Origin of the sequence: Psychrobacter sp. C 20.9 (assembly GCF_001921765.1) — a bacterium.
Taxonomy (GTDB): Bacteria; Pseudomonadota; Gammaproteobacteria; order Pseudomonadales; family Moraxellaceae; genus Psychrobacter; species Psychrobacter piscatorii_B.
Map to the genome: position 1 here is coordinate 1 of NZ_MRYC01000003.1, position 57671 is coordinate 57671.

The following is a 57671-nucleotide window of genomic DNA, read 5'->3' on the forward strand; positions in this document are numbered from 1 at the left end:
CTCTAATTTCATTCGGATTAGGTTTTCCTCCGAAGGGCAGTCCATCTTCGATATTTTAAAAGTTGTTTTATTCATAGCTACATTTATCCGGGTGGTGGTTCAAAAAGTAGGCTGGAAAAAAACAGGCTGAGAAATTGATAAATAGTGAAATGCAAATGACACTATACATCAAATGCCCAGCCTGTCTAAGTGACAATATAAAGAAAAATGGTTTCAAAAGCTATACCCCAAGGGAACCAACCATTTAACCCTTCAAACCTATTAACAGACCATTTAAAACAGACCGCTATCATGGAACCACTTATAACAGACTAGCGAAACCAGCAGACCTTGTTAAGCTTTTCTATTGTCCAGCCTGTGAGTAACAATACTCGCAGGCTACAGTATCAGCGATAAACGGTTCTATAAAAAGTATCGCGCTCAAGTACTTTACTTAACCAAACACTCGCCACAATATCCAAAATATACCCATCATCAAGACAGCGATGACGAGTAATCGTTTTAGCCAATAAGGGAGCAAAGGTTTCTTATAACCCAAGTCATTCAGCTGACCATCGACACCATCTTGCAAGCTCTTAAATCCTTGGCTTTGCTTGGTGGTTTTGACACGATTTTTTACCAATGGTCCAGGCCCGTCATCGATCTCTTGCTCTCTATCGAAGCTAATGGCCTGATTGGGGATACCTTGTTTGCTAGCGATGGTATTGAGCTTTTGCTGTTGTTTTACCTTTAGTGCTGTCTCATAGGCATCAATCCTAGTTTTGGCTTCATCCATACTGATGTTTTCGTCTGCCGCCAACGTTTTGATGGCCATTACCAAGTTGTTTTTTTCGACCATCATGATGACGTCTTTTGGCAACTTGGTATTGACCGGCTTTTTGCTAGGGTCGGGGTTAAACATGGCTGTCCTTATTACGGCGTATGCGTGTGAATGAGTAATAGGGTTTATTATAACCATTTTACACAAGCGATATTCAAGCAAAAAAATACCGCGATCACATTGCGATCGCGGTATTTTGGTATTTATCTATGATTAGCATTTATGCCAATTTTAATAAATTATAGGTCTTTCCAGCGTTGGATAGATTCTTTGATGACTTCTTTGGCTTCGCTCACATCACCCCAAGATTCAACCACAGTAGTGCCCGCTTTTTTCAGGTCTTTATAGTGGCTGAAATGGAACTCTAGTTGGTTGATTAACTGCTTTGGTAGGTCTTCTAGGCTGTTGTAAGCATTACCTGTGTCACGGTCGTCAGCAGGTACGACAACGATTTTGTCATCGACTTCGCCATCATCAACAAACTTCATGACACCGATGACTTTGGCCTTTAAAAAGATGCCAGTCGGTAGTGGCTGCTCAGTCAAAATCAATGCATCTAGCTCATCACCATCTTCGTCAAGCGTTTGCGGGATGAAACCATAGTTACATGGCTTAGCAAAAATCTGTGGATCAATACGATCAAGCTCAAATACGGCCAATTCGCGATTCCACTCAATTTTATGGCTGCTACCAGCTGGGATCTCTACTACTACGTTGATGATACCGCCGTCTACGTCGCCTGCGTCCAAAATTTTATTAAAATCTGCCATGAAATACTCCAATTTGCTTTTGTTTTAGAGGTTTGAATGATTGATTTAGCTAGGGATACTGCAAAATTTTTACCGCACCCGATTTGTACTGGGTGCGATTATAACAAGTTTGGTCTAAATTTTCTCTTAATGCTTAAGTCTAAGCGTGCAAGATATTATGCAAAAAAAGATTATGCAAAAATGGACTCAAAACTCACTTTGGCGCTATTGCTCGTAATTCAATCAGTCCAGCATGACGCTTGGCGATATTATCGATAAGTTTTTGAGTAACTATCTTGTAGTTTAATGCGTCGCTGATTTGTTGAGTCGTTTGTGTTTCTGACTCTTTTTGCTCCGAATCTGTCTGCATTGCCACAAAATCAGACAAGCGCAACATCTGCATCCCCGCATAACCGCAAGGATTGATAGCATTAAATGCTGACAAATCACAGTCTAAGTTAATTGCGATACCATGATAGCTAAAGCCATGCTTAATCTTGAAACCCAACGACGCTATTTTTCCAAGCATAATCTTATTATCAGGAGATGGGTCATCTAGCGAGTGGCTATTAGCATTGCTACTGTCATCCGCTACAGTGGGGTCAGAATACATATAAACGCCAGGTGCATCACGGCGGGCATGGGCACTGATATTGTCACGACTAGATGGCGAGCTATGCAGACAGTCATTAACGACGTCTTCGATCGCTTGTTCAGCATGGGAGACCAGATGGCGTACACTCCAGCCCAAACTGTTTAAGTCAAACAACCAGTAAAGTACCAGCTGTCCGTGACCATGCCAAGTTACCTGACCACCGCGGTCGGTCTTGATGATAGGCGTGTCGGTGCGCTGCAATATGTGTTCTTCTTTGCCTGCTTGTCCAAGCGTATAAACATCGTTGTGATCAACGATCCATAACTCATCAGGCGTGCGCAGTCCTTGCTGTTTTTTTAGATCGATACGTTCGAGAGTACGTGACAGCATGGCATCGAGAGTGGGAACATAATCGGCTGCTGACAGAGATTTACTGATCAGCATGTCATTGAGCGGTTGTGTGTCGTTTTGCATGAGCGTGTCTGTCTTATGATTGTCCAGTGTAAAGGCGGAGGATGCCGATGGCTAGTGTAGCAGTTTTGGCAGGTATCGCTCAAAGATTATATGCTATCACGCAGTCTAAAAGACAGTTAAATACTAAGGGTGAAAAGTCATGAAGGATCCATAAAAATATTTATATATCATTGAGTTAGCTGATAGGTAGACAACACTAGTACAGACGCACTAGTCAACCAAAGAAGCTGTTCATTGCGCAGTCAATGCGCTACATTAAAGTTTGATAAGCAAAACCGAATAAAATGTACGGTCAGGGCATATAACGGATGCGCGCGTCTGACTAACAAAGTAACACCATAATTCAATAAACATAGTGACCATGTGACATCATATGAGCACGACAAGGAAGATAAATGACAGATAGCAACCAACACGCCCATGAGCAGGCACCAACCGATGCAGGTTTTGCGCTGCAGCGTATGCCTGAAGCGTTGAGTACCGCAAAAACCATCGATGAGATGAAATCTCAATTCTCACGCCTGCAAACATTGAGCCGTACGCGGCCGATCAATGACTGGGGCACTCGTGAGACTCAGCTAGATAATTTAGAAGTGATGTTGAGCGACAATCAAGAAAGCTTTGCAAAAGCAATCAGCGCAGACTTTGGATATCGTAGCCAATCAGAGACTCAGTTTGCCGAGCTGTTCCCGAGCTTCACTGGTATTAGTCATGCCAAAAAGCACGGCAAAAAATGGATGAAAACGTATCGTGCGCCTATTTCACCTCTATATATGCCCGCTCACAACGAGATTCAGCCGCAGCCATTGGGGGTGGTCGGTATCATGGTGCCTTGGAATTATCCTTTATTTTTGGCAATTGGTCCGATGATTGATGCAATCACCGCGGGCAACCGAATCATGGTCAAAATGAGCGAAGCTGCGCCGCAGTTTGCTCAGACATTTGCTGATGCCATTTCTCGTTATTTTTCGCCAGATATGATCTGTGTGGTACTGGGCGAGGTTGATATTGCTGCTGCCTTTAGTGAGTTACCATTTGACCACTTGCTATACACGGGTTCGACTGCTGTAGGCAAAAAGGTAATGGCTGCCGCTGCGCCTAACTTGACACCAGTGACCCTTGAGCTGGGTGGTAAGTCACCAGTGATTGTATTGGATGATGCCAATCTAGAGTCGGTGGTCAACCGTGTCATGATGGGTAAAACACTAAATGCAGGTCAGACTTGTATTGCCCCAGATTATGTATTGGTTCAACGTCAATATCATGACCAGTTTATTCATTTGGCAAAAGAGTGGATGGCCAAGCACTATCCCAATATCGAAAACAATCCAGACTATTCACGCATTATCAATGGTGAGCAGTTTAAACGGGTCAAGGGTTACCTAGACGCGCTAACAGGTGTTGAGATACACGCACTGACTGCAGTTGAGCCCAATATCGAAACCCGTCTAATGCCACCTGTGATTGTGAGCGAGCCTGCGCCTGATAGCGATCTGATGCAAAACGAGATTTTTGCTCCGATTTTGCCATTGGTGCATTATGAGACATTGGATGATGCGATTTCTTTCGTCAACGCGCGTCCACGTCCATTAGCGCTATATGTCTTTAGCGACAACCACAGCTATATCGAAAATGTGCGCAATCATACCGTCTCTGGTGGTCTATGTATCAATGAAGTGATCATGCATGTCGCCCAGCATGACTTACCGTTTGGTGGGGTCGGTGACTCTGGTACAGGCGCATACCATGGCAAAGCAGGCTTTGAGCGCTTGAGCCATATGAAACCTATCTTTGTACAGACCAAGCTAAATGGTCTCAATTTCTTATTGCCGCCTTATGGTGGACTGTTTAAAAAGGCGATGGCATTGTTTTTGAAATAATTGCTCTATGGGAGTTATTCAAAAATTGATTTTGAACTCTCTTCATTCGATACCTATATCTATGGCATCTATCAAAATAGGTGCTATTTTTTTGTCTAAAAAATTAAGGGTTAGCATTGGGAAAAGATTTATCAATGATAGCGTTTATATCTGCATGGTCTGAGGTTCAATCATTTCAGCAATCGACAAATAAGCATTTGTTATTACTCCTATAAGTCGCTACACTTTGTAGTAAGTCTAAACAACAGTGAATGATTCATAGATGTTGTGAGTCAATATGACATCGTGATGCTCTGTGGTTGTGATACTTCTTTCATGCCAGTACAAAAAGATAAATAGGACAGAACATGCGCCAATGGATTGCATTAAGCTTACTGTGTATGAGCGCGTTGTTGCTGCCTTTATCAGCATCCGCAGCTTGTGAGTCACCGATCAAGTTTGGCGCACTGACGTGGGAGAGCGGACAGTTTACCTCTGGGGTGCTTAAGTACATTACTGAAGAGGGTTACGGTTGTACGGTAGAAGAAGTGCCAGGGGCAGGACCTGCGCTTGAGACCGCATTGTCTCAAAACGATATTCAGATCATCGGTGAGCAGTGGATTGGACGCTCACCAATCATGGAAGATGCCATCGAGCAGAACAAAGTGGCTGTCATTGGCGATACACTCAAAGGCGGCGCAACCCAAGGGTGGTATGTCCCAAAATATGTATTAGAAGAAAACCCAGGGCTACGTCGTTATCAAGACTTGCCCAAATATGCTGATCTATTCAAAGACCCTGAAGATCCGAGCAAATCTCGCTTTATGAACTGTCCTTCTGGCTGGACCTGTGAGATTTTTAATACGCGTCTGTTAAAAAATACGGGGCTTGATAGTATTTTTAACAATGCTCATCCCGGTACGGGCGCTGCGCTCGATGCTGAAATCGCCTCTGCTTTTGAGCAGCACAAGCCGCTATTGTTTTACTACTGGCAGCCTACGGGCCTAATGGCAAAGTATGACTTTGCTGCTTTGGAGTTCCCAGATCACAAAGATGCCTGCTGGCAAGACCTATTACTCGCTGACGGTACATCTGATTGCGTGTCTGGTTTTCCCGTATCGCCGCTAGGTATTGCTGTATCTACTCCATTTATCGAATCTAACCCTGAGCTGGCAGAAGTCTTCAAAAAGATACAGTTTACGCCTGATGAGCTGAACGGCGCTATCTTGGAGATGAGTGAAAATAAACGTAGTGGCGATGAGCAGGCGTTGGTATTTTTGCGTGATAACCCAGACGTTTGGCGCGGTTGGTTGTCTGAGGAAGCTGCTACCAATCTTGCGACTAAGCTCGGCATTAGCTTAAACGGTGCTGCTATCACTGCTGATACAGCTGCCTCTCGTAGTGATCAGTCAGCACTTTCATCTAGCTTCCCTTCATGGTCGCTTGAGACCCCGCTCAACAATGCCTTATCAAGCGTCGTCCAAAACTACGGAGACGTATTTCGCACTATTAGCACGGTGACACTTACGTACTTGCTCTTACCCATTGAGCGATTATTAACGATTATTCCGCCTTGGCTGATTATCGCCTTGGTGGCTGTACTGGCGTGGTTTGGTGTACGCAAGATTTGGTTTGCGTTGGCATGCGGCGCGGGGCTGTTTTTGATTGGTGCTTTTGGGTTATGGGGAGCACTGATTGACACCTTGGCTCTGCTTATCGTATCGGTGCTCGTTACAGTAGTGATTGGTATTCCTATCGGTATTGCCATGTCGGGTAGCAAGCTGCTGCGCAAGATTGTGACGCCAGTACTCGATGTGATGCAGACGATGCCAAGCTTTGTGTATCTCATACCGGTACTGATGCTGTTTGGTATTGGTAAAGTGCCTGCACTTTTTGCAACGGTTATTTATGCGCTGCCACCACTGATTCGCCTGACAACGTTGGGCATTACGCAAGTTAATCATGAAATGGTCGAAGCAGGACGCTCTTTTGGTAGTACGCATTTACAGCTACTCATTTGGATTAAACTGCCACAGGCGTTGCCTAGTATCATGGCTGGTATTAACCAAGCGGTGATGATGTCGCTTGCCATGGTGGTACTGGCGTCGATGATTGGTGCCCCAGGCCTTGGTGAAGATGTATTGCAATCTATCCAAACGCTTAATATCGGGCAAGGCTTACAAGCAGGTACGGCGATCGTTATCGTTGCCATTATCATTGACCGCATTACTCAAGCCTTTGGTCAAGGAAAGCGTGCTCGTCAAAAAACGATCAAAGCAGGCAGGCGTCCGATTGGGTAGAAACTTGTCCAATAGTCAATGAGTAAAGCCAGCATAAAAAATCAAGCAAATAGCGAGAGTCACGATGAATCATATCCAGCTAAAAAATATCAGTAAAATCTATAATGCCAATAGCACGCAAGCCCAGTCTGCAATGGCGTTACTGGCTGAGGGTATGGATAGCGTTGCAGTTAAAGAACAAACCGGCTACTCGGTGGGGCTCTACGATATCAACTTGAATATCAAAGCAGGCGAGCTACATTGCATCATGGGGTTGTCAGGCTCTGGCAAGTCGACCTTGATACGTCATCTCAATCGCTTGATTGATCCAACCAGCGGGGAGATATGGGTTAACACGACGGTCAATACCAAAACGCACGCCAAGGATAATACTCAGGCAAACACTGCGCCAGTAGACGAAAGCTCATCTAACGCTATCAATATTTTAGAACTTAATGATAAACAATTGCAGCACTACCGCCAGCAGACAGTCAGCATGGTTTTTCAGCATTTCGGCTTAGTTCCGCACATGACGGTGATTCAAAACGTCGCTTATGGTCTGCGTGTCCGTAAGATGAGTGTGAGCGAGCGTCATGAGATCGCGCGTTATTGGCTCAATGAAGTGGGGCTGACCAACCTAGAGCACAGTTATCCCGACGAGCTATCAGGCGGGATGCAGCAGCGTGTTGGGCTGGCTCGTGCGCTAGCAACGGACAATCCCATCTTATTGATGGATGAGGCATTCTCTGCGCTTGATCCGCTTATTCGCGCGCAGTTGCAAGATCAATTATTAGAACTACAAGAGCGCCTGAACAAAACCATCGTTTTTATCACCCATGATATCGACGAGGCAGTTAAAGTCGGTCAGCGCATCAGTATTTTAAATGGCGGACGCTTAGTACAGACAGGAACACCAAGCGACTTAAGACACAATCCTGCTGATGACTATGTCGAGCAATTTATGCGTGCCAAAGCTTAATTGGTACTGATGAGGGTGTCAGACACTTCTCTATCAGCACTCTTACTACCCTGTTAAATAAGTGTAGCTATCAACAGCTTACTATTAAAGCAGGCTCCAGTAGCGTTGTATACTATTAAGATGAACTAATGCGTCTCAACAATCAGAATCACTGTCTCTCCACCATTTTTCAAAGTCTTATCTCTTTAACTTGAGTTCCCTCATAATAGAATTTTGAGCTATTTATCGCTCATGGTTGCCAAAACTCGCACCATTCGTAACAAGGACATGTCATGTCATATAAAAACAATCAAAAAAATAGTAATCATGAAGAAATTAAGAAACCTCGCTCACCAAGCTGGCTAAAAAATGTTAGCGCCTTTAGCATGACAACAGTGCTAAGTGCAGGCATATTAGTCGCCTGTGGCCAGATGAGTAATGCAGAAAGCAGCGCAAGCAGTAGTACCAAATCAGGTAGTCAAAATACTGGTGTCACAAGCTCTCGTGACATGTTGCCTTCCGACATGCTCAAACAAATGCAAGCATTGCCGCAGCTAACGAGCGGCTTAGGCGACACAGGTGCGGCAGTGATTGATCCTAATAAGCCAACCTTGGTAAAATTTTGGGCGAGTTGGTGCCCGTTATGCTTGGGAACGTTAAAGGAGACTGAGACATGGCGCACTGATCCTAAATTTTCAGGCTTAAACGTGTTGACAGTCGCCAGCCCCGGTCACCTGAATGAAAAAGCTGATGGTGAGTTTAGTACTTGGTATGCAGGCGTACAAGCTGACTACCCAAACTTGCCTGTCTTGACTGACCCTTCAGGTGAACTTATCAATAAGCTTGGCGTGCAAGTTTATCCAAGCTGGGCTATCCTTGATAAAAATGGCAATCTAGTACACTTGGTAAAAGGTAATATATCAGCAGAGCAAGCCTACGCACTTGCCGAAAATGCAGATAATGGCTTCGCTGAGCTCAAAGCAGGTAACGCTAAACCTGCCAATGCACAAGCATCAGATAACAATAAAATCGAAACCATCAAGCAAAAAGATGGCGTGTATTACAATGAGACCGGCAAACCAATCAACACCCGCTCAATCTACCTTGCAGGGGGCTGTTTTTGGGGCGTTGAAGCTTATATGGAGCGCGTTGATGGCGTCATCGATGCCGTATCAGGTTACGCCAATGGCGATACAGCCAATCCAAGCTACGAGCAAGTCATTCGTGGCTCAGGGCATGTAGAAACCGTAAAAGTTACCTATGATGCCGACAAAACAGACCTCGATACCATCTTAAAATACTATTTCCGAGTGGTTGATCCAACGAGTCTGAACAAGCAAGGCAATGATCGCGGTGTGCAGTATCGCTCAGGTGTGTATTACACTGACAAAGAAGACAAAGCGGTGATTGATGCTGCGCTCAAGCGTGTACAAAGCAAATATGAGCAAAAAGTCGTGGTCGAAAATGAGCCCTTAGATAATTTTTATTTAGCTGAGATGTATCATCAGGATTATCTGGCAAAAAATCCAAATGGCTATTGTCATATTGATTTGAGTCTTGCTGATGATAAGCCTGAAGGGGCAGCTCGCACCAAACTTGCACCAGCTAATACGGTCGCTGAGACGTTAGATCCCAAGCGCTATGCTAAATTTGACAAAGATGCGCTAAAGAATACGTTGACCAAAGCGCAATACAATATCACGCAAGAGGCTGGGACGGAGCGCGCCTTTAGTCATGAATATGATGATTTATTTGCGCCTGGTATTTATGTCGACGTAGTCAGTGGTGAGCCGTTGTTTTTGTCGACAGACAAATACCAGTCAGGATGCGGCTGGCCCAGCTTTACCAAGCCTATTGATATGCAAGTGATTACTCAGCATCAAGATACGGCATTCAATATGGTACGTACTGAGGTGCGCTCGCGCGTAGCAGATTCACATCTGGGTCATGTATTTCCTGATGGTCCAAAAGACCGTGGCGGGCTGCGTTATTGTATCAATGGCGGGGCGCTACAGTTCATCCCAGTCGATGTGATGCCGCAATCGGGCTATGCACCATTGGTAAAACTGGTGAAATCATAGTCGTTTTATTGCCACCTTTGAATAAATAAAAAAGACGTTAAGTTCACTCTTAGCGTCTTTTTTGTACCATGTACTGTTAGATATTCGATGATCATTTTCGCTAGTTGTACGAATTTTGCTGCAATCTCATGCGAACTCTGACATCAATACCAAACTTCGTTATACTGGATGGTTTATGGATGACGCATACTTTATGGGCGTCTATTATCCAGATGTTATTTATTATTCAGACATAAGGTCGCTTGGTTGATTCGGTGACGTTTGTTTCTCATTTCTGCACTTTTAAGGCCATAGCATGACTGCTACTTATTCACCCATTATTACCTCACTGCTTGATAATGATTTGTACAAATTTACGATGTTGCAAGCCATGTTGCATCAATTTCCGCAGACGCATGGGGTCTACCGTTTTCGCTGCCGCAATAATAAAGACACCGCTTATCCACTCGCCAATATCAAAAAAGATCTAGAGCAGCAACTAGACAGCCTGTGTGAACTGCGCTTTTTGCCAGATGAGCTGGACTACCTACGTGGTTTGCGCTTTATGCGCTCAGACTTTGTTGATTATCTTGAGCTATTTAAGCTAAAGCGCCGCTTTATTACCGTCAGTATCGATGAGAAAGGTCGCTTGTCTATCGACATCGAAGGGCCGATGATTCAGGCAATGTTCTTTGAGGTGTTTGTATTGGCTATCGTCAATGAGCTATATTTCAATGCGTTATCTGACGATAGCGTGATTGTAGAAGGACAGCGCCGCCTTGATGAAAAAGTGGCATTGCTGCATCAATATGCGGCAGAGCAGAAAAAAGAAGATCGTAATACGCCGCCGTTTATCGTCGCTGATTTTGGAACGCGTCGACGCTTTAGTAAACGCTGGCAGGCGCATGTGGTGGAGACACTACACAAGGCTGAGCCAAAAATCGTGGGCGGCACATCCAATGTATATCTGGCAAAACAGCTCGGCATGACACCGATAGGCACGATGGCACATGAGTTTATGCAGGCATTTCAGGCATTAGATGTGCGTTTGCGTGATTCACAAAAGGCCGCGCTTGAAGCATGGGTACATGAGTATCGGGGCGATTTGGGTATTGCATTGACAGACGTGGTTGGTATGGATGCGTTCTTGCGCGACTTTGATTTGTATTTTGCCAAGCTCTTCGATGGGCTGCGTCACGATAGTGGCGACCCTTACATCTGGGGTGATAAGGCAGTGGCACATTATGAAAAGCTGAAAATAGATCCAAAGACAAAGATTTTGACTTTCAGTGATGGGCTGGATTTAGAAAAGGCTTGGGAGCTACATCAATACTTCAAAAATCGTATTAGAACCAGCTTTGGCATTGGCACCAATTTGACCAATGACATGGGCATCACACCGATTAATATCGTGCTCAAATTAGTAGAGTGCAATGGTCAGCCAGTGGCCAAGCTGTCTGATAGCCCAGGCAAGACCATGATCAATAATGACACGTATCTTGCCTATCTACGCCAAGTCTTTGAAGTTGATGAGCCTGAATAAACTAACTATCCGTGCTACTAGTAGGTTTTTCTTCGGCGAAGGCCGCATCCAATGCTTGCTGTACAGCATTGATGCGGGTTTCGCAAACGCGATAAGCCGCAATAGATTCTTCAACCGTGGTCATCAGATTATCAATATCAGGCTCGTCTTGTTGCTGTAATTCGGCCGCATTGGTTTTTAAAATATCGTAAGCTGCCTTAAAGGTTTTTGGGGCGGCTTTTTTGCGTCTGCGAGTAGGGGTGGTCATAAAATTTCCTAATTGTTAAAGGTAAGTAGATAAGTAGTTGTTAGATATTATTATATGATTAAATGGGCATGTCTGAGGTTTCAGTCGCTTTCTTGTCGATATTGACATCGATAATCTGCGCTTTTGCATTGCCATCTTTTAAAATGATATTGACAGTTTGCTCAGGAGACAGTTGGGTGCTGGTCGTGAGCGTTTGGTTGTTTTTGGCATCCGTGAGCATGGCATAGCCTTGTTTGAGCACGCGAGACGGGCGATGTAATAGCACAATATCACGTAGATGTTCGCTATCACGCTGTGCTTGTATGACTTGCTGCTGCACGTTTTGCATAATCGATTCTTGATGAGTTTTGCTATTGGTCGCGGCTTTCGTCAGTTGTTGACGTGCCAAGGTTTGCGTTTGTGTATATCGCTCAGCCGTCAGTCTAGCGGCTTGCTTTACTTGACGCTGGGCACTTTGTTGAATGCTGCGCCACGCATAATCACTGTCTTTTCGCAGAGCGGTGAGTTGCCCAATAGTTTGCGATTGTATTTGGCTCAACTGGCGCGTGGTCTGTTGCTCGGCGGTATTGAGTTGGCGCTGAGCGGCTTGCTTGATTTGCGCTTGATATTGTAGTGTCTGAGTGACGAGCTGGGCTAAATGGCTATGGATAGCGGCAATCACTTTTGAGGGCGTATCAAAGCTGGTGTGCGCCACTTCATCTAAAATAACTTTGTCACGCTCATGACCGATACCCACCCAGACAGGCACAGGCTGCTCAGCAACCAACGCTGCCAGCTCATAATCATTAAGATAAGCCAAATCACCAACCGCACCGCCGCCGCGAATAATGACCAATAAATCAGGCAAACGCTGATAAATTTCATAAAACTGCTGCTGAGCACTAACGATGGCTTGGCGTATCTCAGCGGGCGCATGATTGCCCTGAAAAGTCGCATTATGGTAGTGGAAATGACAAGCACCTGTACTGGCTAAGCGATCCGCATCTGCTTGAAAGTCACCCAATCCAGCCGCCTTTTCAGGCGCGATGACCAGCACATGCTCGATATCAAAAGGGGTAGGCAGCTGCTGATTGAGGTGTAATAGCCCTTCGCCTGTTAAGCGATCAACCATTTCTGCATACTGCCGTGCCAAGTCGCCTAGGGTATAGCTGGGATCGATATCCTCAATCGTGATTGAAAAGCCATACTGGGCATGGAATCCTGCCGATACTTTAAGGAGTACGGTCAAGTCACGCTCAAGCGGCATACCCGTTGCGCGCTCAAACTTAGCTAATACACGAGCCGCTTTAAAGCGCCAAAGGTTGCCGCGGCAGCTGGCGACCACTTTGCCATCATCGTCTTTTTCTGCCAATTCAAAGTAATAGTGACCACCTTTGCTCGACAGGTTACGGATTTCAGCTTTGACCCATACCCGGTGGTCAAAGGTCTGTTTGATGACCATTTCAACCGCGGATAAGTAATCACTCAGGCGTAGGACCGTATCCTCTAAATGGTCTTCTTGCTCAGCGAGCTCGGCCTCTAGAGTGGCCAAATCTTTGGCAGGTGCGAGTACTTTGGCCTGTTTGATATTTGAAAGGTTAGGTTTGCGCATGATATAAGACCAAAGATAATGAAAATATAAAGACTGATGAGGATTTGCTGAATACGATAGCGGATAGTTTAACCCAAAAGGGCGCGCACAAAAAGCAAAGCCAACAAGCTTTGATTGATATATCATCCATATCGCGGCTTGTTGGCTATTTCATAAATCACAGTATGTCAGGTGATGCTAGAGAAACGCAAATGGCGTCGCTCATTTAGAGAGTTACTGATAGAGAGTTACTGGCAACGAAAATTGATCTTGTACTCATAATCATCATTGCGTGACAAATCTGGCGTGCCCGTGCCAAAGATTGAGCCAACCACGGAACCCACTTGCCCAACCATACGGCCAGTACGTTCATTTAAGATACCATTATATTTGACATTGTCATCAACGATAATGACTTGTTTGCTTCGACAGGTTTTTTGCGCACTATCAATTGCATTTTGCTGCGCTTTGACTTTGGTATCAGCGATTCCCGTGGTTTCATAAATAGAGTTGGCACGTTGAATCACTGGTGATGATGGCGTGCTTTGACAGGCGCTCAAAGCAAGTGCCGCCACTAACGTTGCCGTCAAACTGGCAGTTTTATTAAAGGTATTCATAAGTAATTCCTAATGTATATAAACAGAACGTCTTAGCGATAGGCAAAGCTTCATGAATGTAGCGTATCTAGATATTACCTGTCTAGACGCTTATTGTGTGCGGTATTACCGCAGTATTGCTTATCCAATCTGTCGTAAACAAAGCGTATCGAAACAAGCAATATGCTCAACTGCTACGAGTCCATTTTGGCCTAAAATAAAACAAGTCGCACCCGTACACAGCAAATCACTTGAAATAAAAATCATATCTAGGATAATTGAGCCATTCATTTTTATTAATAAGTAATACTATGCAATTGATTCCTGCTCCTGCTGGTGTGCTCGAGGTCGACGCACTATGGCAAAATGACAATCCTAACGACCCAAATACAGATACCGTCGCGCTGCTGTGTCATCCCAATCCGTTGTTCGATGGGACAATGAACAATAAAGTGGTCACGACTATGTACCGCTTTGCCCGTGACAATGGTATGCATGTGGTGCGCTTTAATTTTCGCGGTGTTGGCCAATCGACAGGCGAGCATGATTATGCGGAAGGTGAAGTGGTCGATGCAATGACCGTGCTACAATGGATAGCTGAACAAACCAATGCCCGAAAGCTATGGCTGGGCGGTTTTTCTTTTGGTGGTTATGTCACTGCCCGCGTAGCTGAGCAAGTGCTTGAAGCCGCGCATATATGGGGGTTGGATGATTTTGACGTGTCAAAAATCGCGCTTATCGCACCCTCAGTTGAAAAAAACGACAGTACTGATATCGCTTTACCCGCTGATAAAACCTTTGAGATTTATGGTAATGCGGACGAAGTAATCGCGCCTGAAAATATGCAGGCATTTGCAGATCGCTTAGGAGTTGCAGTAAGCGTCGTCGATGGCGCTGGTCACTTTTTTCACGGTCGCTTATCAGAGCTCAAAAAGTTATTAGAAACGCATAGTAATACGTAGTTTTAACCTTAACCGCTAATTCATGTTTTAGGGTAGCACTTAGCCACTCCAATATTTTGATATTTATTTAATCCAACGATGAGTCGTATTATGAGTTTATCTCCATTGCAACGTTACGAGAAAGCCGTCAGTACCGATGAGTTTACTCGGGATGAGCAGCAATTTCAGGCCATGAGCTATCTTGATGAGATATACCATCAGCTCATCAATAGCGCATCGCAAAAGAAAGGATTCTTTGGGTTTTTAAAATCTAAGCCTGCCGCGCCAACTGGATTATATATGTGGGGCGGTGTCGGTCGCGGCAAGACGTGGATGATGGATATGTTTTATGATTCATTGACCATTGAGCGCAAAATGCGTCTGCATTTCCATCATTTTATGCAGCGTGTTCATCAGGAGTTGAATAAGCTTCAAGGCGAGAGTGATCCACTCGAAAAAGTTGCTGACATTATTTATAAAGAAGCGGTCGTTATCTGTTTTGATGAGTTTTTTGTGTCTAACGTCTCTGATGCGATGATTTTGGGTGATTTGTTTACCATGCTGTTTAATCGCGGTATCACTTTGGTTGCCACCTCAAATATTGAGCCGTCTGGTTTATACAAAGATGGTTTGCACCGCGACCGTTTTCTACCAGCCATTGCAGAGGTTGAGAGCCATACGACAGTAATGAATATCGACTCCGGTGTTGATTATCGTCTGCGCGTGCTTCAGCAAGCAGAGTTGTACGAATCACCAATGACCAAAGCCAACCATCACTGGCTCGCCAACCGCTTTGCCAGCTTGTCTAATAATCAAAAAATCAGCAATGACCCGATTACTATCAATGGCCGCGAGATCCCAATCAACGCGCGTACCGAAGATATCTTGTTTTGCGATTTTCGACATCTTTGCATGGCACCGCGCTCGGCATCTGATTTTATTGAACTTGCAAAACAATTCAGCACGGTATTAGTTGATTCAGTACCCGCTTTAGATGATGATTTGCGTGATCCAACGCGCCGTTTTATTTATCTGGTCGATGAGTTTTATGATCGCCGTGTAAAACTGTTGGTACGCGCAGAGCAATCGATTTTGGACTTGTATCAAGGGGAAAAGCTAGCGTTTGAGATTGAGCGTACCCGCTCACGCTTGCTTGAGATGCAGTCAGAAGATTATCTACGCATGGATCACCGTGTCGAAGATGCTGCGTAGTGGATGTTTTTTAAAATGGCATTGCTACAGCTTAAATGTTTTTTAGCATTCGGTGCTTAGTATTTTCAATGACAAGTATCAGATTTAAAAGTAGTTCGTAAAAAGAAATAAATAATAATAAGTAAGGACAGACAATGACGACAACAGATGAAAATAACCAAGCGCCACAGGACAATAAACTGCCCGTTAAAAATGTAGCCACAAATGATGTCTCAGCTAGCAGTGAAGAGCTGATTGGTTGGATTAATTCAAGACGCAGCATGGGCAATTTGGATACACCAGCGCCAACGCGGGATCAAATCGAGTCTGCTATTGGGTGTGCAGCGACAGCGCCCGATCACAAAAAACTGCGTCCATGGCGCTTTATTGTGACCCAAGGGGAGGCACGTCACGAGTTAGGTAATGCTTTGGTAGCCGCAGCAAAAGAAAAAGCGCTCAAAGAGGGCGAAGAGCTGTCTGAGAAAACCATCAAAAAAACCCATACCATGCCGCTCCGAGCGCCTGTTATCATAACGGTCGTGACGCAAATGCAAGAACATAAAAAAGTGCCACCTTTTGAGCAAATGCTAAGTGCAGGTGCTGCTGTGCAAAATTTGATACTGGCACTCAAAGCTCAGGGATTTAGTACGGTGTGGCGTACTGGGCTGTTATGTAATGAGCCTGCGGTAAAAGCTTATTTTGATGTGGGTCTAGATGATTATGTGACCGCTTTTGTTTATACTGGTACTAGTCCAAAAGATGAGTCCAAACGCAAACCTATTGATATCGAGCCGTTAGTACGCTTCGAGTCGTAATTTGACTCAGTGCTGTCTCTTGGTAAAATTATTACCTCAAAAAGACCGCGAGCCCGAGTATCGGAGATATCTGGGAACAGTAGCTCCTATTGAGAATAAGTCAGTCAACATGGATAAAAGAACATGACAAGTCCTAACGATAGCAATCAAGATAATAACAGCGCTGATGATGAGACGATGAATAAAGCGTCTGAAAAACAAAGTGGTATGCTGGCAAGTATCTTAGAGCGTGCAAGTAAGTCAGGCATCGGCCGTAAAAAATCAACGCGCAGTCCAGTTGAGTCAGCAGTCGCAAAAGACATGGCAGAGATTCACAGCAACCCTACCAAGCTGCGTTTGGCGTTTTTAGGTGGTGGTAGCTTTGGTACGGCAATGGCAAATTTGGCTGCACGTAATGGCTGTGATGCTACGCTGTGGGTACGTAATAAACGTACGGTAAAAGCGATGGCAAAAACTCAAACCAATAAAAAATATCTGCCTGGCTACAAGCTTGATGACCGTTTGAAATACAGTCATGATTTGGCGGCTACCGTCAAAGACAAGGATATTATCTTTATCGCCGTGCCGGGATTGGCTTTTCGCGAAACGGTAAAAAACATTGCGCCTTTGATCAGTGGGCAGTCTATCGTATCGTTGACCAAAGGGATGGAGAAAGATACCTTTGCCATGATGAGCGACATTATTAAAGAAGTGTTGCCTGAAGTGAATTTCGGTGTTATGTCAGGGCCAAACCTTGCCATAGAAATCATGAAAAACATGCCGTCTGCCACGGTGATTGCAAGTGAGTCTGAGCCATTGCGTCATGCGGTACAAGCGGCCTTACACAGTGCCTTCTTTAGAGTGTTCGCGAGTGATGATGTACGCGGTGTCGAGCTTGGCGGCGCGCTCAAAAACATCTATGCCATCGCCATGGGTATGGCAGCTGCTTATGAAGTGGGTGAAAATACCAAAGCAATGATCCTTACTCGTGCCTTGGCAGAAATGAGTCGTTTCGGTGTTGAAGAGGGGGCCAATCCGCTAACCTTTTTAGGTTTGTCAGGAGTGGGGGATTTATATGCCACTTGTAGCTCAGAGTTAAGCCGCAACTATCGTATTGGTAATATGCTCGGTCGCGGCATGAGTATTGATGCTGCAGTCAAAAAACTGGGTCAAACTGCTGAAGGGGTCAATACGATTCAGCAAGTCCACGAAAAAGCCACTAAAGCGGGCATCTATATGCCTATCACCCATGCGCTCTATGCGGTCATTTATGAAGATAAAGCAGCATTAGGCGTGGCACTACATTTGATGGAAGCGGGTTTCCGTAGTGATGTTGAGTTTGTGATGGCGCATGATCATAGCAATGCTGCGCTTACCGCTCATATGAAAAACTCAAGTAACAGCGCTAAAGACAATACCAAAGACGACGCCAAAAGTAAAAATAGCGATGCTGATAAGTAAGATATTTTATTAAAAGGTACTATTGAGAGACAGTGCTAACTCCGCGCACCAAGGAAGGTTATGAAAATTATATTAGTACGTCATGGTCAAGCCGAAGATGAGACGCGTCCGGATAGTGCGCGTCAGCTGACTGACTTTGGGCAACAGCAAGCGGCACAGACGGCAGAGTATGTGACCACACACTATCATCCAGATTGTTTTATCGTCAGTCCTTATGATAGGGCGCAGCAGACGCTGGCTGCATTCCAGTCACGAATGCCAAACGTACTTTCAACAGTACAAGATAATATCACGCCCTCTGATGATGCCCGTGAGGCTTTAATTGATATTGCGAATATTGATGCAGAATGTCTGGTCGTTGTTTGTCATATGTCAATCGTCGCTTATATCGCAGGCTTGTTGACTGGTGATTATCCTGAGTCATTCTCTTTGGCAGAAGCCAGAGTGTTTGAAATGGAGTTTGTTATGACTGGGATGGCCACTGAAGTGGATCGTTTTGTACCTGATCAACCATACTAGGCTGACTTAGCCATTTCTTAGATAGGATGAATTCAGAGTGAGGCAATCATGCTAATTAAGCGACTGGCTCAGCAGATAAAATGACTCAATCCTTTCTAAATAGTAGCACTGCTTCATCACAGTACTTTTATAACCGCAGCAATAATCGAGGACACGTTTAGTGTTACATGTTTGGTTACGAGCGCAGCATAGCCCGCTAGCTGTCTGGCGCGAAGATGTACAGCAATGGCAGACGGTTGATGGTTGGCAACAGTTACAAACTCTCTATGGTCATCATAAATCGAATGGCCAAAAGGCAATTTGTTTATATTTCCCCTCAAGTCATGTATTGCAAGTAGACACAGCGCTTAATAATGCTCAGCTCAAGCAGCTGGGCAATAGTGGTAAGCAGTATTTGTTTGAAGAAACCTCCCTAACGCCAGTTGAGCAATTGGTTATTCGTCAGTTGAGCCATGCTGATACGACGCAGCTGTACGCATTGGCACAAAGCGATATTGAGGCATGGCAGCAAAGTGCTCAGCTCGTGGGTATGAATATAGTGGCACTACTGCCAGACTTCTTATTACTGCCACCGCCAGAAGAAGGTGCAGGTCAGCAAGTGACATTATATCAAGACGAGCAGACTCTGCTATTGCGCCAATCATTGCGCCAAGGTATGGCTGTCAGCTATTTGCCGTTGATCTTTGAGCGCTTTCCGCATTTAAGCGAAGTGATGTTGCTGACTTCTATTGAAGCCAATAGCCTTGCTATCAGTGATTCAGCCACTAATGAAGTGGATAGTATGGGTATCATTGATATCCCAGCAACATCAGCGACTACCAGTTCTATGGCGCAAACTAAAGCGCTGATCGCTGATCACCAGCTGTTATTAACGACCTTGCCTACGACACCAGCGCCCATTGATAACCCAGAACGTCATGCGCTGAACTTTTTTATCAAATCAACCGACTCACAGTTATCACCATATTTACGGGTGGCAATGATGGTTGCGTTATCGGCTTTAGTACTACAGATGGCAACTGATGGCGTGCAGTGGTACAAGTATAATAAGGCAACAGCTGCCACCAAGACTGAAATAGCAACGCAGTATCAATCTTGGTTCGCTGATGAGCCCCTCAGCACTCGAACCAAGCTCCAAGTACAGTTACAACCAAAACTGCTTAGCGACAGCCAAGCACCTGCATCACATATGGCAGCGCTGTCAAAGATATCCCCTTTAATCAAGCAGTCTTCATTGCGTGCGCAGACACTCGTGATGCAACCATCCGCACTCAGTTTTACGCTCATTGCACCTGATCGTGGCAGTTTGGATCAATTCACGAGCACGCTAGTAGCGCAAGGTTTGAATGCCAAGCTTGCGCAAGTGAGTAGTAATGATCAAGGTCAATTTAGTGCTCAGGTCACTGTGGATGTGGTGGAAAACAGCGATACGGCGAACACTCCAGCAGCATCATAATTCATCAGAGTATTGGTAAGAAAAGGTCAAAACATGAAACGATTACAGCGCCGTACCAAACGCAGTGCAGCTGTCTCTGCAACCAATACTAAGGCGCACGCATTCTCTGAGCGTATGAGCAGTTACCAAAATATGCTATCAACGCGCTGGCAAGCATTACCGCCACGCGATCAGCTAGCGTTAGCTATATTATCCGTATTTTTGTTGGTATTTATCGGCGGTTATGGTGGTTATAGCATTCATCAAGCGGCAAAAGAGAGCGAAAATGATTATCAGGAACAAGTGGCTGATTATTTTTGGTTGCGGGCGCAAGCAGGTAATATCGATAGTAATGCATTAAGTGCTGGCAATAACGCTAATGGAGAGGCTGACATGCCGCCTGCCAATCGCATTAGTGCGCTGCTAAATACCACAGGAATTACAGATGCTCAGGTCGTTGCGGCTGGTGATTCGGTGCAGTTAAGCTTTATCCACCCCAGTCAAGCTGTCGTAAGTACCGCTCTTGGCAAGTTAGAGCAGCAAGGTTGGCAGTTCACGCAGTTATCCATGCAGCAAGACCTAACGAATAAATCTATCCAAGTGCAAGCCACTGTCACTTTATAACTCGATACTGTTTAGTGGCAGGTATGGGCTTAATAGTAGAATATGAGTAACAGAACATGATATGTTCCAATCCAATTTATTAGTAACTCGCTTTTCAAATGGCATTTTGAGTTAGATGTCATTGAAAAGCCTTTTATCTGTCACCATTAAATGTTTATTAGCCACTGCTAACGATAGATATTTAGCGTAAAGCACTTTCTTCATAACGATACTGATGAGCATAGCTTTCAGCAGACAAGATTACTGACCAGCAAGGACAACGCAAACCAATGAGTGACAGTATGAGCAACGATAAGCGCCGTTCTTTAACCATTTACAATCACATCACTTATTTCTTATATGTGATTAGCTATTTTACCGCTGGTCTGCTGTGGATCGTGCCGATTGTGATGAATTATGCCAAGCGCCACGATGCTGATGATACATGGTTATCCACGCATTTTGATTGGCAAATCAAAACGTTTTGGTACAGTATCGTTTGGTTTATTATCGGTATTGTCATCACAGCTTTTGCTTTAGGTGGTTTTGGTGTGAGTATGCTAGCTGATAGTGGCAATATCGCTATTGGTTCGACGTTACTGGCTGGCTTTGGTCTGTTGATTGTGACATTCACCTTTATCTGGCATTTATATCGAATTATACGTGGTTGGATTGCACTCACTGACGGCCGCCCAGTACCTTGATATAATATACTAGTTGTCTTTCGCTGTTGATTCAGTTGAGCTTAAAAGACAGTGAATTATTATGGCTATTTAATAAATGCTTGTATGCGCTGACGGTGGGTTAAATGTAGAAATTTACCGTGTGAAACTTTGCGCTTGTTTCTGTTAAGCTGATATAATCGCTCCGCCTGATTTCATTCATATTCTTTATCCACTATTTCTTTCGAGCAGGGTTTGCCATCACTATGTCTTATGCCTTACTTCGTCCTTTTTTGTTTAATATGGATCCCGAACACGCCCATGAGATGACGCTATCTTTATTAGATAAAGCACATAAAGCGCGTGTTTTAGGTTTGGCGTATGGTCAGTCAATGCAGCCTACTGACTGTATGGGATTACAGTTCTCTAATCCAGTGGGTCTGGCAGCAGGACTGGATAAAAACGGTGACTATATTGACGCGCTGGCTGAGCTGGGTTTTGGTTTTATAGAAGTAGGTACGGTCACGCCAAGACCGCAAGCAGGCAACGATAGGCCAAGACTGTTTAGAATCAAGCAAGCAGACGCCATCATCAACCGTATGGGTTTTAACAATGAAGGCGTTGATTATCTGATCGATAATGTCAAACGCTGCAAATACAAAGGCAATATCGGTATCAATATCGGCAAAAATGCGGACACGCCGGTAGAGCAAGCCGCAGACGATTATGTGTATTGCTTAGAGCGTGTGTACCCACATGCCTCATATATCACGGTCAATATCTCATCACCAAACACCAAAAACTTACGTGACTTGCAAAGTGGTGAGGCCCTGACCCAGCTGATGGATACGATTAAAAACCGTCACAGTCAACTAGCCACCGAATATGGTTTTTATGTGCCATTGGTGCTCAAGGTTGCACCTGATCTAGAGCCACTGCAAGTTGACTACATCTCACAGCAATTATTAGACTTTGAAATTGACGGTTTGATTGCAACCAATACGACACTGAGCCGCGTGGGTGTCGAAGACTTACGTGATGGTGATCAAATGGGCGGCTTGTCAGGTCGTCCGGTGAGCCACATTAGTACCCAGATTTTACAACAGTTCTCTGATCAGCTAGATGGTAAAGTTGCTTTGATAGGTGTGGGCGGTATCGATAGTGGTGCCAAAGCCGTCAAAAAAATCGAAGCAGGTGCAGACATGGTACAGCTCTATACAGGTCTTATATATAGAGGACCTGGGCTAGTACAGTCTTGTATTCAAGCAATCGGTGGTTATTATGATGCCATGGAAAGCTAGTCAAGTGAATAAAATGGTGAGGCGCAAGATATGAGCGGTCTAGATATTGTGATTGCTATTGTTGTCTTGATTGGTTTGTGGCGCGGCTTTCAAGTTGGCCTGATCAAAACAGCTGTGGGCTTAGTAGGCTGGTTTATCGCTCTTATCGCTGCGACCCGGCTCGCAGGATCGGTGTCGCCTCAATTATCTGGTATCGTGCAAAGCCCAGTGCTACAAATGGCGATGGCCTTTTTGCTGGTGGTAATTGTGATATTGGCGGTTATGCACTTGGTGGCTTTTGTATTCTCAGGTGTGCTCAAGACACTGCGTCTGGGTGTGGTCGATAAAATGGCGGGCGGGGTGCTTGGTGCTGCCAAAAATGTACTGATGGTATTGGTTGTGTTAAGTGTGACTGCGCCACTACTAGTACAAATGCCGCAATGGCAAACCTCAGTCCTTGCCCCTGAGCTGCTACCTTATGCACCTATGGGGAAAGCATTGGTATCAGATGTGTTGGGCATGGCTTGGGATCAAGTCAATCAGTCGTAATTTTCTATTGTTCTAATTCTTTTTATACTTCTAAACGTTCGCATGTGTTACTGATCATTGAAAACAGATGATCAAAAATTATCATGAAGTTTCTTGCAAAATCATCAGGTTAGCGGTGGACGACAGTGCGTGATTTTAGCCACATACTGTCAGCAGTTTTGCCGTTATTGTCGTACTAATGTATGAGTTAAATAGGATATAGCTATATGTGTGGAGTCATTGGAGTTGCAGCTCATGAGCCAGTCAATCAGATACTTTATGATGGTTTAACGATGCTGCAGCATCGCGGGCAAGATGCAGCAGGTATTGTTACTTTGCAAGATGGTCGACTTTACCTACGTAAAGAAAACGGTATGGTACGTGACGTATTTATGAATCGTCATATGATGAAATTGGTTGGTAAGTTTGGTATCGGTCACGTTCGTTATCCGACAGCGGGCACTTCTAGTAGCGCTGAAGCCCAGCCATTTTATGTTAACTCACCTTATGGTATCACGCTTGCGCATAATGGCAACTTGACCAATGCTGAGAGTTTGGCCAAATCTTTGTATATTGAAGATCGTCGCCACCTCAATACCGATTCAGATTCTGAAGTGCTACTGAACGTACTCGCACATGAGATGCAAAATCTAGGTAAGACGCATCCAACAGCTGATGACATCTTTGAAGCGGTAAAAGCCGTCTATAGACGCTGTGAAGGTGCTTATGGCGTTGTGGCCTTGATTACTGGTCATGGATTACTAGCGTTCCGCGATCCAAACGGTATCCGTCCGCTTATCTTTGGTAAGCGTATGGCAGAAAACGGCGGCACCGAGTATATGGTCGCCTCTGAATCAGTCGCATTGACAGGTTCTGGCTTCACTATCGTTCGTGATGTAAAACCAGGCGAAGCTATTTTTATTGATTTGAACCATAAGCTGCATACGCATCAATGCGTAGCGCCAAAAGAATATACGCCTTGTATCTTTGAGTATGTTTACTTTGCCCGTCCAGATTCTATTATGGACAATATCTCGGTATACAAATCACGCCTACGTATGGGTGAAAAATTGGCTGACAAAATTCTTGCAGAGTGGGGCGAGGATCATGATATTGACGTGGTCATTCCGATTCCAGATACGTCACGTACCTCAGCGATGGAGCTGGCGCTAAAAATGAACGTCAAGTACCGTGAAGGGTTTATGAAAAACCGCTATATCGGTCGTACGTTTATCATGCCAGGTCAACAGCAGCGCAAAAAATCCGTTCGTCAAAAGCTAAGTGCGGTGCCGTTAGAGTTTAAAGGCAAAAACGTACTATTGGTTGATGATTCAATCGTTCGTGGTACGACGTGTCATGAGATCATTCAAATGGCACGTGATGCAGGTGCTAATAAAGTGTTTTTTGCGAGTGCTGCGCCACCAGTGAAGTTTCCAAACGTATACGGCATTGATATGCCAGTGCGTACCGAGCTGATTGCTTCAGGTAATAGTGTTGAGGAAGTACGTGAGATCATTGGCGCTGACCGTTTGATCTTCCAAGACCTAGATGATTTGATCGATGCCGTAAAAGATACCAAGCACAGCAGAGTCGAAGGGTTTGATTGTGCTGTATTTAATGGCTGCTACATTACTGGCCAGATCAATGAAGCGTATCTTGACCATCTGCAAGAGCAACGTAATGATACGGCTAAAACTGGCAAGAAAGGCGTGCAGATAGTGGCTGATACCCCAGTCGATATGATGGGTGTTGAAGAGCTTTAAGTTAGATAGTGATAAATATATTGCTTGAAAATAAAAAGCTGGACTCTTAATATAGTCCAGCTTTTTTTTGCCAAAAATACCAGTAAAATCAATGCTGGGTGTTGGTATAAGGTTAGCTGCTATTAAGTCAAAAAGTTGGTAAATATCCAGACAAAACCATTGATCGCGGCAATACCGACAACCATGCTAACCAAGAGCTGGCGGCTAATATGATAAATAAAAAGTACCAGTATAAGCGCACAAATCTGGGCCATTAACAGATGTAGCTCAGGATCACTCAAGGCAATATCCACTGGCAAGTTCTGATATGACAGACTGGTTAAGATAAGTAAGACCATCACTGACAACGGTAAGCTCTCATTCAGTCGATGCAGCCAAGGCGTATCTAAAACTTTTCTAGGGATTAATGCTGGTAACGCACGAGTGATGAACGTCACTGCCGCCATCGCAAGCGTCGCAAAAATAAGATAACTACTGGTCATAAGATTCTCCTATTTCATGACGCTGCATCCAAAATCCACGTACCAAAATCATCAGCATGCAGATAGTAATGGCGACTAGCAGCAACCAATCGCTGGTAAATAGCGAGGCAATGACTAAACCAATGACAGCAATACCAATCGGGAAGTAGCGCTGGATACTTTGAAATTGCTCATAAGCCAAAATTGCAAACAGACAAACCAAGGCAAAATCCAAATGTGGAATTAAGTCACTAAGCGTACTTCCAATTATCACGCCAATGGCACTTGCGAGCACCCACCAGCTTTGGTTAAATAAGCTAATAGGGAGTATGAGTGCTTGTCGTGCCTCGTTTGGCAAACTGGTCATGACTGAAAAAGTCTCGTCAGTCAGGGCAAATAAGCAATACGTTTTTGCCAGTCTATGTTTTGGTAGATATTGCAATAGTGGTATACCATAAAACACGTGACGTAAATTAATAGCGGCGATATTGGTCGCGATATTACCGATCGGCAGACCAGCGCTTAGCATTGGCAAACAAGCATATTGAGCCGCTCCAGCATAGAGCACAATGCTGAGCATAACCGTTGCCCATACAGGAATACCAGCAACTTGTGCCAGTACACCAAAGGCAATGCCAGCAGGCAGATATCCCATGGCAACGGGCAAGCTTTTTTTGAAGCCCTCAGCCCAATCGTGAGTGCGTTCTTGTTGATGACTGAGTTCGTTTGAATGAGTGGTCACATGGCATCCTAAATTTTCTTACACTGTTTTTATAAACGGATTGTTTTACACTTAAAAATAAACACTGTATTGCGTCAAAACGGTATGTGATGGCTGTATGATAAATGACTGCGTGATCATTGGCTGTACAATAAAAAGTGTTTAAGCCTCTGGTTGTAGATTTTCATAACTGCGTGATTGATGAGCACGAAACAAAAACCCGCCCAAGATAATTAATCTCAATAGCAATAAACACCAAACACTGAGCCAAATCCCTGTCATGTCCCATTGCTGATAAAGCAGCCAGCTCAACGGAAAGAAAATAGCAGCTAGTATCAGTGCAGCATTACGAATCACATTGCCTGCTGTCAAACCAAAAAATATACCATCTAACCAGTAGGCTCCAACACCCACGAGGGGTAACAATACGGCATATAGGTGGTACTCATAGGCGAGGGCAAACACCGATTCAATATTGGTCATAAAATCTAGATAACTTGGCATAGCAAGCCACCAGATAGCGCTCAGCAGGATTGCTAGGCCATAACTGACAATGCCCGTGCGTTTTATGATCATCAAAAAACGTGGCCAGTCACGCCGACCAGCAGCTTGTCCGCTCAAGGTCTCAGCAGAGACAGCAACGCCATCAAGTGCAAAAGCTGAGATGCTCAATACCTGTAGTAAAATGGCATTGGCGGCCAATATCACATCGCCACTTTGAGCCGATAGCCGAGTAATCCAAGCAAAGCTCAACGTTAAAATAAGAGTACGGACAAAAATATCTTTATTTAAAGAAAATAGCCTAAGTATTTTCTCTTTTGTAAAATGCTGTCTATCAGCTTTGAATAATGCGGCCCAAGATATTTTTAAATGATGACGACTAAGCCACAGTGCCAATAATACACCTAACCAAAATGCAATGGTCGTACCCAGCGCCACACCGACCAATCCCATTTGCATGATAAACACAAAAAATAGGGTCAGCACAATGTTGAGGACAGCGATAAACCCTTGCTGATACAGCATATATCGTGTCTTGCCTTGCCCTGCAAACCAACCTATAAAGGCAAAGTTCATCAGCTCCGCTATGACGCCCCAAAAGCGGACATCTAAGTAAGTTTTGGCAGCGAGACCACTTTTAGGATTGGCTGATAACACTTGTAACCCAAAATCGATCAGCCAAGGTTTTGCGAGTAGCAAAATGACACCAATGATGAACGCCAACAACAAAGCGCGCTGTAAAATAGACAGTAACGGTGAGGCTGTTGTCGCAGTGCGGTCGTTGTTGTCAGCATGATTGGCCAGCTGTCCTAAAGCTTGCGCGGATAGACCAGAGGAGGCGTATTGTAAAAAGTTAAAGCTGACAAGTAACAAAGATAGCAGCTGTATTGCCAAACCCATGCCAGCCAGTTTGGCCGTCTCATTCATATTACCCACAATGGCTGTATCGATCACACTTTGCAAGGGCATGGCCAGATTAGCCAATAGGACAGGTAGGGCAATCGCAATGATACGCTTATAGCTGGTATCCATAGGCGGCATGGCATTAGGTATTGAGGAATTCGCTGACATTGTTGGCTCGTTTATACTGAGGCGATAAAGAGGGCAATATATTATTTAATCTGTGGCAAAACAGCAGTGCAATACAGTTGATATGTGAGGCAAAATAGCTATAAAAGACAAAAGCACCTAGACTCACTATTCATAAGTCAGGTGCTCTTGTCGAAACATTATTACTATTTCATCAGCGATAATACAAAGGCTAACCGTACGCTACATAAGTGTACTACGTCCTCTAATATACCTTACTAGACGTTGTCTTGCTCAAACATTTTTGGATCATTAAAAGTGACAATCTCTTCTTCAAACTCTGGCTTCACTTTTACGATAAAATCATCGCGTGATAGACCCATACGTAATGGAATCGAGCTTGCGATGTAGGTCGATGAATACGTACCTGCTAGCAAACCAATAAATAATGCGACCGAGAACCAGTATAGTCCTTCACCGCCCAAGAACAACATGGCCAAGACGACCAATAACACCGTTGAGATGGTCATAATGGTACGGCGTAGGGTTTCAGTCAAAGACAAGTCAATCGTCTGCTCTGGGGTAATACCACGGACGCGGCGGAAGTTTTCGCGGATACGGTCATAAACAACAATCGTATCGTTCAATGAATAACCAATCAACGCCAATACAGCAGCTAATACCGTTAAGTCAAAAGGGAAGCCAAATAGCGCAAATACACCAATGGTCACCACTGCATCGTGAAATAGCGATAATACGGCACCTAACGATAGTTTGAACTGGAAACGTAAGGCAACATAACCAAGCATAGATACTAATGCTAGCACGAGTGCCATGACTGAGTTGAGGTAAATCTCATTACCCACTTGGCTACCAATGATATTGACGTTACTGATAGTAGCGGTATTGTTAGGTAGTGCTAATGCTTGAGTTAGGTCAGTATTCAGTCCATCAACGTTATCAGACTGGGGCGGTAGTCGTACCAGTAGCTCTTCACGTGTGCCGAGATATTGAACGACAGCATCATCAAAACCATTGTCTGCCAATGCTTGTACAACAGCAACTTGCTCAACAGGCTGCTCATAACGAATGTCCGCTGAGACACCACCAGTAAAATCAAGACCTAGATTTAGACCATTTACCGCGATCGCAATGATACTACCGATCACCATAAACAAAGATAGCAGCGCCATTGGCTTTTCTATCTTCATAAAGGGAATGATGCGCTGATTACCAACGGCTTTGATACCGCCCTCAGCCATGGCTGCGGCATCATCAGCCGCGTCACTTGCTGCTAGGTTAGGATCAACAGCAGTAGAGAGGGCTTGATTGTCTGTACCAGCTTGGCCTTTACCACCACCACGACGGCTGCTGCTCTTACCGGATTTGACCGTAGTAGGGTTATTGGTTTTGGTATTGCTACCTTTCCCATCACGGCGTGGTTTTTTGCGGCGGCGGGTACTTGCAGTAGTCGCATCACCGTTCGAGCCATTTCGATCAGGATTATTCTGCTGTTCTAAAGGGTTATTATTTTCGATCGCCATAATGTTCTCCTAACCGATGCTCAGACTTTTGATGGATTTACGCTTACCATAAGCAATTTGTACCAGTGCACGCGTCACCAAAATAGCGGTGAACAGTGAGCTGACAATACCAATAGCTAGCGTAACCGCAAAGCCTTTAATCGGACCCGTACCAATCGCAAATAGGATAAACGCGACCAATAAGGTTGTGATGTTGGCATCAAAAATACTACTAAATGCACGGTCAAAGCCCGCCACAATAGCAGATTTTGGCCGTACCCCATTGGCAATCTCTTCTCGTATCCTCTCAAAGATCAGTACGTTGGCATCAACCGCCATACCAATGGTCAAGACGATACCAGCAATACCAGGTAGCGTCAGTGACGAACCCAAAATTGACATAATCGCAATAATGATAATAACGTTCACTGCCAATGCCACGTTGGCAATCACACCGAACAGGCGATAGAAAATAATCATAAATGCAAAGACTAATAGATAGCCGACCTGCGTAGAGAATAGGCCTTTATCGATATTTTCTTGACCCAATGATGGGCCAATGGTGCGTTCTTCTACAAAGTACATCGGTGCGGCAAGTGCACCTGAGCGCAGTAGTAGCGCAAGCTCAGCGGCCTCAGCTGTGCTATCAAGACCAGTAATACGGAATGATGAACCCAGTACTGCTTGAATATTGGCACGGTTAATGACCTTGGTTTCAGCATAAGGCGTACGTACTTCAGTCGTCTCACCAGTCACTGGATCTTCTTCGTAAGTGATTCTTTGCTTGTTTTCAATGAACAATACAGCCATCTGTTTGCCAACAGCGGTGCGAGTGGCGTTTTGCATCAGCTTGCCGCCAGCACTGTCCAAGGTAATGCTTACTTCCGGTAGACCACTTTCATCTAGGCCAGTCTGTGCATTGGTCACTTTATCGCCCGTGACGATCGCTTGGCGATCTAGCAATACTGGTGGACCATCAAGTGTCTCAAATGGGAATGCTTCAGTACCTGCTGGAGGGATACCGCCTGTGTAGGTATCAGCGTCTTCTGCCACCATACGGAACTCAAGGTTGGCAGTACGACCAAGAACACGTTTCGCTTCAGCAGTGTCTTGTACACCGGGTAGCTCGACCACGATACGGCTGGACCCTTGAGATTGTACTAGTGCTTCAGTCACACCCAGCTCAGCAATACGATTACGTAGCGTTGTTAAGTTCTGATTGACCGCGTAACTATTGATTTCGTCAAGCGTGGCATCGTTGTATGACAATACCAATGCAGGACCTTGATCATCAATAGAAGACTGCAAGTTGAAAGTGTTACTCATCGAGCCTTGCAAGATGTTTTGCGCACGATTACGCGTATCTGTATCAGCAAAATGTAATACAACGCCGCGGTCTTCGGTTTTTATACCTTTAATCGCCACTCGCTCAGCGCGTAACTCGCGTCGCATATCGCGACTGGCACTGTTCAAGCGCTGTTCAAGCGCCTTGTCCATATCGACTTCTAGTACAAAACGGACACCACCGCGTAAATCAAGGCCAAGTTTCATCGGTCTGGCACCGATATCACGCAGCCACTGCGGGGTCGTTTGTGCTAAGTTGAGAGCGACCACATAGTCCTCACCCAAGTTTTGACGTAGTACTTCTTGCGCTTTTAGCTGATCGACTGGGTTGTTAAGACGTACCAGTGCACTGTTGCCCTCAAACGTACCATTATGATTCTCTAGACCTGCCTCTTCGAGCAAGCTTTGAGACTGGGTTAAAATGCCTTCAGACAATTGCGTACCGGCTGCTGCGCTCGTAATCTGCACGGCAGGTTCGTCAGGGTATAAGTTAGGAGCAGCATATAGACCGGCAATGATGAGCACGACGGCAATAAGTAAGTATTTCCAAGCGGGATATTGCATAATCACTTCTTTAAGTTGATAAACGACTGGCGACGTGAGCCACAAGTTAGCAGATGGGAAGTTAGCGACAGCAATGGTCGACTGCCATATTGAGCAGGCTCCATTGCGATCATCCGCGGTGATAGTAAAACATAAAACAGTAAAGCAAATAATACAGACGTATCTTTATCGAGTCACCAAAAATATCATTGGTGAAACAGGCAAAGTCAATATATCTACAGGCTAGGCTAGCTTATATAACAGCCGTACCTTACTACCTTAATAGCGACTACCTTAATAGCGAAAAATGACCGTAAATGATATACGGTCATTATTTGGTCATTGCACCCAGTGGTGATACGACCATTAAATTACTACCGATAAAGCTCAGTAACAATTAAACGCTTTCGATTGTGCCAGCAGGCAATACTGAAATAACAGAAGCACGTTGTACTTTTACGTCAGTATTGTTGTTTAAGCTTACGACGGCGTAATCGCCTTCTATCGCTTTAATACGACCCATCAAGCCACCAGCAAAGATGATTTCGTTGCCAGCCGTCAATGCATTGACCATGGCACGGTGCTCTTTGGTACGTTTAGACTGTGGACGGATAACCAAAAAGTAAAAAATGGCAAAAAAGGCAACAGGCAATATAAGTTGACCGAACTGTTCCATATTTCTCTCTCAATAAAGGATAGGTAAAAATAAAATTAGACGCATAGTAACAAAAAATCCCAGACTTGGTAACTGTTAATCATAGGCTGAGCGTGTTTTTGTTGATGTAATGGCAGAGAATAAGCCACCGGATAGCAGGATAATATTTTTGCTATATCAAATATATGATGCCAAAATGATCAATATCATATGCCATTGAGCCAAATAATATTGAGGCAATACCAAACAATAAAAGTCATCAAAAAATAAAAACTTAAAAATAGTGACTTATTGTGAAAAGATATCATCAATGCTACTATCAAATGGCAATGACTGCCTGCATTTAGTATGCTATTTATCAAAGCACTATTTTAGCTTTGAGACGGTGTCTAAATCAGCATTGAGCCGTTATGACTATTGATCAGTAGATATCTGATATCACCTCGATAATGTATATGATTGGCTCGTTATATCATCTTCCTTTTTCTCTTTTTAGGTTACCCAACTTGTTCACCACTTTTATGTTTGTACCTCGTTTATGTCGTCCGCGTGCTCATCGTGAAGACGCATCTGCAGAGCCTCCCCCGAGAATGACGACTAGTTCTCGATTTGGTTATACCTTCTTTGCCGTGCTTTGTGCGTTGGCGCTGATGTTGCCGCATTCTGTGTGGGCGGCGGGCGCTGCATCGCCAACCGCCGTGGCAGCCGCACCAACTGCCCTAAACGTGGGACTATTGATATTTTTTGTGGCTGTTGCTATCGGTATCTCATTTGTGTGCTCTTTATCAGAGGCCGCATTACTGAGCATGACACCATCCTATATTGCAGATGTACAAGAAACCAACCCCAAAAAAGCGGATATGCTAAAGAGCCTAAAGGTCGACAATATCGATCAATCACTGGCAGCTATCTTGACCTTGAATACCGTTGCTCACACGTTGGGTTCTATCGGAGCGGGTGCCCAAGCCACCATTGTATTTGGTAGCGCATGGTTTGGATTGTTCTCAGCCATTATGACACTGGCTATTTTGTTCCTGTCTGAGATTATTCCAAAAACACTAGGCACTGTCTATTGGCGTCAGCTAAGTGGTATGGTGGCGTACTTTGTCCGCGGTATCATTATGATTTTATACCCACTTATTTGGGTATCAGAGCGTTTGACGAAGTTATTAGTACGCGGTAAAGAACCGCAAACGTTCAGCCGTCGTGAGTTTGCAGCCCTTGCTAGCATCGGTGAAGAATCGGGTCAAATCGATCCACTAGAGTCGCGCATCATTCGCAATCTACTAGCATTCGGCGCGATCAAAGTTGAAGACATCATGACGCCGCGCTCAGTAATGCTCGCATTTGAAGAAAACAAAACAGTGGCTGAGTTATTGGTTGATCGTCCAAAGCTCACGTTTTCTCGATTGCCCATTTATGATGGTGATCTAGATAACATTACTGGTTTTGTTTTAAAAACTGACATGCTATTGGCAAAAGTCAACCATGCCACGCACAAGCCTTTGACGCAGTTCAAAAGAGACATCACGTTTGTATTCTCTAAAATGAAACTGTTTGATCTGTTGGAGCTTATGCTAAAAAATCGTATTCATATCGCAATTACCGTTGGCGAATATGGTGAAGTCAAAGGGTTGGTCACATTAGAAGATGTCTTTGAGACATTATTAGGTCTTGAGATTGTCGATGAAATAGATCGCGTGGAAGACATGCAAGCTTTGGCTCGACAAATGATGGACAGACGCGTAGAGCGTTTGGGTATGAAACTCAGTGATGATGAGCAGTATGAAGATAGCAATAGTGAAAACAAATTCTAGCGTTATCGATTGATTGAGTGCTATTGCTATTATCACGACCAAAGTTGTTGAAATCAGAGGATATAATAACCTTCGATTCAAAGAACGGCTTTTGTGAGCATCCTGTGCTTTTATATTCGCAATAATTACACAGGGTGTCACACGGCTGTGAGAATTCAATGATAGGCTCGGCCTATTATATGAGTACGCTTATACCAATATACTGCTAAACTAGATGTTATAAAAACGCTCACTGTCAATCTATGGCAATAACGAAAGTAGCATCGCTAAGGACTATCATGAAACGACTATGGGGAAAGAGCTTAATGACTCTATTACTGAAGGGCGCTAGTATAACTGCGATAGTAGCAGTGGCCAGCACAGTGAGTATCAGTGCGCAAGCTGCCACCATGACCGAAGCTTTGGTGCAAAACTATGCCGCAGCAATGAAATCATCTGCAAATAGTCAGAGTATCAATCAAGTCGCGCGTCTGGTATCTGACGATGCATTGATTTCATTATCTAGAAAAGGTAAATCTACCAGCTTAGACAAAGATGCATATTTGAAGCTGCTGCAAAACAGCTGGAATGATACGTCCAATTATCGCTACGATATTTCTGTAGATAACATTGTTATTACAGGAGATCAGGCAAAAGCCAATGTAACGACAAATGAGAGCTGGACGAAAGACGGTCAGCAAACATCATTTGTTACGACATCTCGTGTAACGCTGACGGTATCTACTGGTAACGCTGTATTATTACGTGCAGTATCACAAGTAGCTATTAACTAGATACTGGTCAATACAATCTATTAGATACTAATAAAAATGATTATTAGTGTCTTTTATATTAGGCTGGTCTTTACTTTACGTTGCATACTATACTATCTCTCAACTTCGTCTTATCACTTTCTGTCGTTAGGAAACTTCCAATATCATGTCTACTGTGCTATCAAAATCTCGCTCGTTTGTTGCGTTACCATTGACGCTTGCGGTATCAACTTTACTCATCAGTGCGTGTAGCAACACCTCAACAGTAAAAAATAAAGGTGCAACCAATAGCTCAGCTATTATTACCAAGCGTCCTGCTAATCAAGGGGCGACTACGAGCACTGCAGATTACTCAACTGCGTTTTTGGATGCAGAGAGCTTGGATGAATTGGCAGATCTATTAGAAGCCACTGACATGACGATGGTGGAGGGCAACCAGCTTGCTATTCAGCAGTATGGTGATCTATGGAATCGTTTGCGTGCCGGCTACCGTATGAACGGTGGTAAGCCGATTTATAATCAGCGTATCGAAGGGCAAAAGAGTTGGTTTACCAGCAGACAAGACTATCTAAACCGTTTGACGGCGCGTGCCAGTCGCTACATTTACCATACGGTACGAGAGGCTGAGCGCCGCAACATTCCAACAGAGTTGGCGTTGTTACCAGTTATCGAAAGCTCGTACGATCCAAGTGGTACCAGTAGTGCAGCAGCGGCAGGCCTATGGCAGTTTATCCCAAGTACAGGTCGTATCTATGGTCTGAATCAGAGCAGTACCTACGATGGTCGCCGTGACGTTATCGAATCAACGCGCGCCGCTTATGACTTTTTGACCGCGCTACACAATCAGTTTGGTAGCTGGGAGCTGGCGCTAGCCGCCTACAACGCAGGACCTGGTCGTATCCAAAAAGCGATTGATGCCAATGCCGCACGTGGACTACCAACAGACTACTGGTCACTACAACTACCAACTGAAACCATGAATTATGTGCCGCGCTTTTTGGCAGTAGCCGAAATCGTGGCCAAGCCTGAACAGTATGGCGTATATCTACCAGCTATCGCTAACCGTCAGCATTTCCGTAGTGTGCCGGTCAACTACGGTGTGAGCTTGTCTGAAGTATCACAGCTTACAGGCGTGAGTTATGATGAGTTAGAGCGACTCAATACGGCATTGACTTCAGGTCGTGTGGATTCCTCTGGTCCACAGCGCGTTATTATTCCTAACGATGTTAGCTTGAACGCTGATGCCAAACTGAGTCTATTGCGTGGTAATGGCACAAGCAATGTATTGGCTTTTAGCAATACAAGCACCCCAACTACAACGACACCAAGCTACAATAGCAAGCCATACACTTCATCGTCATTGCCATCCAGCAGTAGCGCATTGGCTGATTATGCTGCCAGCGCAAGCGTACCTCAGCAAACAACGAGCTATATCTCACCGTCCGCTCAAACGACTAGCAGCTCTGTCTATAATGGCAATGCCTCAGTACGTACCGAGCCGCCAATAACCAATGCAGAAACCAAAAAGATCAATGCTGAGCTCAAGAGCAGCAACAGTCTACCGACTACCTCAGCTCAGATTACTCAGAATAATACGATTGTCCAAGAGCCACCGCTTAGCAAAGAAGAGCGCGACTTCATTGCCAACCAAATCCGTAGCAATACCTCTGAGACCAACGTTATTAACGCGGATGGTAATATCAACCTATCAGCCGTACAGACGCAGCAGTCTATCTTAGAAGCAAGCGGTGAAGAGAAAAAGCTGAGCTTTGCTAAAACGTCAGTTAGTAAACCAAAACCACAAGGTACACGTACCACTTATACGGTCAAACGTGGCGATACGCTATCGAATATCGCGAGCCGTGCAGGGGTGAATTGGCGTGATATCGCAGAATGGAACCAAATAGATGCCAGTGCCAACTTACTATCTGGTAGCACGTTGTATCTATACAACGCCAAAACTATCGAGCCGCTAAGCGCTGCCAGTAACCCAGCCGCCAATCAGCCTGAAAGCTATGTTGTACAAGGTGGCGACACGCTTATTGGTACGGCCAACCGTTTTGGTTTATCGGTCACACAGCTTGCCAGCTACAATAATCTCAGTAGCCGTGCTGATCTGCTCAGAGGACAAAAGCTCTGGCTAGTACCTGGTAAGGTAAAAGCGCCCGCCACAACACCTGCGGCACCATCTACCAGACCAAGTAAATCAAGCACTGCGACTAAGAACTATAAAGTAAAACCGGGTGACGGTCTGATTGCATTAGCGCGTCAATTTAACGTATCGACAGACACGTTAGCTAGCCTGAACGGTATCAATAGCACAAGCTCACTGTATGTGGGTCAAACACTAAAAGTACCTGCTAGTGTTAATTTCGATGCAGCAAGCACCACAAGCTCTAGTAGTGCTAGTAATACAAGCTCAGTAGCGACCACTAGTTATAAAGTAAAATCAGGTGATACCTTGATCGGTATTGCAAATAGCTTGGGTGTTAGTGCAGCAGAGATCGCTGCTGTAAACAGTAACTTTGATGCAAGAGCGCGCTTACAACGTGGGCAAACGATTAAAGTACCGGTTTCAAAAGAGTTAGTTGATCGCCAACTGAATGATAAAGCCGTCAGCTATAAAGTAAAATCAGGTGATACGCTAACCGGTGTCGCCAAACGCTATAATATCGGCTTGAGCGATTTAGCTTCAGCAAATAACCTGAGCACGACGTCTAACTTGATATTAGGTCGTACTATTACTATTCCTGCGGGTGGTAGCGTGGCAAGCTCTTCGGCTTCTAATAGTAGTCAAAGCAACAGTAATCAAAGCAGTAGCAGACAGAGTAGTAGCAGCGGTAAAAAGCTAGGAAATACTGAAAATTACAAAGTCAAATCTGGCGATGGCTTGATTGCCTTAGCTCGCCAGTTTGGTATCTCTGTAGAGGATTTGGCAGCGACCAATGACTTGGCAACAAACGCTCAACTGCAGCGTGGACAGACCCTAAAAGTGCCAAAAGCGACGGTGAGCTACACGGTTAGCTCAGGCGATAGCTTGATTGGTTTAGCTCGTAAATATGGTGTATCAACCCAAGAATTGGCTGAGATGAATAATATCCCTGCTGATACTATGTTGCAACGTGGTCAGCGTCTGACGGTACCCAATCGTTAAGCAATAACGTATTATCGAATGATGTATATATAAATATCGCCCACATAAATGGTAACGCATAAAAAAGCTGCTCTTATATAGAGCAGCTTTTTTTACGTAAAAATTAGGTATCTTAAGATATCCGATATCTGATATCTAATGGAGTCTATTAACTAGACAGTTTGAGTTTTGATAGACTCAAGATAACTTCTGATGTTGCTGACATAATGCATTGCTTGGCCATAACGGCTGTTTGATGCTTTGTTGTCCGCCAAGTACGCATAAACGTTCGCCCAGCTCTTGTCGTCAATGCCTTGGGCGCGCAGTTTACGCTGAATGCTTTTCACCGCATTTGGACCCATATTATAACCAGCAAGTGCAAACCAGACGCGATCAGTCTTGGGTACATCCGCAAAATCTGCTTTCATTTGCTCTAGATAACGAGCACCGCCGCCGATACTTTGATAAGGATCAACGCGATCTGACACGCCCATGGCCTTTGCAGTGTTATTGGTCAGCATCATAAGGCCGCGTACGCCAGTCGGAGATACCGCATTGGCATCAAGATGTGACTCTTGATAACCCATAGCAACCAACAATTCCCAATCATGATTGTAATTGCGCGCTTGCTCTTCAAACGAAGACTGATAATCAGGCAGTTTTTCTGTCAGTGTTTTTTGGAAATGATCCTGACTATAAGCGTCTTTTAGCAAATTCTGATTGTAGAACGCCGCTAGTTTCTGTGTGTTTTTTAGCTTGATGCTATCGCACAAGAAGTAACTGGCTTTTTTGGACAGTGGATCATTAGGTGAGCTGAACGTCCAGCTGACTTTTGGATGCAGACCATTTTTAGTCAAGCTTGAGTCGTAGCCACAGCTAACATTAATAGATGATAGATTGAGCTGGCTTTTTAGTTTGGTACTAGCCGTGGTCAACGCCATATCAGCGTCACCTGATCTCAAGGCTTTGAGTGCAGCCTCTTCATTGGCATAGGCTTTTAGATTGATATCCACACCGAGCTCGTCTGCATAGGTGCGCACGAGATCAAAACCAAAGCCATGTTGGAAGCCATCAGTGGCAAAATAAGTACTATCACCTGGGACAGCGGCAATGGTCAAAGTGTTTTGCAGCATGACATTGGCATAGGCTGATACCTTTGTATTCATTGTCGTTAGGCTCTGTGCAGGCAAAGAGAGCAGAGCGATACTGGATACTTGTGCCAGCTTCTTGGTTCTGGCAAAACGACCCGACGCAGTAGGGGTAGATGAAACGATGTTACTTTTGGTGTTAAGTAGGCGTTTAGATGAACGTAGTAAATGAGAAATACGACGTTTGGCACCTTGCGCAGATCCTTTGACACGATAAGTAATACGTTGCATGGATGTCTCCTGATTTTAGCCATCCTTCTTACCGCAAAAACGCGTAAAAATACATGCACATCATTTGGCATGTATCAATACAGCATTTCAGACGACATCATACTTTTAAATAAAATAAGTATCAGTCATCCTGCTTGATTATAGCGCCACTAGCATGCTCTCTCTAAGAGTTAGCGATGTGGATTTGTGGGTCAGCCCGCTATCGATATGTCGCTTATATGCTTAAAATAAAAGCATAAAACAGTCGTTTCAAAATCTGGACGCACGACTACACGAAGGATGTAAATCAGATGATTCCTTCATCGATAACGCAATATGGCTAATGGCCAAACAACTATATACCAAACATAGGTAAGGTCATGAGTAAGTTATTGAGACAACGACATCAAGCAAAGCAGTAAGGTAATGATTGGCCATTGAGACCAATATATTCATCTACTTTGGTAATGCTAACTTTAATAACTAACGACACCTTGAGTGATTAGTAGTAAGGTGGCTAGCTGCTACAGTTAATTGTCCAGCAATGAGGGTAAGCAGCTCAACCATATTTGATAGCTTATAAAAGTATGCTATCAAAAAGGTAGTGCACAACTGTCATCGCGACACTACAAATAAAAACACGGTATAAATCAAATATCGAGTGTATACATCGTGTTTTAACTGGCGACGTTCCAAAATTTCATTGCTCATAGAGCATGATAAAGTTTCAGATAACCGCCAGCATTATTTTAGCGCCATAACCGGAAGCTGTAATAATGGGAAGTTTCATGACAAAACGTTCTTTCTTACAGGTAGTAATATGCGGTTGCTGCTTGCATTATTCAAGTGGAGTTAAGAAAAAAGCGATAAAACTTAACAATTGAGATATAAACGGTTAAATGTCGCTACATTATGGGCGTAATATTCACAAACTCATTAATGAGTTTTGCGATAATGGCTATAACAACGCCTATAGTCTTTATTAATCGTCTCGAGTTCTGCCCTAATGATGGCCACTATATTGGCTATCTTATGCTGGATTTTCAATATCAATAAAGGTAACTGGCAGTCCATATTCTTGGGCGACTATCTCTCCTAACGCTTGAATACCACCGCGCTCTGTCGCATGATGACCGCAGGCAAAATAATCAATACCCAGCTCACGAGCAATATGCGTGGTACGCTCAGAGATTTCACCAGAGATATAGGCATCACAGCCCATAATGGCAGCCTGTTCGATCATATCTTGGGCGCCACCTGTACAAATACCGACACCTTTGATCACTCTCTCACTATTGGCAGTCGTTTTCGCATTATTATCAGAGTGATGTTCATAATTAGACGAAATATGTAGTGGGGTACGACCGAGCGCTTGGGTAATCTTTGCGATCAGGCTATCAGCACTCTGCGGTGTACAAGTGGCGATATTACCAACAGGGTGTGATTCGTTGGGGTAGAGCGCGCCAGTAATGGTCATATCTAGTACGTCCGCCAGTTTTGCATTGTTACCAATCACGGGGTGCGCATCGAGCGGTAAATGATAGCCAATCATAGAGATACCATGCTGCATCAATTTGCGGATACGTCGACCTTTCAGACCTGTGATAGGCGCAGGTTCACCTTTCCAAAAGTAGCCATGATGAACCATAATCGCATCGGCATTGTCAGCGATAGCCGCATCAATCAGCGCCTCGCACGCCGTCACCCCTGTGACGATACGTTGTATTGGACGACCGCCATCTACTTGTAAGCCATTTGGCGCGTAGTCTTTGAACGCACTGGCAGATAGATACTCATCACAAAATTGCGTCAATGTTTCTGCGCTGATGCTGTTGGTCGAAGGTTCAGTAGTCGTGTTTTGGGTCATTAGGTTTCCTTATTGTTATTGCCTTGCAGTAATGCAGTATTATTCAAATATAGTGCTTAAAAAAAGTTGTTTGAAGACGGAGACTCATAAAAGATAAATAATTGATCATTATCTATCTCAAATATCTGATAGCGATGATTTTAACATGACACTGTAAAAGAGTAGACAAGATGGATAACTGAAATGGTACACGATACGTTACTATTTCACGGCATTGCGGTTATAATTTATACATATGAGTCTGCCTAGCTCTGGATATTAATTGCCTAATCAAGCAATTACCTAATCAAGCCATGATGGTTGAATAATCGCAGTCTTCTTACCTTATTTCTCACTGTCCGTCTGCATTACATTTATAGAGGTTCTATATGTCGTCATCCCAGAACACCAATAACACCCGTAACAAGGTTTCTTTATTAAAATGGTTGCCTTGGGTCTTATTGCTGCTAGTGTTAGTAGCGTTTATCTGGTTGTTCACGAGTATGAAGTCATCATCGGAGGCCACGTGGGAGCCGCCGAGAACCCCGCCAGCCGAGCAGCAAGCGTCAGAACCTATTGCGGATACACCAGCGCCCATCTCTTCTTATCATAATGCAGTTGCGCGAGCGTCACAGTCGGTCGTCAATATCTACACCACACAAACGATGACAGAGCATCCTTATATGGATGATCCTGTACTGCGCCGGTTTTTTGAATATCATGGTGGCCCATCACAAGAGCAGGGCAATACCAATCTAGGCTCTGGTGTGATCGTATCAGAGGACGGTTATATCGTGACCAATGCGCATGTCATCGAAAAAGCGGATGAGATCACGGTTGCGTTCAATGATGGACGCAAGAGCCGCGCCAAAATCATCGGTACAGACCCTGATAGTGACCTAGCCGTGATTAAGGTCGATATGACGGGATTGACACCGCTTGGTTTTCGCGAAAATCCGATACGTGTAGGCGATTTGGCATTGGCAATTGGTAATCCATTCGGGGTCGGTCAGACCGTGACGCAAGGGATTATCTCAGCGACTGGGCGTACGGGTCTTGGCGTCAATAAGTTCGAAGACTTTATCCAGACGGATGCGGCGATTAACCCAGGTAACTCAGGTGGCGCTCTGGTTGATGCTCGTGGTGAGCTAGTCGGTATCAATACGGTGATCTTCTCGCGCTCTGGTGGCTCGATGGGTATTGGCTTTGCGATTCCTACATCATTGGTCGAGCAAGTAATGAATGCGCTCATTAAAGACGGCCGTGTCAGTCGTGGTTGGCTCGGTATCGAAATTCAGTCACAGCTACGTGACCCAACGCAGCTTGAGACGTCAACTGGCGTGGAAGTGCTAAACGTCATCGAAGGCAGTCCTGCTGCCAAGAGTGGTTTACGTGTTGGCGATATCATCCTAACCATCGATGGTGTCGAGATGACTGATGCCAATACCTTGATCCAGTATGTCGCTCGTAAGCCGCCGAACACTGAGTTGGATGCTCAGATACTACGCCGCGGCAAAAACGCTCAAGTAAAAATAATGCTAGAGGAGCGTCCAGCACAAGAACCTATCGATCGTCCTGTCGTTCTACAGGGTGAGAGTATGGATGGGATGGGCGGCAGTATCCAAGGTGATGAGCAAGCACCGATGATGTCAGAAGCAGAGCGTGATCGCATGCGCGAAGAGCTAATGAAACTGTTTGAGCAAGACTCTGTAACACAATAAAGTGTGTTGCTACAATAAAAAGCGCGCTCCTTATCTAAAGGAGCGCGCTTTTTATTGAGTTAAATTTTATCAAAGCTAATGTTCAGGCCAGTCTTTAGTCCTCACTATTTTGCTAAGGCTTTTCAATAAATTCATGATTGATATAGATGACCCCTCGTACACGGCAACAGCAGGGCAGGATTTCATCCTCTTCAATCATGGCAAGCGGGTTAAATGGATAATCGACCGTATGCGAGCTAGCAATACGCTTGACTCGGCAGCTACCACAGTAGCCCTCGCGGCATTGATAGTTGACATCGTGTCCGGTGCGTAGCAATCCATCTAACAGGCTCTCGTCATCATGTAGATAGAACTGCTTTTTACTGGTCATTACCCAAGTCATCGTTGATCCTATTGGGATATGTCTGTGCTATTGCTATCCCTACTATTAACCCATAAGACGATTACAGCGGTAGAAATTTTATAGCGTCAAATTTCTACCGCTCAAACCTTTATAATTCTAAGCTCTTATAGTTCAGATTTTTATAGCTCAAAGCTCTTACAACTCAGCTCTTATAATTCGGAGCCTTTATAGTTCAAAGTCGTCAAAATCACTGTCTGATAAGTCAGAGTCAATCTGACCGACCAAGTACGAGCTAATCTCGGTCTCTTGCGGTGCGACCTGCACATTATCAGACGACAACCACGTGTTGATCCATGGGATTGGGTTTGATTTTGAGTTCGGGAACGCCGCTGGCAAGCCGACGGTTTCCATACGCAAGTTGGTGATGTACTCAATATATTGGCAAAGGATGTCTTTGTTTAGACCGATCATAGAGCCATCTTTGAACAGATAACCTGCCCATTCTTTTTCTTGTTCAGCAGCCTTGCGGAAGATTTCGATACTTTCTTCATAGCATTCTGCGGCAATCTCGACCATCTCAGGATCGTCACGACCGTTACGCATGAGGTTCAGCATATGCTGTGTACCCGTCAAATGCAACGCTTCGTCACGAGCGATGAGTTTGATGATTTTGGCATTGCCTTCCATCAATTTGCGCTCAGCAAAGGCAAACGAGCAAGCAAAAGACACATAAAAACGAATGGCCTCTAGGACGTTGACCGCCATGATGCACAGGTACATCTGCTTTTTCAATGATTGCAAATCAACGGTCACTTCCTCACCATTGATATTATGCGTACCTGGACCGTATAAGCTATATAGTTGTGAGTTGCGATACAACTCATCATAGTATTGGGCGATATCAGAGGCACGACCTAAGATGTGCTTGTTTTGCATAATGTCATCAAAGATAATGTTTGGATCATTGACGATATTACGAATGATATGGGTATAGCTGCGCGAGTGAATCGTCTCGCTAAACGACCATGTCTCAATCCACGTCTCAAGCTCAGGGATAGACACTAGCGGCAGTAGCACCACGTTTGGACTACGACCTTGGATAGAGTCGAGTAGGGTCTGGTACTTGAGGTTGCTCAAAAATATATGCTGCTCATGCGAGGACAGATTGCTAAAGTCGATACGGTCTTTTGAGACATCGACTTCTTCTGGACGCCAAAAGAATGACAGCTGCTTTTCAATCAATTGCTCAAAGATAGGGTGTTTTTGTTGGTCATAGCGCGCCACGTTGACGGGCTGACCAAAGAACATCGGCTCTGTTAGCGCATTGTTTGGCGTTTGCGAAAAAATCGAGTAAGTCATGGGACTGCCTTTATCATTGATATGGTTATGAAATTATATAAATTGGATATGATTATATTATAAATTTTGGTCAATGGCTTTTTGGGTTAAAGGTTCTCTAGCGATATCTGTGAAGGCTCTTTACCATCGTTCATATAGGCTTTGAATATCTCGCTCAGTTCACTATCATCGAGTGCTTCTAATTCATCCAGTGCGCTTTTACGTAAGGTACTCACATCAGACGCTTCTGCTGTTTTTACGTCTTTTTTAGCCGCGCGCGATACTGGTTTTTTGGCTGCTTTTGCCACGCTTTTTTTGGTGACGGCTGCCTTTGGTGCTTCATTGATACTTAACTGCTGACGCACCGCTGCAATATCAACCTCGACTTGTACGATATGCGAGCCACCATCGTTTAGGTCTGAAAATACGTTTGGAATAAACAAACCACCGTCTTTGATGATTGCGGTATATTGCACATGACCTCCGTCGTTTTAGTTCTTTCTAAGTTTTCATTAGGGTTGACGCGTCGCCAGACTGTCATAAACCTTGTTGTTTTCTCTTTTACCGACTGCCAATACATAAACTACCACCACGTCATCTTTGACGGTATATACCAAACGATACCCTATGGTGCGTAATTTAATTTTATAAGTGTCTGTATGTCCAGAGAGTTTTGACGCAGGCACATGAGGGTTGGATAGTCGCTGCTGTAATTTTTTCTTAAATTGCTGCTGGATACTTGGCGCTATCTTTTTCCATTCTTTTAACGCTAGCGGGTGAAACTCAAGACTATAAGTCATCTAACGTGACCTTTATCGGTGTTTGCCCATCATTCATCCGTGCGTTTACGGTTTGGCTGAGTGCCACATCGTCCATCGCTTCCATCATACGCTCGTACATGTCTGTGGAAACTAAGTAAGCCACGGGTTTGTTGTGGTTTAAAATAGCAATCGACTCACCATCCGACTGTTTGATCAAGGCAGAAGGATTGTTTTTTAGCTCTGAAATACTGGCTGTTTGTGTCGCAAATATTGGTTGCATGATCCATTCTCCATTAAAATTACGCTCTAAATATAGGGCTGATTTTAGCACGAAAAATAGGTCTTATTTGTCACTGTGTTAAATTAAATATTTTAGTAGCCAATCCCGCCTACCGCTTGTATCTGCTTTGCCGTTGGCGTGCAGTCTATCGTGTCTGACCGCATTCCTGTTGTCTCGATACTACGTTCAGCCACAGACTGCATCGCCATCGTCGTCAGCAGGATACCGCTATAGTCGGGGCTAAACGACCGTGTTAGGGCGTAAGTTCATATATATTAGAAAAAAATATGGCTGTAGTCTTATATTCCAACTGCTAAGTTAGATATAATGCCTTTAAGCATTTTCTTTTCTTTTTCGGGCAAGCTCTCATTCAAATAATAAGTCATACCTCTATTCATGATAGGGGTTGTACCTGTTGGAGATTTAAAAACTATTAGATGCCTACTTTGAAAAATAACTGCTTTCACTTTTAAATTTTCTTTTATCTTTATTCTAGTATTTTGATTAAGATTCTCGAAGAAGGTTTGTTCCAAGTATGCTGTGTGATAACTTTGTACGATTTTTATAAAATTACTATCTTCAATAGTAGAAGCTAGTATGTCGCTCCCAATCCAATCAGAAGCAAAACTGTGTATAGATAGTTTTTCATGCATTTTATAAAATTCTGAAAAAACTTCTTGTGCTATCTTATTGAATTTTTCGTGATCCATTATATGAGTCAAGTCGATAGCTATAATACCTTCTTCCGCTAGCCCATCGGATATTCTAGCATCAATTTGTTTTATGGCTTTTTTTACTTGTTCTTCTAGCCTCTTTTTGCTATGTATATATTTACATTCAATAGCAGTTTTAGTACCAACTATGATGTCACAGCCTGTGTCTAAGTTAAGGCTAAAATTGTTTTCTAAGCCAAGTTCTAAAAATTTTTTTAAGAAGCGAATAGCTGTATCTAGTTCGAAAAAAGTATCATTATAGGCTTCATTTGTGTCATCAAATGAATTAGAACCTTCAATAATCTTCAGTAAGTCTTTATAATTTATTTGAATATTGATATTAGAGTTGAAAAGTATATTTAGAGATATTAATTTATTAATTATATTGAATAATTTTAAATATTCTTCATTAAATGCGCTATAGTCTAATTCATCAATTTCTCTTTTATAAAAACCAAGTTTAGTTTTTTCAATTGTAGTATTTAAATTATATTTTTTTATTATGCTTTCGAAATTACTGCAAAGAAGTTTATATTCTGACAACATATACTCAATTTCAGGTCTGCTCTCTATATTACTCATTTATACCTCAAATTATATGAAAGCCTAGCATAGCTGTGTAGGTTTGGTATCATAGTATTCATCCTACCTATACTGGATTAAGATTAAAATAAGAGTAAGTAAAAAAGCGAACCCAGCCCCAAAGCCGAGTTCGCTTTTAATACTTAAATCTTACAAGCCCCGCCAGCACAATCATCTTCCATATCCGCTTGGGCATCGTTCGCACCATCACGAGTGTTATGGTAGTACAACGTCTTCACACCCATTTTATAAGCGTTTAGCAAGTCTTTTAGCAATATCTTCATCGGTACACGGCCACCAGCATAACGAACGGGGTCGTAGTTAGTGTTGGCAGAGATACTTTGATCGACGAACTTCTGCATGATAGCGACCAGCTTTAGGTAACCGTCATTGTTTGGCATTTGCCATAGTAGCTCGTACTGATCTTTTAGCTTATCAATCTCAGGCACGACTTGCTTTAAGATGCCATCTTTTGACGCTTTGATAGAGACCAGACCGCGTGGTGGCTCGATACCGTTGGTCGCGTTGGCGATCTGACTAGAGGTCTCAGACGGCATCAAGGCGGTTAGGGTAGAGTTGCGTAGACCGTGTTCCGTGATATCCCTACGTAGCGTTTCCCAGTCTAGATGTAGCGGCTCTTGGCAGATTTTATCCAAGTCGGCTTTGTACGTATCAATCGGCAAGATACCTTGTGAGTACGTGGTCTCATTGAACGCAGGGCACGCGCCTTGCTCTTTTGCCAATTTGTTTGACGCTTTTAAGAGATAATACTGCAACGCTTCAAACGTCTGATGGGTCAGACCAAGTGCGCTGTCGTCAGAGTAGCGTGCGCCATTCTTAGCCAAGTAGTAAGCGTAGTTAATCACGCCCACACCGAGCGTACGACGACGCATGCTGCCGTTTTGAGCCGCTTTTACGGGATAGTCTTGATAGTCGAGCAGGGCATCAAGCGCACGGACGATTAGCTCGGCTGGCTCTTCGATGTCGCTGACGCTCTCGACTTTACCCAAGTTGACCGCTGATAGCGTACAAAGGGCGATTTCGCCTTCTTCGTCATTGATGTTATCCAGTGGCTTAGTCGGTAGCGCAATCTCCATACACAGGTTGGACTGGCGAATCGGTGCCACGCTCGCGTCAAATGGGCTATGGGTGTTGCAATGATCGACGTTTTGGATATAGATACGACCCGTACTGGCACGCTCTTGCATCATTAGGCTGAACAAGTCTGCAGCTGGGATTTGACGGCTACGGATGTTAGGATCATTTTCGTATTTGGTATATAGCTCTTCGAATTTGTCTTGGTCTTCAAAGAATGCATCATATAGGCCTGGCGTGTCACTTGGTGAAAATAGCGAGATGTCTTGACCTTTGATGAGGCGCGTGTACATCGTTTTGTTTAATTGTACGCCGTAATCCATATGACGGACACGGTTGTCTTCGACGCCGCGGTTGTTTTTGAGTACCAGTAATGACTCAACTTCCAAATGCCATAGTGGGTAAAATAGGGTCGCAGCACCGCCACGGACGCCCCCTTGTGAGCAGCATTTCACCGCTGTTTGGAACAGTTTGTAGAATGGGATACAGCCAGTGTGCTGCGCTTCACCGCCACGGATAGGGCTACCAAGAGCACGGATACGACCTGCGTTGATGCCGATACCAGCGCGCTGTGACACGTAGCGTACGATGGCGCTAGTGGTTGCGTTGATTGAGTCTAGGCTGTCACCACATTCGATCAGTACGCACGAGCTAAACTGGCGCGATGGCGTACGTACGCCCGACATGATAGGCGTCGGTAGGGAAATCTTAAACTGTGAGGTCGCATCATAAAAGCGTTTGACATAGCTTAAGCGGCTGGCCTTGTCGTAGTTAGCAAACAGGCACATACCGACCAGCATATACAAAAATTGCGGGCTTTCATAAACGCGCTTGGTGACGCGATCTTGTACGAGGTACTTGCCTGCCATTTGCTCAACCGCGGCATAGGCAAGATTCATATCACGCCAGTGGTCAAGGTATTCTTCTAATTCATCAAATTCAGCACGGCTGTAGTCCGCTAGGATATGCTCATCATATTTGCCAGCGTCGGTGAGCGTTTTGACATGGTCATACAGGTGCGGCGGCTCAAACTGGTTATAAGCAATCTTACGCAGATGGAAGATCGCCAAGCGCGCGGCGAGATACTGATAGTCAGGCGTGGTTTCAGAGATCAGATCGGCGGCTGATTTGATGATGGTTTCGTGAATATCACGAGTCTTGATACCTTCATAGAACTGGATGTGCGACTTTAGCTCAACTTGCGATACCGACACATTGTCCAAGCCATCAGCCGCCCACGCGATCACCTTATGAATTTTGTCTAAATTAATAGGCTCTAAACGTCCATCACGTTTGGTTACTTGGATTTTATCAATATGTGTCATGTTGGCCTCTATTTTGATTGCTTATAGTGATGCTGCGCGCCAAAGGAGCGGCAGACATTCTTTATGACGCGATTGTAGTCGATGGTAGCAGCGGTTTTTTGGCAACAAGCAGCCACTACCCATAGTGATAGCAAAGATCACTGAGTACTACATGTAGCGTTTTTCTTAATCGGTAGGCACAATATAGCGGGAAAATTTTGAAAATACTATATTGATTTTAGGATAAAACTATGTTGCTACAAAGTTGTAGGCGGTCCAAATTTTGGCAAAGGACGATGGGATAAGGGTTAGGCGCAAATGAGGTCGATTATAAATTTTTTGTAAAAATAGTGCGGCCGTTTGCTTTTTATTTTCTCAGCGATTATCGCCTGATAACCATCATCGTGGCGGCAATAATGCGGGCGCAGATTGTACATCAAACCACAAAAAATCGCCACCCATATGTTATTACTAGTGAGTGACGATCTGGACTAAAAAGGTGCTAAACCTGCCTGAACGATTTATAAAACCATGCGAACCGTTTTGGCATTATCAAGAGACGCATAAAGCTTGTTTACTTGATCGGCCTCTGTCAGATATAAATTAACGCGGGCTGAATGAAAGCGACCTGTTCTAGAAGGTTTTACCTCGATAGAGGCCAAATCAAAATCAGGGAACTGACTGCCCAAGATGAGCTTGATTTCATTAAGCAAGCTCTCGTGCTCGCCTTCATGACCAATGATGCTGAGTGGGTAGTTCATCGGGAACTCCCAAAGCTCAGGATTTTGAATGTCTGTTTTTTTGCCTTTTAAGACGCCGTCATTGGGCGTCATATCCGTCATGCTGACTTCTTTTTTGGACGTTTGATCAATGTTTTGATTGCTGTTGTCTTTTGGATCATCACTCATGATGGCAAGCCTCACTTTTATAGATAAATAACTGGTATAAAACACCAGCTGATATGGATATTTGATTGAAATGATACTGACTGTAATGACATCAAAAATCTGAGACTGGCTCAGTGTTTTTATAGGTAATATTTTTGAATAGATCAGAATGAGCCAGCGGGTTAGCGTAGGGGTTTTACCCACGGTGTCGTTGTCTACTGTTTATAGTGGCGTGCGGTAGATTATTCAAGTTACGTTTGCCGCTCGTTTATTGTATGGCGCTTAGATGACGGCAATATTTACGGCAAATAACCATCAATAGGCATAATGTCAGTCGGCAGATTGGTCTCTCCTAACGCTTCTCGCAGATTGATCTCGATCGTGCGGGACAATGCCGTCAATGGAAGTTGGTTGGCTGCCAAACCAAACGGCTCTTCTAACTCTTCGCTCAGTGTATCTAGCCCAAAAAAGGTATAAGCAATCACGGCACAAACCAAGGGCGTTGCCCAACCAAGCGAGGCGACCAAGCCAAAAGGCAGCATGATGCAATACAGGTAGGTCGTACGATGTACCAGCAGCATATAAGCAAAAGGCAACGGTGTGTTATGAATGCGCTCGCAGGCTGCCAAGACAATCGTCATAGAGGTCAGGCGCTCATCCATGTTTTGTATGACTTGCTCTGAGACCAGTCCTTGCCGCCGAATATCGCCGAGATGCTTACCCATGAGGCGCATTATATGGTCAGGGACATTTTTTGCTTGATGCATACCATCATGATCTACCGCTGTGACAAAAGGCTTAATATCCGCCCAAGGTGGCGTACCACGCAGCCTATGGCGTACAGCATGTGCAAAAGCAATGGTCAGATATACCATGGTGCGCTGAGTTTCACGACCATGCTCGTTGTCATCATCTATAAAGGATAGGACTTGGCGCGTTAAGCTGCGAGCATCATATACCAACTGGCCCCATAGCATCCGTGCTTCCCACCAACGCTGATAGCTGGCATTATTTCGAAATCCCAAAAACAGCGATAATGCGATGCCCAATAAGGTAAAAGTGGCGATACCATAATAAGGAAAAGAGTCAGGAATCCAGTGTTGAATAATGGTAATGGCTGTACTAAGGATGGTAACTAATAGCAGCTGCGGATATATTTTTGGAATGATTGAACCGCGCAGCGCAAAAAATATCTTAAACGGGTGGGGTGTTTGCCGGACAATCATGTCAGCTTCCTAGCGATGGGGTATATGGAGACACTATTCAATGTCTCGTGTAATTCTAATACAGAATCAAGATCTGTAAAGCCCAAAAGACTATAAATTTATTCAAACTAAGAAGTAGGGTGGTCGCTTAAGCTCGGTAATTGGGATAGCCAAAAAGTTAAATCCTCGCCTATGCTTTTTGTCAGCAGTGCCTATTTGCGAATGTTCAACACGCTCTAAAGAGTCTGTCTCTAAAGTAGTTATTGACGTGTCACGAGCACATTTTTGGGATGTGACAGCAATCGCTGCGATTGATAAAGTCATTATCAAATTTCGCCGTGAAGGCACTGAGGTAGAGCTTATTGGTTTGAACGAGGCAAGCCAGACGATGATAGACAATTTCGCTGCACATGACAAACCAGATGCTGAGCAAAATTTAGGCGCGCATTGATAACATAGATTAACAAACACAAAAAAGCCGAGATAAACTCGGCTTTTTTTATTTAGCTTCATTGAATATTAGTCATTTTCTAAGAAAGAGCGCAGATGCTCAGAACGTGAGGGATGACGCAGTTTACGCAACGCTTTTGCCTCAATCTGACGGATACGTTCACGGGTAACATCAAACTGCTTACCAACTTCTTCAAGTGTGTGGTCGGTTGGCATGTCGATACCGAAACGCATCTTTAATACACGGGCTTCACGCTCAGTTAGATTACCGAGTACATCACGAGTGGCTTCTTGTAGTCCAGCAGACGTTGCATCGTCGACAGGGCTTGAGATCGTACCATCTTCTATGAAGTCACCTAGGTGTGAATCTTCATCATCACCGATAGGCGTCTCCATAGAGATAGGCTCTTTAGCGATCTTGAGCACCTTACGGACTTTGACTTCGTCCATCTCTAAACGCTCGCCTAACTCCTCAGGCGTTGGCTCGCGGCCCATTTCCTGTAGCAGCTGACGTGAAACACGGTTGATTTTGTTGATCGTCTCAATCATATGCACAGGAATACGAATGGTACGCGCTTGGTCAGCGATAGAGCGCGTGATTGCCTGACGAATCCACCATGTGGCATACGTTGAGAACTTATAACCACGGCGATATTCAAACTTATCAACGGCTTTCATCAGACCGATATTACCTTCTTGGATCAGATCCAAGAACTGTAGGCCACGGTTAGTGTACTTTTTGGCAATAGAGATAACCAGACGCAAGTTGGCCTCAACCATTTCTTTTTTGGCGCGTCGCGCTTTTGCTTCACCAACGGCCATACGACGTGCCACGTCTTTCATGTCGTGGATTTTCATATCGAGCTGCTGCTCATAATCACGAATACGGCGCTGAAGTAAAATAACGTCATCAGTGACTTTTTCTAGCGTGCCCGCAAATGCAGGCTTACCTTTAATACGCTCAATGAGCCAATCGACATTGGTTTCATTGCTAGGGAAGGTCTTACGGAACTCTTCACGCGGCATACGACCACGGCGAATCACCAAACGCATGATTTGACGCTCTTGCTTACGCACGTCGTCGTAGACGTCATGCATGATCGCCATGACTTGGTCTGACAAGCGATTATTGAGCTTTAACATCATAAAGCGTTCAGCAAGTAGGGCATACGCAGTATCCGCCTGCACGCTACCACGACCATAATCAAGCAGCGCTTGCTTGGCTTTGATAAATAGATGCTCGATCTCTTCTAGACGCAAACGTACTTCTTCTGGATCAAGACCGCTGGTTTCTTCTTCAGCTTCTTCTTCCACGTCGTCTTCGTCTTCATCTTCGTCATCATCAAGTGCTGCGGCTTTGGCATTCACTTTAGCTTTGATGATAGGCGGGTTTTCTTTTTCTTCTTTGATGCGCTCACGCTCTTCTTTTGCCGCATCTTTGGCTTCTTGAGCGGCGATTTTATCTTCTTCGGTTTCAGGATCTAAGAAACCAGTGATGACGTCAGATAGCTTTTTTTCGCCATCTTGTACTTTTTGGTATTCATCAAGGACGAACTGTACGGTGCCAGGCCAGTAAGCCATGGCATGCTGCACGTCACGAATACCTTCTTCGATACGCTTAGCAATGGAGATCTCACCTTCACGGGTAAGAAGATCAACTGTACCCATCTCACGCATATACATACGGACAGGGTCAGTGGTACGACCAGGCTCAGTCTCAACAGAGGCGAGTACCGCCGCTGCCTCATCTGCTGCCATGTCATCATCACTTGAATCATCGTTCATCAAGATGTCATCGGCATCAGGGGCAGACTCAAAGATTTTGATACCAACATCGGTTAGCATCTGCACAATATCTTCGATCTGATCGCTTTCGGTAATAGAGTCGGGCAGCTGGTCATTCACCTCAGCATAGGTAAGATACCCTTGCTCTTTGCCCATTTGGATTAAGGTGGCCAGTTGAGATGTGGACTTAGAAACTGACTTATCGTTCATAAATACTCGCTTACTTGCATCGGACATTTTTATATTGTGACTCGCTATCGCTCGCTCTTTGCGTTGATCTTATCAATGGATTGATCAAAATATGGCGTAGAGGTTGTCAATAATATCAAAAATGAGTTGATATGAATAAAGGCTCAAAACACTACAATAACAATGCTAAAAAACAGCTAAAAATTAGAAAAGCTAAAAAGACTTCAATACAGTACCTAAAAAAATATAGTACTTAAAATTTAATACTCAAAAATAGTATCTAAAAGCAGATACGTAAAATAATACCTAAAATTTGTGCTTAAAGATGCATGCTCACAATCATTAACCAAGCAGTGCTGTCAATATACAGCGACACAGTTTAACACAGACCGCAGTCGTCAAGCACGAGCTAGTGATAGCTACCGACCATTTTTTGCCGTTTATTTGCCATCAGCTAAATGATTTAGGAGTGACTCATGCTACTGGGCATAATCATTAGTAGTGGGGGCAGTGGCTAGAATTTTAAAGGGGCATGATTTGATAATTAAACATTAAGACTGAACGGTGACCATCTGTGCCGATTGCTCTGCCTGCTGTGCCCGTAGCCAATCGTTCAATAATTGGGTTTGTTTACGGACGATCGCAAGCTTAATATGATCAGGGTTTTTTATCAGCTCTTGTATTTTTTTCTTCATATTGCGCTCAAGCAGCTGACTGACTAGCTCTTCGATCAGGCCATCAAGCCCCAAAATATTGCGCGCAGTTAGCGCTTTATAAAAGCCGCCCCAATTACGGCTCAGCATGTCTTGGGTCGCAGGCTTCACATTTGATAAGATAAAATGCGCTGCTGCGTTGGCATCTTTTGGCAAATAACTAAGACAGCGTTTGATAGTGCTCACGATGTCAAGCAGAGCCACGTCTTGCAGGTCTTCCCAAGCAAGCGGACGCAGCGTATCGGCTGAAGCTTTTTGTTTGATATGCGCAGGTAGGTGTAAGCCATTAATACCAGACTGTTGCCAAATCGATTCGATAGGGTCATCAATGAGTGCGCGCGGCTGAAACAAAAAGCAAAGCTGCAATTGTTGGCTGATGGTCATATCACCATCAAAGTCTAGCAGCGCATCTTTGGCCTCGACATTTTGACTGCGCCTGCCGCCAAGCTTTTGATAAACATCATTGTTGAGCAAATAGCGAAAGCTACTGCCTTTTGGCAAAGCGGTCGTCAATGAGCGTACTTGCGACATGAGCTTGGCTTTACCTTCAGCCAGACTCATGTCATAGCGCTCACTTAAGTACGCAAAAATATACTGTGATAACGGCATGGCTTGGCTGATTTGCTCACGCATGGCATCGCTGCCATGACTCTTGATAAACGTATCAGGATCATGATTGTTAGGCAGGGTCAAAAACCGCAACTCTTTATCATCAGCAAGCACAGGTAAGGCAACTTCAAGCGTACGCCAAGCGGCTTTTTGTCCGGCACTGTCGCCATCAAAACTCAAAGTCAGCGTTGGATTGAGTGTCAATAGCCGCGATATTTGGCTTTCATTGATTGCCGTACCCATCGAGGCGACCGCCCCATAGATGCCCGCTTGATAGAGAGCAATGACATCCATATAGCCTTCTACCACCAGCCAGTCGTTAGCACGCTGCTGCCGTGATTCGTAATAGCCATAGAGTACATGCTGCTTATGAAAGACGGGCGAGTCTGAGGAGTTGATGTATTTTGGCTTGACCTCATCGTCGAGCGCCCGACCACCAAAACCAATGGTACGACCTTGGTTGTCACGAATAGGAAAAATAACCCGATCACGCAGCAGATCGTAGTCACGGCCAGACTCTGATTGGCGCACGAGCCCTAGTGCCTTAAGTCCTTCAATATCTTGTGGAAACTGGTGCTCAAGATGCTGCCATCCAAATGGCGCGTAACCTAAACCAAAAGTCTCAAAAGTCTCTTCAGTGAGACCGCGTGACAAAAAGTATTGCTTGGCATGAGGGTGAGTGTGTAGATTATGCTGATAGAACTGCTGGATCTGCTCGAGTAGCTCGTACAGGTTGCCATCTTGATCAGCGTTCTGATCTATACTAGCCATACTTGCATCGTTATCTGTCAGCCACACTGGCGGATATCCACTGTCATTTGCATGGTTTGGCGAATACGGCTCTGAGGAATACGAGTCCATCGAATAGGACGCTGAATCATACGCCTCTAACGGTGGAAAATTCTCATAGCCTTGATTGTCATTATAAATGGGCTGGTCGATGTAATTTTGGTCAACATTGTTTTGATGACTGGCTTGACGGTTGTTTTGATAGTTATTTCGATAGCTGTCTTGGTTTGTGCCGTCTTGGTTTGCACCGTCTTGATTTACTTTGCTGTGCTCTATCGTTGGGCTAGGCACATTGTGCACAGGCGGTGGTGCAATAGGTTTTGGCGTACGGCGTTGATAGCTGACGTTCTGTTGCTCTTCTTGTGGTACTTCAATGCCTGTTTGTTTAGAGAGCTCATTGACTGCTTCGATAAAGGTGAGATTCTCGTAATCACGCAAAAAACTGATGGCATTGCCACCGACGCTACAGCCAAAACAGTGATAGATATTTTTTTGTGGATTGACATAAAAAGAAGGCGATTTTTCACCGTGAAAAGGGCAGCAGCCTTTATATTCACTACCAGCGCGTTTAAGCGTGGTGTGTTTGCCAATGATGCTGATCAGGTCAGCTTGGCTATTGAGTTGTTCAAGAATATGGTTAGGAATGCTCATACAAAAAACAGTTTACCATAGGTCGATTATGTTGGGGCAGAGGTAATAAGGTACTGCTAGAAAAATAAGGCCAACGTAATGTTGACCTTATTATCAATGAATACAGACTGTGTTAGCTAGGCTAAAAGACCTCACATAATCAATTATTATCCATATCCCTCACACTGTCGTCATTTAGCGTAGTGCGACGTGTTGGATTGGTATTTAGTGGATCGACGTTGGCTTCTCGTGCAGTCGAGCCAGTGCTTGATTGGCTGGTCACGCGCTCAGCTGACGCTTCAGGCAGACCTAGGCCTACGCTGATACCATTACGAGCAGCCGCATTGTTGGCGACTGGAGTGTTGGCAGGCGTTGTGTTTGTCCCTGCTAGTCTCAACTGGGCTGCGTTGCCAATCATTTGGGTTTTGGTCGCGCCGTTATATTCGCCAGTTGCCACTGAGTTGTCAGTTGTGTTTGAGCGACCAAGCTGTCCAAAGGTAATCTTATTGAGCCAAGTGCGATCACGTTTGGTGCTCAGTTTGACTTTGCCATTACTAGTCAGCATGTTTGGATAGTTGATTTGCAATAGGGTTTTGTACTCATTTGCTAAGTCTGTTAGACCAAGTTTTTCGTGGCTATAGGCTAGGACAGCAATGGCATCTGGTACTGACTCACTCAGTGGATAGTACTGGAAGACCCATTTGGCACGGTTGACAGCTGCCACATAAGCTTCACGCTCGATATACCAGTTGGCTGCGCTCATCTCGCTTTGTGCAAACTGATTATAGATAAATGTCATGCGCTGGGCGGCATCTGGTGCATAGGGACTATTTGGGTATTTGCTAATAAGTTCTTGGAAATTGGCAAAGGCAATACGTAGATACGCGGTGTCACGCTCCGCTTGGTTTAATTTAAACAGCTTCAAACTCTCAGACGAGCCTTCCATATTGGCAACGCCGCGTACATAGTAAGCATAGCTGACTTGGGGATTAGAAGGGTATAGACGGATGAATTGCTCAGCACTCGCTGCTGCCATCTCGTATTTATCGCTTTGATACTGTGCATACATCATATCAAGTAATGCCTGTTCAGCGTATTGCCCAGTTGGGTAAAAGGTACGCAGATTGGTCAGTTCTTCAACACCTTGAACATAGCGGCCTCTATCGATTTGAGCGATGGCATCGTTATAGTAACCTTGCTCTGACTTTTCCGCGGTTTCTACCGCGTCGACATCTTTGGCGCCAGTGAGGTTTTTGAATGTCTGGCAACCTACTAGATTGACGCTAAGCGCAAGTAAGGTTATTGAGGACAGTTTGATAAACGTATTGCCAACAGCTTGCATACTTCTTCTCCGACACAAGACGCATAATAGCAGCAGTGCTATCATGCTATATAAAAGGTTAGTGATAAAAAACGATGCTGAGTATTCAGCGATGCACAAGCAACACGTTTTTCATCGAATGCAGTTTTTGTTATGACGTATTGTACTGGTAGATTGGGTCTGATACATAGAGCTTTTATAGTAAGCCTGTAATAGATTAAATGCATTTAATCATATTCAAACGGTTTAAATGGCAAACACTGTCAATAAAACCCAATGGTATTTTTATACTGTATTTGAATATGGCATAGGAATACAGTGCCATAGCATACAGCAAAACATGGCT

General features: G+C 44.4%; 46 protein-coding genes and 2 pseudogenes. 22 read left to right on the forward strand and 26 right to left on the reverse strand.

Going from position 1 to position 57671, the window contains the following annotated elements; translation table 11 throughout:
- Positions 1-149 precede the first annotated feature (149 nt).
- Positions 150-224, forward strand: a pseudogene (locus BTW00_RS13900) (IS1 family transposase); the annotation flags it as partial.
- A 209-nt stretch (positions 225-433) separates the two neighbouring features.
- Here BTW00_RS13900 and BTW00_RS02520 read toward each other — a convergent pair.
- The 3 genes from BTW00_RS02520 to lipB form a co-directional block, all read right to left on the reverse strand.
- A complete protein-coding gene (locus tag BTW00_RS02520) occupies positions 434-901 on the reverse strand; it encodes a hypothetical protein (protein WP_075106089.1) in 468 nt (155 codons plus the stop codon).
- Between the two features lie 158 nt (positions 902-1059).
- Positions 1060-1590: an inorganic diphosphatase gene (locus BTW00_RS02525; protein ID WP_075106090.1), complete on the reverse strand. Its 531-nt coding sequence runs from the start codon at positions 1588-1590 to the stop codon at positions 1060-1062.
- Positions 1591-1783: 193 nt separating this feature from the next.
- Positions 1784-2638, reverse strand: a complete 855-nt coding sequence (gene lipB / locus BTW00_RS02530; RefSeq protein WP_075106091.1) for a lipoyl(octanoyl) transferase LipB — start codon at positions 2636-2638, stop codon at positions 1784-1786.
- 395 nt (positions 2639-3033) lie between these two features.
- Between lipB and BTW00_RS02535 the strand changes: the two genes are divergently transcribed.
- The 5 genes from BTW00_RS02535 to pncB all read left to right on the forward strand — a co-directional run bounded on the left by BTW00_RS02535 (position 3034) and on the right by pncB (position 11337).
- Positions 3034-4518: a coniferyl aldehyde dehydrogenase gene (locus tag BTW00_RS02535; protein WP_075106092.1), complete on the forward strand. Its 1485-nt coding sequence runs from the start codon at positions 3034-3036 to the stop codon at positions 4516-4518.
- A gap of 347 nt (positions 4519-4865) precedes the next feature.
- On the forward strand, positions 4866-6797 hold the full coding sequence (locus BTW00_RS02540) for a glycine betaine ABC transporter substrate-binding protein (protein WP_178379239.1): 1932 nt from the start codon (positions 4866-4868) through the stop codon (positions 6795-6797).
- A gap of 64 nt (positions 6798-6861) precedes the next feature.
- Positions 6862-7755 carry an ATP-binding cassette domain-containing protein gene (locus tag BTW00_RS02545; RefSeq protein ID WP_075106093.1) on the forward strand — a complete coding sequence of 298 codons (894 nt, stop codon included), beginning with the start codon at positions 6862-6864 and terminating at the stop codon, positions 7753-7755.
- A gap of 314 nt (positions 7756-8069) precedes the next feature.
- Positions 8070-9815: a bifunctional peptide-methionine (S)-S-oxide reductase MsrA/peptide-methionine (R)-S-oxide reductase MsrB gene (gene msrAB / locus BTW00_RS02550; RefSeq protein WP_371915055.1), complete on the forward strand. Its 1746-nt coding sequence runs from the start codon at positions 8070-8072 to the stop codon at positions 9813-9815.
- Positions 9816-10110: 295 nt separating this feature from the next.
- Positions 10111-11337, forward strand: coding sequence for a nicotinate phosphoribosyltransferase (gene pncB / locus BTW00_RS02555; protein WP_075106095.1), 1227 nt, complete (start codon positions 10111-10113; stop codon positions 11335-11337).
- Between the two features lies 1 nt (position 11338).
- Here the strand turns inward: pncB and xseB are convergent, their stop codons facing one another.
- The 3 genes from xseB to BTW00_RS02570 all read right to left on the reverse strand — a co-directional run bounded on the left by xseB (position 11339) and on the right by BTW00_RS02570 (position 13771).
- The gene (gene xseB, locus BTW00_RS02560) at positions 11339-11584 is read right to left on the reverse strand and encodes an exodeoxyribonuclease VII small subunit (protein ID WP_075106096.1); all 246 of its coding nucleotides are present in this window, start codon (positions 11582-11584) and stop codon (positions 11339-11341) included.
- Between the two features lie 58 nt (positions 11585-11642).
- Complete coding sequence (gene xseA, locus BTW00_RS02565) at positions 11643-13175, reverse strand: exodeoxyribonuclease VII large subunit (protein ID WP_075106216.1); 1533 nt, start codon at positions 13173-13175, stop codon at positions 11643-11645.
- A 227-nt stretch (positions 13176-13402) separates the two neighbouring features.
- Positions 13403-13771: a hypothetical protein gene (locus BTW00_RS02570; RefSeq protein WP_075106097.1), complete on the reverse strand. Its 369-nt coding sequence runs from the start codon at positions 13769-13771 to the stop codon at positions 13403-13405.
- A 290-nt stretch (positions 13772-14061) separates the two neighbouring features.
- Between BTW00_RS02570 and BTW00_RS02575 the strand changes: the two genes are divergently transcribed.
- From BTW00_RS02575 to purF, 11 genes are all read left to right on the forward strand, one after another.
- Complete coding sequence (locus BTW00_RS02575; RefSeq protein ID WP_075106098.1) at positions 14062-14712, forward strand: alpha/beta hydrolase; 651 nt, start codon at positions 14062-14064, stop codon at positions 14710-14712.
- A 90-nt stretch (positions 14713-14802) separates the two neighbouring features.
- Positions 14803-15903 carry a cell division protein ZapE gene (gene zapE, locus BTW00_RS02580; protein ID WP_075106099.1) on the forward strand — a complete coding sequence of 367 codons (1101 nt, stop codon included), beginning with the start codon at positions 14803-14805 and terminating at the stop codon, positions 15901-15903.
- Positions 15904-16037: 134 nt separating this feature from the next.
- Complete coding sequence (locus BTW00_RS02585) at positions 16038-16697, forward strand: nitroreductase (protein ID WP_075106100.1); 660 nt, start codon at positions 16038-16040, stop codon at positions 16695-16697.
- Between the two features lie 123 nt (positions 16698-16820).
- On the forward strand, positions 16821-18137 hold the full coding sequence (locus BTW00_RS02590; protein ID WP_075106101.1) for an NAD(P)H-dependent glycerol-3-phosphate dehydrogenase: 1317 nt from the start codon (positions 16821-16823) through the stop codon (positions 18135-18137).
- Positions 18138-18197: 60 nt separating this feature from the next.
- Positions 18198-18656, forward strand: coding sequence for a histidine phosphatase family protein (locus BTW00_RS02595; RefSeq protein WP_058024979.1), 459 nt, complete (start codon positions 18198-18200; stop codon positions 18654-18656).
- 160 nt (positions 18657-18816) lie between these two features.
- Positions 18817-20112 carry a type II secretion system protein GspL gene (gene gspL, locus BTW00_RS02600; protein WP_075106102.1) on the forward strand — a complete coding sequence of 432 codons (1296 nt, stop codon included), beginning with the start codon at positions 18817-18819 and terminating at the stop codon, positions 20110-20112.
- Between the two features lie 33 nt (positions 20113-20145).
- Positions 20146-20715: a type II secretion system protein GspM gene (gene gspM / locus BTW00_RS02605; RefSeq protein ID WP_058024981.1), complete on the forward strand. Its 570-nt coding sequence runs from the start codon at positions 20146-20148 to the stop codon at positions 20713-20715.
- A gap of 281 nt (positions 20716-20996) precedes the next feature.
- Positions 20997-21398, forward strand: a complete 402-nt coding sequence (locus BTW00_RS02610; protein WP_075106217.1) for a hypothetical protein — start codon at positions 20997-20999, stop codon at positions 21396-21398.
- Between the two features lie 224 nt (positions 21399-21622).
- Complete coding sequence (locus BTW00_RS02615) at positions 21623-22657, forward strand: quinone-dependent dihydroorotate dehydrogenase (protein ID WP_058024983.1); 1035 nt, start codon at positions 21623-21625, stop codon at positions 22655-22657.
- A gap of 30 nt (positions 22658-22687) precedes the next feature.
- Positions 22688-23185, forward strand: a complete 498-nt coding sequence (locus BTW00_RS02620; RefSeq protein WP_075106103.1) for a CvpA family protein — start codon at positions 22688-22690, stop codon at positions 23183-23185.
- A gap of 206 nt (positions 23186-23391) precedes the next feature.
- Positions 23392-24927 carry an amidophosphoribosyltransferase gene (purF, locus tag BTW00_RS02625; RefSeq protein WP_058024985.1) on the forward strand — a complete coding sequence of 512 codons (1536 nt, stop codon included), beginning with the start codon at positions 23392-23394 and terminating at the stop codon, positions 24925-24927.
- A 122-nt stretch (positions 24928-25049) separates the two neighbouring features.
- Here the strand turns inward: purF and BTW00_RS02630 are convergent, their stop codons facing one another.
- The 6 genes from BTW00_RS02630 to yajC all read right to left on the reverse strand — a co-directional run bounded on the left by BTW00_RS02630 (position 25050) and on the right by yajC (position 31725).
- A complete protein-coding gene (locus tag BTW00_RS02630; protein WP_075106104.1) occupies positions 25050-25409 on the reverse strand; it encodes an AzlD domain-containing protein in 360 nt (119 codons plus the stop codon).
- Positions 25399-26130, reverse strand: a complete 732-nt coding sequence (locus BTW00_RS02635) for an AzlC family ABC transporter permease (RefSeq protein WP_075106105.1) — start codon at positions 26128-26130, stop codon at positions 25399-25401. Before BTW00_RS02635 ends, BTW00_RS02630 begins: the two co-directional genes overlap by 11 nt.
- 141 nt (positions 26131-26271) lie before the next feature.
- Positions 26272-27681: an MATE family efflux transporter gene (locus BTW00_RS02640; RefSeq protein WP_178379240.1), complete on the reverse strand. Its 1410-nt coding sequence runs from the start codon at positions 27679-27681 to the stop codon at positions 26272-26274.
- A 236-nt stretch (positions 27682-27917) separates the two neighbouring features.
- Complete coding sequence (secF, locus tag BTW00_RS02645) at positions 27918-29183, reverse strand: protein translocase subunit SecF (RefSeq protein WP_075106106.1); 1266 nt, start codon at positions 29181-29183, stop codon at positions 27918-27920.
- Between the two features lie 9 nt (positions 29184-29192).
- Complete coding sequence (secD, locus tag BTW00_RS02650; RefSeq protein ID WP_075106107.1) at positions 29193-31070, reverse strand: protein translocase subunit SecD; 1878 nt, start codon at positions 31068-31070, stop codon at positions 29193-29195.
- Between the two features lie 376 nt (positions 31071-31446).
- Positions 31447-31725 carry a preprotein translocase subunit YajC gene (gene yajC / locus BTW00_RS02655; protein ID WP_058024991.1) on the reverse strand — a complete coding sequence of 93 codons (279 nt, stop codon included), beginning with the start codon at positions 31723-31725 and terminating at the stop codon, positions 31447-31449.
- Between the two features lie 500 nt (positions 31726-32225).
- Here yajC and BTW00_RS02660 point away from each other — a divergent pair, with 500 nt between their 5' ends.
- From BTW00_RS02660 to BTW00_RS02670, 3 genes are all read left to right on the forward strand, one after another.
- Positions 32226-33521: a hemolysin family protein gene (locus BTW00_RS02660; RefSeq protein ID WP_075106108.1), complete on the forward strand. Its 1296-nt coding sequence runs from the start codon at positions 32226-32228 to the stop codon at positions 33519-33521.
- A gap of 278 nt (positions 33522-33799) precedes the next feature.
- Positions 33800-34294 (forward strand): hypothetical protein, encoded by a 495-nt coding sequence (locus tag BTW00_RS02665; RefSeq protein ID WP_058024992.1) that lies wholly within the window; start codon positions 33800-33802, stop codon positions 34292-34294.
- Positions 34295-34439: 145 nt separating this feature from the next.
- A complete protein-coding gene (locus BTW00_RS02670; RefSeq protein WP_075106109.1) occupies positions 34440-37427 on the forward strand; it encodes a LysM peptidoglycan-binding domain-containing protein in 2988 nt (995 codons plus the stop codon).
- A 152-nt stretch (positions 37428-37579) separates the two neighbouring features.
- Here BTW00_RS02670 and BTW00_RS02675 read toward each other — a convergent pair whose 3' ends face one another.
- Positions 37580-38785, reverse strand: coding sequence for a transglycosylase SLT domain-containing protein (locus BTW00_RS02675; protein WP_075106110.1), 1206 nt, complete (start codon positions 38783-38785; stop codon positions 37580-37582).
- A gap of 1009 nt (positions 38786-39794) precedes the next feature.
- Positions 39795-40631 (reverse strand): Nif3-like dinuclear metal center hexameric protein, encoded by an 837-nt coding sequence (locus BTW00_RS02680; RefSeq protein WP_075106111.1) that lies wholly within the window; start codon positions 40629-40631, stop codon positions 39795-39797.
- Between the two features lie 368 nt (positions 40632-40999).
- Between BTW00_RS02680 and BTW00_RS02685 the strand changes: the two genes are divergently transcribed.
- A complete protein-coding gene (locus BTW00_RS02685) occupies positions 41000-42331 on the forward strand; it encodes a S1C family serine protease (protein ID WP_075106112.1) in 1332 nt (443 codons plus the stop codon).
- Positions 42332-42443: 112 nt separating this feature from the next.
- Here the strand turns inward: BTW00_RS02685 and yfaE are convergent, their stop codons facing one another.
- The 9 genes from yfaE to BTW00_RS02730 all read right to left on the reverse strand — a co-directional run bounded on the left by yfaE (position 42444) and on the right by BTW00_RS02730 (position 50860).
- On the reverse strand, positions 42444-42713 hold the full coding sequence (gene yfaE / locus BTW00_RS02690) for a class I ribonucleotide reductase maintenance protein YfaE (protein WP_058024997.1): 270 nt from the start codon (positions 42711-42713) through the stop codon (positions 42444-42446).
- Positions 42714-42899: 186 nt separating this feature from the next.
- Positions 42900-44033 carry a class Ia ribonucleoside-diphosphate reductase subunit beta gene (gene nrdB / locus BTW00_RS02695; protein WP_075106113.1) on the reverse strand — a complete coding sequence of 378 codons (1134 nt, stop codon included), beginning with the start codon at positions 44031-44033 and terminating at the stop codon, positions 42900-42902.
- An 86-nt stretch (positions 44034-44119) separates the two neighbouring features.
- Positions 44120-44488, reverse strand: a complete 369-nt coding sequence (locus tag BTW00_RS02700) for a hypothetical protein (protein ID WP_075106114.1) — start codon at positions 44486-44488, stop codon at positions 44120-44122.
- Positions 44489-44524: 36 nt separating this feature from the next.
- Positions 44525-44812 (reverse strand): type II toxin-antitoxin system RelE/ParE family toxin, encoded by a 288-nt coding sequence (locus tag BTW00_RS02705; RefSeq protein ID WP_071001399.1) that lies wholly within the window; start codon positions 44810-44812, stop codon positions 44525-44527.
- A complete protein-coding gene (locus BTW00_RS02710) occupies positions 44802-45053 on the reverse strand; it encodes a type II toxin-antitoxin system Phd/YefM family antitoxin (protein ID WP_075106115.1) in 252 nt (83 codons plus the stop codon). Before BTW00_RS02710 ends, BTW00_RS02705 begins: the two co-directional genes overlap by 11 nt.
- A gap of 299 nt (positions 45054-45352) precedes the next feature.
- A complete protein-coding gene (locus tag BTW00_RS02715) occupies positions 45353-46348 on the reverse strand; it encodes a hypothetical protein (protein ID WP_075106116.1) in 996 nt (331 codons plus the stop codon).
- 143 nt (positions 46349-46491) lie between these two features.
- On the reverse strand, positions 46492-48768 hold the full coding sequence (gene nrdA, locus BTW00_RS02720) for a class 1a ribonucleoside-diphosphate reductase subunit alpha (RefSeq protein WP_075106117.1): 2277 nt from the start codon (positions 48766-48768) through the stop codon (positions 46492-46494).
- A gap of 500 nt (positions 48769-49268) precedes the next feature.
- Positions 49269-49589 carry a YbeD family protein gene (locus BTW00_RS02725; RefSeq protein ID WP_075106219.1) on the reverse strand — a complete coding sequence of 107 codons (321 nt, stop codon included), beginning with the start codon at positions 49587-49589 and terminating at the stop codon, positions 49269-49271.
- A 344-nt stretch (positions 49590-49933) separates the two neighbouring features.
- Complete coding sequence (locus tag BTW00_RS02730; RefSeq protein ID WP_075106118.1) at positions 49934-50860, reverse strand: bestrophin family protein; 927 nt, start codon at positions 50858-50860, stop codon at positions 49934-49936.
- Positions 50861-51077: 217 nt separating this feature from the next.
- Here BTW00_RS02730 and BTW00_RS02735 point away from each other — a divergent pair.
- A pseudogene (locus tag BTW00_RS02735) lies at positions 51078-51290 on the forward strand (STAS domain-containing protein); the annotation flags it as partial.
- Positions 51291-51358: 68 nt separating this feature from the next.
- On the opposite strand, the gene rpoD reads toward BTW00_RS02735, so the two are convergent.
- From rpoD to BTW00_RS02750, 3 genes are all read right to left on the reverse strand, one after another.
- Positions 51359-53284, reverse strand: a complete 1926-nt coding sequence (gene rpoD, locus BTW00_RS02740; RefSeq protein WP_075106119.1) for an RNA polymerase sigma factor RpoD — start codon at positions 53282-53284, stop codon at positions 51359-51361.
- Between the two features lie 530 nt (positions 53285-53814).
- Complete coding sequence (gene dnaG, locus BTW00_RS02745; protein ID WP_075106120.1) at positions 53815-56025, reverse strand: DNA primase; 2211 nt, start codon at positions 56023-56025, stop codon at positions 53815-53817.
- 139 nt (positions 56026-56164) lie between these two features.
- Positions 56165-57346 (reverse strand): outer membrane protein assembly factor BamD, encoded by a 1182-nt coding sequence (locus tag BTW00_RS02750; protein WP_075106121.1) that lies wholly within the window; start codon positions 57344-57346, stop codon positions 56165-56167.
- Positions 57347-57671: the final 325 nt, after the last annotated feature.

What these genes read in the sequence shown, in the direction of transcription:
- BTW00_RS02615 (WP_058024983.1), top strand. Translation starts at nt 21,623, where the DNA reads ATGTCTTATGCCTTACTTCGTCCTTTTTTGTTTAATATGGATCCCGAA.
- secD (WP_075106107.1), bottom strand. Translation starts at nt 31,070, where the DNA reads ATGCAATATCCCGCTTGGAAATACTTACTTATTGCCGTCGTGCTCATC.
- BTW00_RS02545 (WP_075106093.1), top strand. Translation starts at nt 6,862, where the DNA reads ATGAATCATATCCAGCTAAAAAATATCAGTAAAATCTATAATGCCAAT.
- BTW00_RS02670 (WP_075106109.1), top strand. Translation starts at nt 34,440, where the DNA reads ATGTCTACTGTGCTATCAAAATCTCGCTCGTTTGTTGCGTTACCATTG.
- BTW00_RS02715 (WP_075106116.1), bottom strand. Translation starts at nt 46,348, where the DNA reads ATGAGTAATATAGAGAGCAGACCTGAAATTGAGTATATGTTGTCAGAA.
- BTW00_RS02595 (WP_058024979.1), top strand. Translation starts at nt 18,198, where the DNA reads ATGAAAATTATATTAGTACGTCATGGTCAAGCCGAAGATGAGACGCGT.
- gspM (WP_058024981.1), top strand. Translation starts at nt 20,146, where the DNA reads ATGAAACGATTACAGCGCCGTACCAAACGCAGTGCAGCTGTCTCTGCA.
- BTW00_RS02660 (WP_075106108.1), top strand. Translation starts at nt 32,226, where the DNA reads ATGTTTGTACCTCGTTTATGTCGTCCGCGTGCTCATCGTGAAGACGCA.
- BTW00_RS02525 (WP_075106090.1), bottom strand. Translation starts at nt 1,590, where the DNA reads ATGGCAGATTTTAATAAAATTTTGGACGCAGGCGACGTAGACGGCGGT.
- xseA (WP_075106216.1), bottom strand. Translation starts at nt 13,175, where the DNA reads ATGCGCAAACCTAACCTTTCAAATATCAAACAGGCCAAAGTACTCGCA.
- lipB (WP_075106091.1), bottom strand. Translation starts at nt 2,638, where the DNA reads ATGCAAAACGACACACAACCGCTCAATGACATGCTGATCAGTAAATCT.
- BTW00_RS02710 (WP_075106115.1), bottom strand. Translation starts at nt 45,053, where the DNA reads ATGCAACCAATATTTGCGACACAAACAGCCAGTATTTCAGAGCTAAAA.
- BTW00_RS02680 (WP_075106111.1), bottom strand. Translation starts at nt 40,631, where the DNA reads ATGACCCAAAACACGACTACTGAACCTTCGACCAACAGCATCAGCGCA.
- BTW00_RS02610 (WP_075106217.1), top strand. Translation starts at nt 20,997, where the DNA reads ATGAGCAACGATAAGCGCCGTTCTTTAACCATTTACAATCACATCACT.
- BTW00_RS02535 (WP_075106092.1), top strand. Translation starts at nt 3,034, where the DNA reads ATGACAGATAGCAACCAACACGCCCATGAGCAGGCACCAACCGATGCA.
- rpoD (WP_075106119.1), bottom strand. Translation starts at nt 53,284, where the DNA reads ATGAACGATAAGTCAGTTTCTAAGTCCACATCTCAACTGGCCACCTTA.
- BTW00_RS02750 (WP_075106121.1), bottom strand. Translation starts at nt 57,346, where the DNA reads ATGCAAGCTGTTGGCAATACGTTTATCAAACTGTCCTCAATAACCTTA.
- BTW00_RS02630 (WP_075106104.1), bottom strand. Translation starts at nt 25,409, where the DNA reads ATGACCAGTAGTTATCTTATTTTTGCGACGCTTGCGATGGCGGCAGTG.
- yfaE (WP_058024997.1), bottom strand. Translation starts at nt 42,713, where the DNA reads ATGACTTGGGTAATGACCAGTAAAAAGCAGTTCTATCTACATGATGAC.
- BTW00_RS02585 (WP_075106100.1), top strand. Translation starts at nt 16,038, where the DNA reads ATGACGACAACAGATGAAAATAACCAAGCGCCACAGGACAATAAACTG.
- purF (WP_058024985.1), top strand. Translation starts at nt 23,392, where the DNA reads ATGTGTGGAGTCATTGGAGTTGCAGCTCATGAGCCAGTCAATCAGATA.
- BTW00_RS02540 (WP_178379239.1), top strand. Translation starts at nt 4,866, where the DNA reads ATGCGCCAATGGATTGCATTAAGCTTACTGTGTATGAGCGCGTTGTTG.
- nrdB (WP_075106113.1), bottom strand. Translation starts at nt 44,033, where the DNA reads ATGACTTACTCGATTTTTTCGCAAACGCCAAACAATGCGCTAACAGAG.
- yajC (WP_058024991.1), bottom strand. Translation starts at nt 31,725, where the DNA reads ATGGAACAGTTCGGTCAACTTATATTGCCTGTTGCCTTTTTTGCCATT.
- BTW00_RS02705 (WP_071001399.1), bottom strand. Translation starts at nt 44,812, where the DNA reads ATGACTTATAGTCTTGAGTTTCACCCGCTAGCGTTAAAAGAATGGAAA.
- BTW00_RS02620 (WP_075106103.1), top strand. Translation starts at nt 22,688, where the DNA reads ATGAGCGGTCTAGATATTGTGATTGCTATTGTTGTCTTGATTGGTTTG.
- xseB (WP_075106096.1), bottom strand. Translation starts at nt 11,584, where the DNA reads ATGACCACCCCTACTCGCAGACGCAAAAAAGCCGCCCCAAAAACCTTT.
- secF (WP_075106106.1), bottom strand. Translation starts at nt 29,183, where the DNA reads ATGGCGATCGAAAATAATAACCCTTTAGAACAGCAGAATAATCCTGAT.
- nrdA (WP_075106117.1), bottom strand. Translation starts at nt 48,768, where the DNA reads ATGACACATATTGATAAAATCCAAGTAACCAAACGTGATGGACGTTTA.
- BTW00_RS02730 (WP_075106118.1), bottom strand. Translation starts at nt 50,860, where the DNA reads ATGATTGTCCGGCAAACACCCCACCCGTTTAAGATATTTTTTGCGCTG.
- BTW00_RS02520 (WP_075106089.1), bottom strand. Translation starts at nt 901, where the DNA reads ATGTTTAACCCCGACCCTAGCAAAAAGCCGGTCAATACCAAGTTGCCA.
- BTW00_RS02725 (WP_075106219.1), bottom strand. Translation starts at nt 49,589, where the DNA reads ATGACGGATATGACGCCCAATGACGGCGTCTTAAAAGGCAAAAAAACA.
- BTW00_RS02685 (WP_075106112.1), top strand. Translation starts at nt 41,000, where the DNA reads ATGTCGTCATCCCAGAACACCAATAACACCCGTAACAAGGTTTCTTTA.
- BTW00_RS02570 (WP_075106097.1), bottom strand. Translation starts at nt 13,771, where the DNA reads ATGAATACCTTTAATAAAACTGCCAGTTTGACGGCAACGTTAGTGGCG.
- BTW00_RS02590 (WP_075106101.1), top strand. Translation starts at nt 16,821, where the DNA reads ATGACAAGTCCTAACGATAGCAATCAAGATAATAACAGCGCTGATGAT.
- zapE (WP_075106099.1), top strand. Translation starts at nt 14,803, where the DNA reads ATGAGTTTATCTCCATTGCAACGTTACGAGAAAGCCGTCAGTACCGAT.
- BTW00_RS02575 (WP_075106098.1), top strand. Translation starts at nt 14,062, where the DNA reads ATGCAATTGATTCCTGCTCCTGCTGGTGTGCTCGAGGTCGACGCACTA.
- BTW00_RS02665 (WP_058024992.1), top strand. Translation starts at nt 33,800, where the DNA reads ATGAAACGACTATGGGGAAAGAGCTTAATGACTCTATTACTGAAGGGC.
- pncB (WP_075106095.1), top strand. Translation starts at nt 10,111, where the DNA reads ATGACTGCTACTTATTCACCCATTATTACCTCACTGCTTGATAATGAT.
- dnaG (WP_075106120.1), bottom strand. Translation starts at nt 56,025, where the DNA reads ATGAGCATTCCTAACCATATTCTTGAACAACTCAATAGCCAAGCTGAC.
- BTW00_RS02640 (WP_178379240.1), bottom strand. Translation starts at nt 27,681, where the DNA reads ATGTCAGCGAATTCCTCAATACCTAATGCCATGCCGCCTATGGATACC.
- BTW00_RS02675 (WP_075106110.1), bottom strand. Translation starts at nt 38,785, where the DNA reads ATGCAACGTATTACTTATCGTGTCAAAGGATCTGCGCAAGGTGCCAAA.